This window comes from Afipia sp. OHSU_II-C1, assembly GCF_000497575.1.
GTDB lineage: Bacteria > Pseudomonadota > Alphaproteobacteria > Rhizobiales > Xanthobacteraceae > Afipia.
The window spans coordinates 1-55,744 of record NZ_APJI01000011.1 but is presented as its reverse complement, the minus strand read 5'-3'; the positions used below and the strand labels follow the sequence as shown (position 1 = coordinate 55,744).

Annotated in this window: 57 protein-coding genes and 1 tRNA gene (1 of these 58 cut by a window edge); 42 read left to right on the top strand and 16 right to left on the bottom strand. The window is 61.2% G+C overall.

Annotation, left to right across the window (positions count from 1 at the left end):
- The 8 genes from secY to I554_RS0112040 all read left to right on the top strand — a co-directional run.
- Nucleotides 1-447, top strand: partial view of a preprotein translocase subunit SecY gene (gene secY, locus I554_RS0112075; protein WP_024575010.1) — the 3' portion only. Its footprint begins 885 nt before the window's first position; the window shows 447 of its 1,332 coding nt (coding positions 886-1,332); the start codon falls outside the window, past its left edge; its stop codon occupies nucleotides 445-447.
- Nucleotides 444-1,352, top strand: a complete 909-nt coding sequence (locus I554_RS0112070) for an adenylate kinase (RefSeq protein ID WP_024575011.1) — start codon at nucleotides 444-446, stop codon at nucleotides 1,350-1,352. The genes secY and I554_RS0112070 overlap by 4 nt, the downstream gene beginning before the upstream one ends.
- Nucleotides 1,353-1,513: 161 nt before the next feature.
- Nucleotides 1,514-1,882, top strand: coding sequence for a 30S ribosomal protein S13 (rpsM, locus tag I554_RS0112065; RefSeq protein ID WP_006021049.1), 369 nt, complete (start codon nucleotides 1,514-1,516; stop codon nucleotides 1,880-1,882).
- A 107-nt stretch (nucleotides 1,883-1,989) separates the two neighbouring features.
- Entirely contained in the window at nucleotides 1,990-2,379 is a 390-nt protein-coding gene (gene rpsK, locus I554_RS0112060) for a 30S ribosomal protein S11 (protein WP_002712278.1), read from the top strand.
- Between the two features lie 118 nt (nucleotides 2,380-2,497).
- Nucleotides 2,498-3,529 (top strand): DNA-directed RNA polymerase subunit alpha, encoded by a 1,032-nt coding sequence (locus I554_RS0112055; RefSeq protein WP_029659385.1) that lies wholly within the window; start codon nucleotides 2,498-2,500, stop codon nucleotides 3,527-3,529.
- Nucleotides 3,530-3,671: 142 nt separating this feature from the next.
- Entirely contained in the window at nucleotides 3,672-4,088 is a 417-nt protein-coding gene (gene rplQ / locus I554_RS0112050) for a 50S ribosomal protein L17 (RefSeq protein ID WP_024575013.1), read from the top strand.
- A 159-nt stretch (nucleotides 4,089-4,247) separates the two neighbouring features.
- Nucleotides 4,248-5,042 carry an SDR family oxidoreductase gene (locus tag I554_RS0112045; RefSeq protein ID WP_024575014.1) on the top strand — a complete coding sequence of 265 codons (795 nt, stop codon included), beginning with the start codon at nucleotides 4,248-4,250 and terminating at the stop codon, nucleotides 5,040-5,042.
- Between the two features lie 266 nt (nucleotides 5,043-5,308).
- Nucleotides 5,309-6,466, top strand: a complete 1,158-nt coding sequence (locus I554_RS0112040) for a prolyl oligopeptidase family serine peptidase (RefSeq protein WP_024575015.1) — start codon at nucleotides 5,309-5,311, stop codon at nucleotides 6,464-6,466.
- Nucleotides 6,467-6,469: 3 nt separating this feature from the next.
- Here I554_RS0112040 and I554_RS0112035 read toward each other — a convergent pair whose 3' ends face one another.
- Nucleotides 6,470-7,012, bottom strand: coding sequence for a MarR family transcriptional regulator (locus I554_RS0112035; RefSeq protein WP_024575016.1), 543 nt, complete (start codon nucleotides 7,010-7,012; stop codon nucleotides 6,470-6,472).
- Between the two features lie 323 nt (nucleotides 7,013-7,335).
- Between I554_RS0112035 and I554_RS0112030 the strand changes: the two genes are divergently transcribed.
- Complete coding sequence (locus tag I554_RS0112030; protein ID WP_024575017.1) at nucleotides 7,336-8,802, top strand: porin; 1,467 nt, start codon at nucleotides 7,336-7,338, stop codon at nucleotides 8,800-8,802.
- A gap of 364 nt (nucleotides 8,803-9,166) precedes the next feature.
- On the opposite strand, the gene I554_RS0112025 is transcribed toward I554_RS0112030, so the two are convergent.
- Nucleotides 9,167-10,180: a zinc-binding alcohol dehydrogenase family protein gene (locus tag I554_RS0112025; RefSeq protein ID WP_024575018.1), complete on the bottom strand. Its 1,014-nt coding sequence runs from the start codon at nucleotides 10,178-10,180 to the stop codon at nucleotides 9,167-9,169.
- 122 nt (nucleotides 10,181-10,302) lie between these two features.
- On the opposite strand from I554_RS0112025, the gene I554_RS0112020 reads away from it, so the two are divergent.
- From I554_RS0112020 to I554_RS0111965, 11 genes are all read left to right on the top strand, one after another.
- Nucleotides 10,303-10,725 (top strand): helix-turn-helix domain-containing protein, encoded by a 423-nt coding sequence (locus tag I554_RS0112020; RefSeq protein WP_024575019.1) that lies wholly within the window; start codon nucleotides 10,303-10,305, stop codon nucleotides 10,723-10,725.
- 61 nt (nucleotides 10,726-10,786) lie between these two features.
- Nucleotides 10,787-12,181, top strand: a complete 1,395-nt coding sequence (locus I554_RS0112015) for a Do family serine endopeptidase (protein WP_024575020.1) — start codon at nucleotides 10,787-10,789, stop codon at nucleotides 12,179-12,181.
- A complete protein-coding gene (locus I554_RS0112010) occupies nucleotides 12,178-13,509 on the top strand; it encodes a replication-associated recombination protein A (protein WP_024575021.1) in 1,332 nt (443 codons plus the stop codon). Before I554_RS0112015 ends, I554_RS0112010 begins: the two co-directional genes overlap by 4 nt.
- Complete coding sequence (locus I554_RS0112005; RefSeq protein ID WP_024575022.1) at nucleotides 13,506-14,339, top strand: arylamine N-acetyltransferase; 834 nt, start codon at nucleotides 13,506-13,508, stop codon at nucleotides 14,337-14,339. Before I554_RS0112010 ends, I554_RS0112005 begins: the two co-directional genes overlap by 4 nt.
- On the top strand, nucleotides 14,336-15,583 hold the full coding sequence (locus I554_RS0112000; RefSeq protein ID WP_024575023.1) for an RluA family pseudouridine synthase: 1,248 nt from the start codon (nucleotides 14,336-14,338) through the stop codon (nucleotides 15,581-15,583). The genes I554_RS0112005 and I554_RS0112000 overlap by 4 nt, the downstream gene beginning before the upstream one ends.
- A gap of 45 nt (nucleotides 15,584-15,628) precedes the next feature.
- Nucleotides 15,629-16,009 carry a hypothetical protein gene (locus tag I554_RS0111995; RefSeq protein WP_192817779.1) on the top strand — a complete coding sequence of 127 codons (381 nt, stop codon included), beginning with the start codon at nucleotides 15,629-15,631 and terminating at the stop codon, nucleotides 16,007-16,009.
- 9 nt (nucleotides 16,010-16,018) lie between these two features.
- A complete protein-coding gene (locus I554_RS0111990; protein WP_024575025.1) occupies nucleotides 16,019-16,792 on the top strand; it encodes an ATP12 family protein in 774 nt (257 codons plus the stop codon).
- Nucleotides 16,793-16,875: 83 nt separating this feature from the next.
- Nucleotides 16,876-18,489, top strand: coding sequence for a flagellar hook-length control protein FliK (locus I554_RS0111985; protein ID WP_024575026.1), 1,614 nt, complete (start codon nucleotides 16,876-16,878; stop codon nucleotides 18,487-18,489).
- Nucleotides 18,486-18,752 carry an EscU/YscU/HrcU family type III secretion system export apparatus switch protein gene (locus tag I554_RS0111980; RefSeq protein ID WP_024575027.1) on the top strand — a complete coding sequence of 89 codons (267 nt, stop codon included), beginning with the start codon at nucleotides 18,486-18,488 and terminating at the stop codon, nucleotides 18,750-18,752. Before I554_RS0111985 ends, I554_RS0111980 begins: the two co-directional genes overlap by 4 nt.
- Before the next feature lie 384 nt (nucleotides 18,753-19,136).
- The gene (locus tag I554_RS0111970; protein WP_024575028.1) at nucleotides 19,137-19,970 is read left to right on the top strand and encodes a penicillin-binding transpeptidase domain-containing protein; all 834 of its coding nucleotides are present in this window, start codon (nucleotides 19,137-19,139) and stop codon (nucleotides 19,968-19,970) included.
- An 82-nt stretch (nucleotides 19,971-20,052) separates the two neighbouring features.
- The gene (locus tag I554_RS0111965; RefSeq protein ID WP_024575029.1) at nucleotides 20,053-20,454 is read left to right on the top strand and encodes a nuclear transport factor 2 family protein; all 402 of its coding nucleotides are present in this window, start codon (nucleotides 20,053-20,055) and stop codon (nucleotides 20,452-20,454) included.
- 7 nt (nucleotides 20,455-20,461) lie between these two features.
- Here I554_RS0111965 and I554_RS0111960 read toward each other — a convergent pair whose 3' ends face one another.
- Complete coding sequence (locus I554_RS0111960; protein WP_024575030.1) at nucleotides 20,462-20,884, bottom strand: DUF4260 domain-containing protein; 423 nt, start codon at nucleotides 20,882-20,884, stop codon at nucleotides 20,462-20,464.
- Between the two features lie 171 nt (nucleotides 20,885-21,055).
- Here I554_RS0111960 and I554_RS0111955 point away from each other — a divergent pair, with 171 nt between their 5' ends.
- Both I554_RS0111955 and I554_RS0111950 read left to right on the top strand, forming a co-directional pair.
- On the top strand, nucleotides 21,056-22,588 hold the full coding sequence (locus I554_RS0111955; RefSeq protein ID WP_006021023.1) for an acyl-CoA carboxylase subunit beta: 1,533 nt from the start codon (nucleotides 21,056-21,058) through the stop codon (nucleotides 22,586-22,588).
- A gap of 59 nt (nucleotides 22,589-22,647) precedes the next feature.
- Nucleotides 22,648-22,896 carry a DUF2442 domain-containing protein gene (locus I554_RS0111950; protein WP_024575031.1) on the top strand — a complete coding sequence of 83 codons (249 nt, stop codon included), beginning with the start codon at nucleotides 22,648-22,650 and terminating at the stop codon, nucleotides 22,894-22,896.
- Between the two features lie 47 nt (nucleotides 22,897-22,943).
- Here the strand turns inward: I554_RS0111950 and I554_RS0111945 are convergent, their stop codons facing one another.
- A complete protein-coding gene (locus I554_RS0111945; RefSeq protein WP_024575032.1) occupies nucleotides 22,944-24,074 on the bottom strand; it encodes an HNH endonuclease in 1,131 nt (376 codons plus the stop codon).
- 63 nt (nucleotides 24,075-24,137) lie between these two features.
- On the opposite strand from I554_RS0111945, the gene I554_RS0111940 reads away from it, so the two are divergent.
- From I554_RS0111940 to I554_RS0111930, 3 genes are all read left to right on the top strand, one after another.
- Nucleotides 24,138-24,449, top strand: coding sequence for a hypothetical protein (locus I554_RS0111940; protein WP_024575033.1), 312 nt, complete (start codon nucleotides 24,138-24,140; stop codon nucleotides 24,447-24,449).
- Nucleotides 24,450-25,045: 596 nt separating this feature from the next.
- Complete coding sequence (locus I554_RS0111935; RefSeq protein ID WP_024575034.1) at nucleotides 25,046-25,681, top strand: trimeric intracellular cation channel family protein; 636 nt, start codon at nucleotides 25,046-25,048, stop codon at nucleotides 25,679-25,681.
- Between the two features lie 104 nt (nucleotides 25,682-25,785).
- Nucleotides 25,786-25,998 carry a hypothetical protein gene (locus I554_RS0111930; protein ID WP_024575035.1) on the top strand — a complete coding sequence of 71 codons (213 nt, stop codon included), beginning with the start codon at nucleotides 25,786-25,788 and terminating at the stop codon, nucleotides 25,996-25,998.
- A 41-nt stretch (nucleotides 25,999-26,039) separates the two neighbouring features.
- Here I554_RS0111930 and I554_RS0111925 read toward each other — a convergent pair whose 3' ends face one another.
- From I554_RS0111925 to I554_RS27280, 3 genes are all read right to left on the bottom strand, one after another.
- Complete coding sequence (locus tag I554_RS0111925) at nucleotides 26,040-26,519, bottom strand: hypothetical protein (protein WP_024575036.1); 480 nt, start codon at nucleotides 26,517-26,519, stop codon at nucleotides 26,040-26,042.
- 248 nt (nucleotides 26,520-26,767) lie between these two features.
- Nucleotides 26,768-27,046, bottom strand: coding sequence for a hypothetical protein (locus I554_RS0111920; RefSeq protein WP_024575037.1), 279 nt, complete (start codon nucleotides 27,044-27,046; stop codon nucleotides 26,768-26,770).
- A gap of 420 nt (nucleotides 27,047-27,466) precedes the next feature.
- Nucleotides 27,467-27,646: a hypothetical protein gene (locus I554_RS27280; protein WP_155848253.1), complete on the bottom strand. Its 180-nt coding sequence runs from the start codon at nucleotides 27,644-27,646 to the stop codon at nucleotides 27,467-27,469.
- 129 nt (nucleotides 27,647-27,775) lie between these two features.
- Here I554_RS27280 and I554_RS26360 point away from each other — a divergent pair, with 129 nt between their 5' ends.
- On the top strand, nucleotides 27,776-28,069 hold the full coding sequence (locus I554_RS26360; protein ID WP_081710769.1) for a twin-arginine translocation (Tat): 294 nt from the start codon (nucleotides 27,776-27,778) through the stop codon (nucleotides 28,067-28,069).
- A gap of 133 nt (nucleotides 28,070-28,202) precedes the next feature.
- Here I554_RS26360 and I554_RS0111905 read toward each other — a convergent pair whose 3' ends face one another.
- Both I554_RS0111905 and I554_RS0111900 read right to left on the bottom strand, forming a co-directional pair.
- Nucleotides 28,203-29,036: a hypothetical protein gene (locus tag I554_RS0111905; RefSeq protein WP_244432742.1), complete on the bottom strand. Its 834-nt coding sequence runs from the start codon at nucleotides 29,034-29,036 to the stop codon at nucleotides 28,203-28,205.
- Between the two features lie 129 nt (nucleotides 29,037-29,165).
- Nucleotides 29,166-29,855: a winged helix-turn-helix domain-containing protein gene (locus I554_RS0111900; RefSeq protein WP_024575041.1), complete on the bottom strand. Its 690-nt coding sequence runs from the start codon at nucleotides 29,853-29,855 to the stop codon at nucleotides 29,166-29,168.
- 70 nt (nucleotides 29,856-29,925) lie between these two features.
- Between I554_RS0111900 and I554_RS0111895 the strand changes: the two genes are divergently transcribed.
- Nucleotides 29,926-30,234 (top strand): NIPSNAP family protein, encoded by a 309-nt coding sequence (locus I554_RS0111895; RefSeq protein ID WP_024575042.1) that lies wholly within the window; start codon nucleotides 29,926-29,928, stop codon nucleotides 30,232-30,234.
- Between the two features lie 95 nt (nucleotides 30,235-30,329).
- Nucleotides 30,330-31,157 (top strand): isocitrate lyase/phosphoenolpyruvate mutase family protein, encoded by an 828-nt coding sequence (locus I554_RS0111890; RefSeq protein ID WP_024575043.1) that lies wholly within the window; start codon nucleotides 30,330-30,332, stop codon nucleotides 31,155-31,157.
- A 64-nt stretch (nucleotides 31,158-31,221) separates the two neighbouring features.
- Here I554_RS0111890 and I554_RS0111885 read toward each other — a convergent pair whose 3' ends face one another.
- A complete protein-coding gene (locus I554_RS0111885; protein ID WP_024575044.1) occupies nucleotides 31,222-31,638 on the bottom strand; it encodes a hypothetical protein in 417 nt (138 codons plus the stop codon).
- A gap of 95 nt (nucleotides 31,639-31,733) precedes the next feature.
- On the bottom strand, nucleotides 31,734-31,970 hold the full coding sequence (locus I554_RS0111880; protein WP_024575045.1) for a hypothetical protein: 237 nt from the start codon (nucleotides 31,968-31,970) through the stop codon (nucleotides 31,734-31,736).
- Nucleotides 31,971-32,347: 377 nt separating this feature from the next.
- Here I554_RS0111880 and I554_RS0111875 point away from each other — a divergent pair, with 377 nt between their 5' ends.
- The 9 genes from I554_RS0111875 to I554_RS0111835 all read left to right on the top strand — a co-directional run bounded on the left by I554_RS0111875 (nucleotide 32,348) and on the right by I554_RS0111835 (nucleotide 42,844).
- Nucleotides 32,348-35,839 (top strand): indolepyruvate ferredoxin oxidoreductase family protein, encoded by a 3,492-nt coding sequence (locus tag I554_RS0111875; RefSeq protein WP_024575046.1) that lies wholly within the window; start codon nucleotides 32,348-32,350, stop codon nucleotides 35,837-35,839.
- A 91-nt stretch (nucleotides 35,840-35,930) separates the two neighbouring features.
- Nucleotides 35,931-37,079 carry a thiolase domain-containing protein gene (locus tag I554_RS0111870; protein ID WP_024575047.1) on the top strand — a complete coding sequence of 383 codons (1,149 nt, stop codon included), beginning with the start codon at nucleotides 35,931-35,933 and terminating at the stop codon, nucleotides 37,077-37,079.
- Nucleotides 37,079-37,471, top strand: a complete 393-nt coding sequence (locus tag I554_RS0111865) for a Zn-ribbon domain-containing OB-fold protein (protein ID WP_024575048.1) — start codon at nucleotides 37,079-37,081, stop codon at nucleotides 37,469-37,471. Before I554_RS0111870 ends, I554_RS0111865 begins: the two co-directional genes overlap by 1 nt.
- A gap of 21 nt (nucleotides 37,472-37,492) precedes the next feature.
- Nucleotides 37,493-38,353 (top strand): MaoC family dehydratase, encoded by an 861-nt coding sequence (locus I554_RS0111860; protein ID WP_024575049.1) that lies wholly within the window; start codon nucleotides 37,493-37,495, stop codon nucleotides 38,351-38,353.
- Nucleotides 38,354-38,378: 25 nt separating this feature from the next.
- Nucleotides 38,379-39,251 carry an SDR family oxidoreductase gene (locus I554_RS0111855; RefSeq protein ID WP_024575050.1) on the top strand — a complete coding sequence of 291 codons (873 nt, stop codon included), beginning with the start codon at nucleotides 38,379-38,381 and terminating at the stop codon, nucleotides 39,249-39,251.
- Nucleotides 39,252-39,280: 29 nt separating this feature from the next.
- Entirely contained in the window at nucleotides 39,281-40,210 is a 930-nt protein-coding gene (locus tag I554_RS0111850; RefSeq protein WP_024575051.1) for a dihydrodipicolinate synthase family protein, read from the top strand.
- Nucleotides 40,210-41,025, top strand: coding sequence for an NUDIX hydrolase (locus tag I554_RS0111845; RefSeq protein WP_024575052.1), 816 nt, complete (start codon nucleotides 40,210-40,212; stop codon nucleotides 41,023-41,025). The genes I554_RS0111850 and I554_RS0111845 overlap by 1 nt, the downstream gene beginning before the upstream one ends.
- 57 nt (nucleotides 41,026-41,082) lie before the next feature.
- Nucleotides 41,083-41,871: a cobalamin-binding protein gene (locus I554_RS0111840; protein ID WP_024575053.1), complete on the top strand. Its 789-nt coding sequence runs from the start codon at nucleotides 41,083-41,085 to the stop codon at nucleotides 41,869-41,871.
- A 73-nt stretch (nucleotides 41,872-41,944) separates the two neighbouring features.
- On the top strand, nucleotides 41,945-42,844 hold the full coding sequence (locus tag I554_RS0111835; RefSeq protein ID WP_024575054.1) for a LysR substrate-binding domain-containing protein: 900 nt from the start codon (nucleotides 41,945-41,947) through the stop codon (nucleotides 42,842-42,844).
- A 43-nt stretch (nucleotides 42,845-42,887) separates the two neighbouring features.
- On the opposite strand, the gene I554_RS0111830 is transcribed toward I554_RS0111835, so the two are convergent.
- The 4 genes from I554_RS0111830 to I554_RS0111815 form a co-directional block, all read right to left on the bottom strand.
- Complete coding sequence (locus I554_RS0111830; protein WP_024575055.1) at nucleotides 42,888-44,288, bottom strand: hypothetical protein; 1,401 nt, start codon at nucleotides 44,286-44,288, stop codon at nucleotides 42,888-42,890.
- Nucleotides 44,289-44,591: 303 nt separating this feature from the next.
- Nucleotides 44,592-44,668: transfer RNA gene (locus I554_RS0111825), tRNA-Arg, on the bottom strand.
- A gap of 95 nt (nucleotides 44,669-44,763) precedes the next feature.
- Complete coding sequence (locus I554_RS0111820) at nucleotides 44,764-46,488, bottom strand: adenylate/guanylate cyclase domain-containing protein (RefSeq protein WP_024575056.1); 1,725 nt, start codon at nucleotides 46,486-46,488, stop codon at nucleotides 44,764-44,766.
- 33 nt (nucleotides 46,489-46,521) lie between these two features.
- A complete protein-coding gene (locus I554_RS0111815) occupies nucleotides 46,522-47,496 on the bottom strand; it encodes an ABC transporter substrate-binding protein (RefSeq protein WP_024575057.1) in 975 nt (324 codons plus the stop codon).
- Nucleotides 47,497-47,978: 482 nt separating this feature from the next.
- Here I554_RS0111815 and I554_RS0111810 point away from each other — a divergent pair, with 482 nt between their 5' ends.
- The 4 genes from I554_RS0111810 to I554_RS26355 all read left to right on the top strand — a co-directional run bounded on the left by I554_RS0111810 (nucleotide 47,979) and on the right by I554_RS26355 (nucleotide 54,095).
- The gene (locus tag I554_RS0111810; protein WP_024575058.1) at nucleotides 47,979-49,379 is read left to right on the top strand and encodes an MBOAT family protein; all 1,401 of its coding nucleotides are present in this window, start codon (nucleotides 47,979-47,981) and stop codon (nucleotides 49,377-49,379) included.
- A 3-nt stretch (nucleotides 49,380-49,382) separates the two neighbouring features.
- Nucleotides 49,383-50,549, top strand: a complete 1,167-nt coding sequence (locus tag I554_RS0111805; protein ID WP_024575059.1) for a hypothetical protein — start codon at nucleotides 49,383-49,385, stop codon at nucleotides 50,547-50,549.
- A gap of 201 nt (nucleotides 50,550-50,750) precedes the next feature.
- Nucleotides 50,751-52,931, top strand: a complete 2,181-nt coding sequence (locus I554_RS0111795; protein WP_024575060.1) for a PQQ-dependent dehydrogenase, methanol/ethanol family — start codon at nucleotides 50,751-50,753, stop codon at nucleotides 52,929-52,931.
- A gap of 381 nt (nucleotides 52,932-53,312) precedes the next feature.
- Nucleotides 53,313-54,095 (top strand): tetratricopeptide repeat protein, encoded by a 783-nt coding sequence (locus I554_RS26355; RefSeq protein ID WP_024575061.1) that lies wholly within the window; start codon nucleotides 53,313-53,315, stop codon nucleotides 54,093-54,095.
- On the opposite strand, the gene I554_RS0111780 is transcribed toward I554_RS26355, so the two are convergent.
- Entirely contained in the window at nucleotides 54,096-54,809 is a 714-nt protein-coding gene (locus I554_RS0111780) for a hypothetical protein (protein WP_024575062.1), read from the bottom strand.
- 261 nt (nucleotides 54,810-55,070) lie between these two features.
- On the opposite strand from I554_RS0111780, the gene I554_RS0111775 reads away from it, so the two are divergent.
- Complete coding sequence (locus I554_RS0111775) at nucleotides 55,071-55,514, top strand: hypothetical protein (protein ID WP_024575063.1); 444 nt, start codon at nucleotides 55,071-55,073, stop codon at nucleotides 55,512-55,514.
- Nucleotides 55,515-55,744: the final 230 nt, after the last annotated feature.

Genomic DNA, 55,744 nt, shown 5'->3' with positions numbered 1-55,744 from the left:
GCCGGGAAGGGACCTGAGTGGTTTCAGTGGCTGACCACACAGCTCAGCCACGGCCGTCCGCTGTTCCTCGTTCTCTATCTCGGCATGATCGTGTTCTTCGCGTTCTTCTACACGGCGATCGTGTTCAACCCGACCGAGACCGCCGACAATCTCAAGAAGCATGGCGGCTTCATTCCGGGCATCCGTCCAGGCGAACGCACCGCCGAGTACATCGACTACGTGCTGTCACGCATCACCGTGATCGGCGCGATCTATCTGGCGGTCGTCTGTCTGATCCCGGAAATTCTTATTTCTTACGCGTCGGTGCCGTTCTATCTCGGCGGTACGTCGCTGCTGATCGTCGTCAGTGTGACGATGGATACGGTCGCCCAGGTGCAGGGCTATCTGCTCGCGCACCAGTACGAAGGGCTGATCCGTAAATCGAAACTAAGGGGCCGCCGTAAATGAGGTTGATTCTTCTCGGGCCGCCGGGGGCGGGCAAGGGAACGCAGGCGCAACGACTGGTTCACAAGCACGGCATCGTTCAGCTCTCCACCGGAGAGATGTTGCGTGCCGCTGTGGCAGCCGGAACGCCGATCGGCCTCAAGGCGAAGGACATCATGGCCAGCGGCGCGCTGGTGCCTGATGACGTCGTGGTCGGGATTATCGCCGACCGCATCGAGGAGCCGGACGCGAAGAAGGGCTTCATCCTCGACGGCTTTCCACGCACCGTGCCGCAGGCGCAGGCGCTGGACGAACTGCTCAAGAAGAAGCACCTCAAGCTCGACGCGGTTGTCGAACTGCGCGTCAACGAGAGTGCGTTGCTCGAGCGGGTCGAAACCCGTGTCGCGCAGATGCGCGAGCGTGGCGAAGAGGTCCGTATCGACGATACGCCGGAGGTGCTCTCGAAGCGCCTCGCCAGCTATCGCGCCCAGACCGAGCCGCTGGTTCACTACTACTCGGAGAAGCGCAAGCTCATCACCGTCGACGGCATGATGACCATCGAGCAGGTGACCTCGGCGATCAACCGGGTTCTGGCCGCGCTGGAAGCCGATTCGGTGGCCAAGGCGGAGAAGAAGGCCGCGACCCGGAAGTCCTCCAAGACCGGGAAGACGGGCGGCAAGGCCAAGGGCGCCAAAAAGGCGGTCAAAAAGGCTGCCAAGAAAGTCGCCAAGGCACCCGCCAAAAAGGCCAAAAAAGCCGCCAAATCGGCGGGGAAGGCCTCCAAAGGCGGGAAAAAGACCGCCGCCAGGACCAAAAGCCGGTCCGGCGGAACCAAGGCGGCGAAGGCCCGAAAGACAACCCCGAAAGTGGCCAAAAAGGCCACGAAAAAGAGCGCCAAAGCCGCCAAGCGGTTGACGAAACGCCGCTAAATACATTAATAAGCCCGCATCCAGTCGGATAGTTCAGACGATGCCGGGCCCCGAAAGAAAAGTGGGGAGGGCGTCGTGTTTGCGTTTGTGAACACCCGCCCGACGCCAGAGACCTAACAACGACAAGCTGTCCGGAGCGGATGGCGACAGGAGCGAAGACCGTGGCCCGTATTGCAGGCGTCAACATTCCGACCAACAAGCGCGTTCTGATCGCGCTTCAGTACATTCATGGCATCGGCCAGAAGAACGCCGCGACCATCGTGGAGCAGCTCAAGATTCCGGCTGATCGCCGCGTCTCGCAGCTCACCGACGCGGAAGTTCTGCAGATCCGCGAAATGATCGACCGCGACTTCCTGGTCGAGGGCGACCTGCGCCGCGAAGTCGGCATGAACATCAAGCGCCTGATGGACCTCGGCTGCTACCGTGGCCTGCGTCATCGCCGCGGCCTTCCGGTGCGCGGTCAGCGGACCCACACCAATGCGCGCACGCGCAAGGGTCCGGCCAAGGCCATCGCCGGCAAGAAGAAGTAATTTCGTTTCGACCACTGAACTGATCCGGCTCGCGAGGGCCGGATGATCACCTGAAATTCCCCAGCGTCTGGAATCACGGACGCGCTTGAAGGAAGAGAAGAGACCAAATGGCTAAAGATGCTACCCGCGTACGTCGCCGTGAACGCAAGAACATCGCATCCGGCATCGCGCACGTAAATTCGTCGTTCAACAACACCACCATCACCATCACCGACGCGCAGGGCAACACCATTGCCTGGTCGTCGGCTGGAACGATGGGCTTCAAGGGATCGCGCAAGTCGACTCCGTACGCGGCTCAGGTTGCCGCCGAAGACGTGTCGAAGAAGGCGCAGGAACACGGCATGCGCACGCTGGAAGTCGAAGTCGCGGGTCCGGGTTCGGGCCGTGAATCGGCTCTGCGCGCATTGCAGGCCGCGGGCTTCACCGTCACCTCGATCCGTGACGTGACCACGATCCCGCACAACGGTTGCCGTCCGCGCAAGCGCCGGCGCGTCTGATTGTTTGGACTGCCGCGGGCGATATGCGCCCGCGTTGTTTTTGAGATGCGATGACGCGGCCATTGTTTAAGAACGGTGCCCGCGCCGCCAGACCTCCAACGCCAGTGATTTTGATGGCATGGGTGAACAAGTGACGATCCAGAAAAATTGGCAAGAACTCATTCGTCCGAACAAGCTCAACGTGACGCCTGGTTCGGATCCGACCCGTTTCGCAACCGTCGTCGCAGAGCCGCTCGAGCGCGGCTTCGGCCAGACCCTCGGCAACGCGCTGCGCCGCGTGCTGCTGTCATCGCTGCAGGGCGCTGCCGTGCAGTCGGTCCACATCGACGGCGTGCTGCATGAATTCTCCTCGATTGCCGGCGTGCGCGAGGACGTGACCGACATCGTGCTGAACGTGAAGGATATCTCGATCAAGATGCAGGGCGAAGGCCCGAAGCGCATGGTCGTGAAGAAGTCGGGTCCGGGCGTCGTCACCGCCGGTGACATCCAGACCGTCGGCGATGTCCTCGTTCTGAACCCCGAGCTCCAGATCTGCACCCTCGACGAGGGCGCTGAAATCCGCATGGAGTTCACCGTGAACTCCGGCAAGGGCTACGTCGCTGCCGAGCGCAACCGTCCGGAAGACGCGCCGATCGGCCTGATCCCGGTCGACAGCCTGTTCTCGCCGGTCCGCAAGGTGTCCTACAAGGTCGAGAACACCCGCGAAGGCCAGATCCTCGACTACGACAAGCTGACGCTGACCATTGAAACCAACGGCGCGATTTCGCCGGACGACGCGCTCGCTTACTCGGCGCGCATCCTGCAGGATCAGCTCAACGTGTTCGTCAACTTCGAGGAGCCCCGCAAGGAGGTTGCCGCCGAGATCATTCCGGATCTCGCCTTCAACCCTGCGTTCCTCAAGAAGGTCGACGAACTCGAACTGTCGGTTCGTTCGGCCAACTGCCTGAAGAACGACAACATCGTCTACATCGGCGACCTCGTGCAGAAGTCGGAAGCGGAAATGCTCCGCACTCCGAACTTCGGCCGCAAGTCGCTGAACGAAATCAAGGAAGTGCTGGCCCAGATGGGTCTGCACCTCGGCATGGAAGTGCCCGGCTGGCCGCCGGAGAACATCGACGAGCTGGCCAAGCGCTTCGAGGATCACTACTGAGCGAAATAACGTGATGGCCGGCGAAAGCGCGAAGCGCGTCTTCTCGTCAAGTGTCCGGCCGACACGTTGGGCGAACGCAGGCAGCCCACCTGAGCAACATGTCCGACGAACCGTCGCGGCAACTGAATAGAGGACTATCATCATGCGTCACGGCAAGGTTCATCGGAAGCTCAACCGCACCGCGGAGCATCGCAAGGCGATGTTCGCCAACATGTGCGCCGCGCTGATCAACCACGAGCAGATCGTGACCACTCTCCCGAAGGCGAAGGAGCTTCGCCCGATCGTCGAGAAGCTGGTTACGCTCGGCAAGAAGGGCGGTCTAGCGCTGCGCCGTCAGGCGATCGGCGAGATGCGCGATGTCGATCAGGTCAAGAAGCTGTTCGACGTTCTGGCGCCTCGCTACAAGGATCGTCAGGGCGGTTACACCCGCATCATCAAGGCCGGCTTCCGCTACGGCGACAATGCGCCGATGGCCGTGATCGAGTTCGTCGACCGCGACGTCGATGCCAAGGGTCAGGATTCGGGTCCGGTGCAGGAAACAGCGTCGGAAGCGGCGTAAGCCTCATCCCTTCGAGAATTCAAAAGCGGCGCCTTGTGCGCCGCTTTTTTATTGCGTGGATGTTTCCTCAAGGGACACGATGCCATGAATCGGCGGACACGCGCGGGGACTGGCCTGTGAGCGCTGCTGCACCTACCTGAACCGGACAGGAGCAAACACATGAAAATCGATCTCTCAGGCACTACCGCAATCGTAACCGGCTCGACCGGAGGCATCGGGCTGGCTATCGCCCGTGGACTGGCCGGCAGCGGCGCCAGCGTCGTGGTCAACGGCCGCACCCAGGCCAAGGCGGACGCGGCGGCAGCGGCCATCGTCAAGGCGGTGCCGGGCGCCAAGGCGCGGGGCGTCGCAGCGGACGTGTCCACCGCCGAGGGCTGCGCCAGGCTTGTCGCTGCGGTTCCGGATGCCGATATTCTCATCAACAACGCAGGCATCTTCGAACCGAAGGACTTTTTCGATATTCCCGATGCGGACTGGACCCGTTTTTTCGAGGTCAACGTGATGTCCGGTGTGCGGCTGTCGCGCGCCTACATGCCCGGAATGCTGAAGCGCAACTGGGGCCGCATCGTTTTCATCTCGTCGGAATCCGGCCTGAACATTCCAAAGGAAATGATCCAGTACGGCGTCAGCAAGACCGCGCAGCTTGCCGTCTCGCGCGGGCTCGCGGAACTGACCAAGGGCACCAACGTCACGGTCAACTCGGTGCTTCCGGGGCCGACCATGTCGGAAGGTGTCGAGACGTTCGTGAAGGATCTGGCGAAGCAGAACGGCCAGTCGGTGGACGAGGCGGCCTCGCAGTTCGTCAAGCAGCACCGCGGAACGTCATTGATCCAGCGATTCGCGAGCGTCGACGAGATCGCCAACATGGTGGTCTATGTCAGTTCGCGCGAAGCGTCGGCCACCAACGGCGCGGCGTTGCGCGCCGAAGGCGGCATCATCCAGACCATTGCGTGAGCCACCGTCGCGATGCGGGCGAATGATTCCCGATTTGCGGGATCATTCAGAAAGATATTCTCCCGAGACGTCGTGTCGCACGCCTAAACCATGCGAATAGCGGCGTTGTCACACGACTGTAACGTCACTGTCGCATTAATGCGGCCATGCTCATGGCTGCAATGCAACAGGCTGGCTCGTCTTGTCCGCGACATTTGTCGCTTTAAATCAAGCGAATACGGCACGACTTTCAATGATCGGCTGACGTCATCGTGTGGACGACTGTTTTGGATGAAAAACCCGCCAACCTCCTGTCTCCTCGTTTCGAGCCGGGCGGCTGGATGCAGTGGCCCGACAACGAGGATTACAGCCTTCAGTTCATGCGCGTGCTGGGGTCTGCGCAGGAGGGCGGCAGCACGGTTTCGGAATGCTTCCTGACGGCGGGCCGTATCGCAGCCGGCGATGACGAGAGCTGGTACCGCGCCTGGAAGGCGATTGCCGACATCAACAAGGAGCGGGGCGACCTCGCCCAGGCGGCCGGAAACATTCCGTCCGCCCGCAGCAACTGGCTCCGGGCATCGAACTACTACCGGACATCGGAAGTCTTTCTGAAGCTGGATGACGTCCGGCGCGGGGAAGCGCTGGAGCAGATGCGGACCTGCTCGCATCGAGTGGTCACGCATCAGCCGCAGGGAGGCGAACTTGTTCGCATTCCCTGTTTCGAGAGCGGCTACGTCGAAGCCTATTATTTGCCGGCGCCCGGTTCGGATTCGCGGAAGCCCGCCGTTGTCTGCGTCGGCGGGCCGGGACATTTCAAGGACGAGCATCTGCATACGTTGCTGCGGCAGGCCCATGCGCGAGGACTGTCGCTGCTGCTGGCCGACCTGCCGGGGCAGGGCGCATCGCCCAGAATCAAGGGGCTGGTGCGCTATGAAATCGAAACGGCGATCAGTTGCTGCGTGGATTACCTGATCGCGCGCGGCGACGTCGACGAGCGGCGGATCGCGATTTTCGGCGACGGTCTCGGCGCCGCCTTTGCGTCACGCGCAGCCGATCTCGACGACCGGTTTGCCGCCGCTGTTTGCGATGCCGGCATGTGGGACATGCATGAGCGCGTGATTGCCGAGCAATGGATGTCAGGCGACGACGGCAAGGACGCCATTGGCGAAGAGATCCGCAGAATGCAGCGTCATGGCGGCGTCACGAGCATCAAGTGTCCGATCCTCATGACGTTCGGGGAGCACGACTGGCTCGACATCCGCCATGCCAACAAGCTGTGCGATGCGCTGAGGGAAGAGGGCGCGGACGTGACGCTGAAGGTCTTCTCCGCCACTGAAACGGCTGCGGCTCACGGGCAGACCGACAATCCCACTATCGGCCGCGAATACATCTTCGACTGGATTTCGGCACGGTTCGCCATCGCTGCTGTGCCGTTAAGCGCGTGAGCGTCACAGCTCCGCGGCGAGCACCTGCGCGGCCTTCGCGACGCGCTCTTTCATCGTTGAGAGTTTGGCGTTCAGGTCGCGCATCGTCTGATCGGAGAAATCCGCATAGACGAGATTGTCGGCGACGACCTGCCGCGAATAGAGATTCGCGATCTGCTTGTGCGCCTTGTCGGTCAGCGACATCAGAACGACTCGCGCATCTTCCTTCGATGCGACACGGCGCATGAAGCCGTGCTTCTCCAGGCTTTTCGTCTGGGTGGTCACGAACGACGGATCGACATGAAGCTTTGTCGAGACCTCGCGGACGGAAATTCCCTTGCCCTGGTCGAGATCGTTCACCGCCATCAGGATCAGCCACTGCGGACAGGTGATGTCCAGCATGCGCGCCCAGATGGAGCGAACTTCTTCAAGGTGGGTGTTGATTGAAATGATATTCCAGACGAACTCGCGAAGCAGGGCGTCATCGAGTCCGCGTCCGTGCGCGTTGCGCGGATCGGCAAGATGACCGGTAGATGAAAGTTTCTTGGCGGGAGTTCTGCCGGCCATTCAAATCTGCCTTGCGCGAGGAATGTAGGAAATTATGTCAGCATTTGCCTCTTTGCAATCGCTGCGCGTGTCATCCAGCTGACATGATGTTGCGGAGAAAGCACATGATCCTGGTCAAATAAAAGCATGAGTAAATCAATTATTGTAATCACCTGATCCTTGAAGGCATTGTCGCCCTGTCAGCCGGAGACGTCGGGTGACTCGTTGGTGGCATTGCCCGGAAGGCAAGGCACCCGGCGGTAAGCGGGGATCAAGGGGCTGATTGGGGTGGCTAGCGCCACGGGAAGCGGACCTTTCCTCAATTGAACAATTTTGGAGGTTTTATGAGCAAGATTAAGAGCCTTATCCTGGGTTCGGCGGCCGTACTGGCTGCTGCCTCGGGTGCACAGGCGGCTGATCTTCCCGTCAAGGCGAAAGCGGTCCAGTACGTGAAGATCTGCTCCCTGTATGGAGCTGGTTTCTACTACATCCCTGGCACCGACACCTGCATCAAGCTGGGCGGCTACGTTCAGCTCGACGTGACACTCAACGGCAGCGCCCACGGCCAGCCGGCCTGGAACAACAGCGCCAACACCGGCCTGCAGAACCGGTCGTCGGACGCTTTCGTCACCCGCACCCGCGCTCAGCTCAACATCGACACCCGCACCGCGAGCGAGTGGGGTGTTGTCCGCACCTACTGGGCGAGCAACTTCCAGCACACCTCGGGTGACGGTCCGTCATCCGGCGTCCTCACGATGGACTACGGCTTCGTTCAGTTCGCCGGCTTCACCTTCGGTAAGGCCGTCTCGGTGTTCCAGACCCCATGGGGCGCGAACCCGGTCAACGTGAACACCTCCAACCTGATCGGCGGCTACGACAACTCCACCGGCATCACCCAGGTTGCCTACACCTGGCAGTTCGGTAACGGTCTGTCGGCGTCGGTCGCTGTTGAAGACAACCGCGTCATCAACCGCGCTCCGCTCTACAACGGTGCGGTTATCCCGGGCAACGCGACCCTGTTCACGGGTGCTTTCGCCAACGCTGCTGGCGGCCAGGTTTCGCCTGACTTCGTCGGCAACATCCGCCTCGACCAGGCTGCCTTCACCGCCCAGCTGTCGGGTGGCGTGCACAACATCCACGCTGGCTACTACGGCACGACCGAGCCGACCGGCCATCCGAGCGATGAATGGGGCTTCGCGATCCAGGGCGGCATTCAGCTGAAGAACCTGCCGACCGGACCGGGCGACAAGCTGTCGTTCAGCGCGATCTACACCGACGGCGCTCCGAAGTATGTGATCGGCGGCACCACCGGCAACAGCTTCGATGCCTTCAACAACGAGGGTGCCAGCCCGGCGTTCTATCAGTCGTTCGCTGTGGCGACGCTGCTCGACGGCGTCTACACCACCGGCGGCTCGATCCAGAAGACCAAGGTCTGGGGCGTGCAGGGCGGCTTCGAGCACAACTGGAGCCCTGAGTGGCAGACCGGCGTGTTCGGCAGCTACACCAACGTCGACTACAACGACACGGCGTCGGCGATCCTGCTTACCGGTTACGCTCCTGCGCTCGTCGCGGGCAGCACCTTCAACCCGGACTTCAAGATCTGGCAGGTCGGTTCGCGCACCGCGTGGACTCCGGTCAAGAACCTGACGCTCTCGGGCGAAGTGCTCTACACCACGATCGACCAGAGCAGCACCGGCGGCGTCACCGCCACTGCTGCCGGCAACGCCGGTCTCTTCAAGCCAGCTGGCGCTTACGAGTTCAAGGATCAGGGCATCCTGTCCGGCAGCTTCCGCGTCCGCCGCACCTGGTAATCGCCTGACGGCGACTATCACCTGAACAAAGAAACCCCGGCAGGAAACTGCCGGGGTTTTTCTCTTGCGCATCGGAAGCGGAAACTGTTTGCGGGATGACCATGTCTGAGCTGAGGCGGGCGCAGCGCGATTGCCGAGATCGAACAAACAGATGCCGCGTCGCACACGCAAACGTGAGGGGAGATATGCATTCCGATTGTTTGACTAAATAAGGTAATTGAGGCATGTTCCAGTCACAGCGCGACGATCAAGTCGTCGCTGCTTGATTGCGGATACACCAGTTTTTCTCAGAAAATCTCCCGACCTCCGGCAATGCCCTGCCGGAGGTTTTTATTTTGAGTGACAGGAAGACGCGCTGTGCGCGTTACCAGCCTTCCAGCACCAGCTTGCCGGTGGAGCGTCCGCCTTCCAGCAGCGCGTGGGCCTGCTTGAGATTCGCCGCGTTGATCTTGCCGAGCACCTTGTCGAGCGTGGTGCGCAGCACGCCGTTGTCGATCAGGCTGGCGACGTCATCCAGCAGCTTGTGCTGCGCGATCATGTCGTCGGTCTGGAACGATGAGCGCGTGAACATCGATTCCCAGTGCAGCGACACCGCCTTGCCTTTGAGGAGATTGACGTTGAGCGTCGCCGGATCGTCGATCAGCCCGATCTTGCCTTGCGGGGCGACGACGTCGGCAAGTGCCGCGAAGTGCTGGTCGGTGTTGGTGAGGGCCGCGATCAGCGCAACTGGCGGGATTTTCAGCGCGGCGATCTGATCCTTCATCGGCTTCGAATGATCGATCACATGGTGTGCGCCGAGTTCAAGGCACCATTTGCAGGATTCGGGACGTGACGCGGTGGCGACGACGGTGAGACCGGTGAGCCGCCGCGCGAGCTGAATCAGGATCGAACCGACGCCGCCGGCGCCGCCGATGATCAGCAGCGTGCGCGGATCGACGCTCTTGCCCGGTGCAACGCCGAGGCGATCGAACAGCAGCTCCCATGCCGTGATGGAGGTCAGGGGCAGGGCGGCCGACTGCGCGAATGACAGCGTCTTCGGTTTGTGGCCGACGATCCGCTCATCCACGAGATGAAATTCCGAATTGGTGCCCTGGCGCTGGATCGAGCCGGCGTACCAGACCTCGTCGCCCGGCTTGAACAGCGATACATCGGGGCCGACAGCGTCGATCACACCAGCGGCATCGAAGCCGAGAATCTTGGTCTCGCCTGCGGGCGGTTCTGCGCGCTTGCGGACCTTGTAGTCCACAGGGTTGGCGGAAATCGCCTTCACCGCGACGCGGATGTCGCGTCCTGTCGGTTCGGGCTTCGCGATCTCGAAATCGAACAGCGCCTCTGCCGCATCGATCGGCAGTGACTTCTTGTAACCTACGGCCTTCATTGTTCTTGCTCCATCTGGACCATTGTGGTCGCCGCGACTTACCTGTCGCGCTTAAGCCATGTTTGCAAGTACTGTCATTTCAGGGATATAGTCACCGTTCGGATACTATTGGAATTCACCCCATGAAACGACAGGATTTCGGCTGCGCTCCGGGCTGTTCGGTTGAGGTCACGCTCGATCTGATCGACGGCAAGTGGAAGGGCGTCATTCTCTATCATCTGCAGGAGGGACGGCTGCGTTTCGGCGAACTGCGCAAGAAGCTGCCCCGCATCACCCAGCGGATGCTGACCAAGCAGCTTCGGGCCCTTGAGGAGGATGACCTGATCGTCCGCAAGGTGTATGCGGAGGTTCCGCCCCGGGTGGACTATGAACTCTCCGAGACGGGCCAGCGGCTGCGGCCGGTGATTGATGCACTCAAGGCGTGGGGCGATGCAAATCGCACCCGGGTCGATGCCGCATTGGAAAACAAGGCTGCGGGAGCAAAGAAGACCCAACCACAATCGGACGCTGCATCGCGTTCCCCGAAGCGGCCCAAGGCGGCGTGACACCGTCTCCTGCTGCACCGGGCGCGACTACATCTTTGACATCAAGTTCAGGATTGCTTTCATGACCGTTATCCGTGCGCTTTCCGCGCTTATCGTTTCGTCCGTCCTTGCCGCACCAGCGCTGGCGCAGGATCGCGTCGTTCCGCAATCGCCTGCGCAGCTTCGCTTCTCTTATTCGCCGATCGTTCAGCGCGTACAGCCGGCAGTGGTGAACGTCTACGCCGCCAAGATCGTGCAGAACCGCAACCCGCTGCTCGACGATCCGGTGTTTCGCCGTTTCTTCGGCGTGCCGGGCAATCAGCCGGAACAGATGCAGCGCTCGCTCGGCTCGGGCGTCATGGTCGATGCGTCGGGTCTCGTGGTCACCAACAACCACGTTATCGAAGGCGCGGATCAGGTGAAGGTCTCGCTCTCCGACAAGCGCGAGTTCGAGGCCGAGATCGTGCTGAAGGACAGCCGCACCGATCTGGCGGTGCTGCGCCTGAAGGATACCAAGGAAAAATTCCCGGTGCTCGAGTTCTCGAACTCCGACGATGCGCTGGTCGGCGACGTGGTGATCGCCATCGGCAATCCGTTCGGCGTGGGACAGACGGTGACCCATGGCATCATCTCGGCGCTGGCGCGCACGCAGGTCGGCATCACCGACTATCAGTTCTTCATCCAGACCGACGCGGCGATCAATCCCGGCAACTCCGGCGGAGCATTGGTGGACATGACCGGCAAGCTCGTCGGCGTGAATACCGCGATCTTCTCGCGCTCAGGCGGCTCGCAGGGCATCGGCTTTGCAATTCCGGCCAACATGGTGCGCGTTGTCGTCGCCTCGGCGAAGGGCGGCGGCAGTGCGGTGAAGCGTCCGTGGCTCGGTGCACGCCTGCAGGCGGTGACGCCGGAGATCGCCGAGACGCTCGGGCTGAAGCGTCCGACTGGCGCGCTGGTGGCGAACATCTCCGAGGGGAGTCCGTCAGCGAGGGCCGGACTGAAGCTGTCGGATCTCATCGTATCCATCGACGGCCAGATCGTCGACGATCCGAATGCGTTTGACTATCGCTTCGCGACACGTCCGCTCGGCGGCACGGCCCAGGTCGAAGTGCTGCGCGGCGGCAAGCCGCTGAAGCTTGCGATCGCGCTGGAAACTGCGCCGGACACCGGCCGCGACGAACTCGTCATTAAAGCGCGTTCGCCGTTCCAGGGTGCGAAGATCGCCAACATCTCGCCGGCGCTGGCGGACGAGCTGAAGCTCGACAGCAGCATCGAGGGCGTGGTCGTGACCGATTTGCCCGACGATGCCATCGCGGCGAATGTCGGATTCAAGAAGGGCGACGTGATCGCCGTCGTGAACGGTCAGAAGATCGGCCGGACCAGGGATCTCAACAAGCTCGCCACCGAAGGCTCGCGACTCTGGCGTATCACCGTGATCCGCGGCGGCCAGCAATTGTCCGTTGTGCTCGGGGGATGAGTCCGAAGCGACCACAGCCTTCTGCGAACCTCTTCGCCGCAGCCGGCATGGAGCAGGACGCACCGCGTCCGCTTCCTGACAAGCTGCGGCCGAGGACGCTCGCCGATGTGGTCGGGCAGGATCACATCCTTGGACCTGATGGTGCGCTGACGCGGATGCTGGAGACGCGCACGCTGGGCTCGCTGGTGTTCTGGGGCCCGCCGGGCACCGGCAAGACCACGGTGGCGCGTCTTCTGGCCGATGCGACCGAACTGGAGTTCGAGCAGATCTCCGCGGTGTTCTCGGGCGTCGCCGATCTGAAAAGAGCATTCGATGCCGCGCGTGCCCGCCGCGAGATGGGCAAGGGCACGTTGCTGTTCGTGGACGAGGTGCATCGCTTCAACCGCGCGCAGCAGGATTCGTTTCTGCCGGTGATGGAAGACGGAACGGTGGTGCTGGTCGGCGCCACCACCGAAAATCCGTCGTTCGAACTCAACGCGGCGCTTCTGTCGCGCGCGCGGGTGCTGGTGTTCCAGTCGCTCGATGTTGCTGCAGTGGAAAAGCTTTATGCCCGCGCGGAAGCGGTTGAAGGCAGGAAGCTGCCCCTCGACGCTGAAGCCCGCGCCGCGCTGGTGCGGATGGCCGATGGCGACGGGCGCGCCGCGCTCACGCTGGCGGAAGAAGTCTGGCGCGCCGCGCGCAGGGACGAGATTTTCAACGCCGCGCAGTTGCAGGAGATTCTCCAGCGCCGCGCGCCGATCTACGATAAGTCCGCTGACGGTCATTACAACCTGATCTCGGCGCTGCATAAGTCCGTGCGCGGCTCAGATCCCGATGCCGCACTCTATTATCTCGCGCGCATGCTGGACGCGGGCGAAGATCCGCTGTTTCTGGCGCGGCGTGTGGTGCGCATGGCGGTGGAGGACATCGGCCTGGCGGATCCGCAGGCGCTGGCGATCTGCAACGCCGCCAAGGACGCCTATGATTTCCTCGGCTCTCCCGAGGGCGAACTCGCCATCGCGCAGGCGGTGATCTATCTCGCGACCGCGCCGAAATCGAATGCGGGCTATATGGCGTACAAGGCTGCGATGCGCACGGCAAAGGAGGGCGGCTCGCTGCTGCCGCCGAAGCATATTCTCAATTCGCCGACCAAGCTGATGAAGTCCGAAGGCTACGGCGGCGGATACGAATACGATCACGATGCGCCGGACGCTTTCTCGGGGCAGGATTACTTCCCGGAAGCGCTCGGCCGCCAGACGTTCTACGATCCGCCGGACCGTGGCTTCGAGCGGGAGATTCGCAAGCGGCTCGATTACTGGGCAAAACTGAGGAAGGACCGCAACGCTTGACGGATTTCAACGTCGATCTGGACGCCTATTTTGCGCGCATCGGCTACGATGGCCCACGCACGCCGACGCTTGAGGTTCTGAAGCGCATTATTCTGTCGCATCAGCGCGCCATCACCTTTGAGAATCTCGATTCGTTTTCCGGCGCGCCGGTGGTGATCGACCCGGCGGCTATCGAGAAGAAAATCGTTCGCAGCGGGCGTGGCGGATATTGCCACGAGCAGAACCAGTATCTGCGTCTTGTTCTCAAGGCGCTCGGCTACGATGCGCGTTTGAGGATGGCGCGGGTGCGCTGGATGCAGCCGCCGGAAGCGATGCCGCAGCGTGGTCACATGACGCTGAATGTCGCCGTCGACGGCAAATGGTATCTCGGCGACGTGGCATTCGGGGCGATGACGCCGACCGCGCCGCTGCGCCTCGATACGACAGAAGAGCAGGTGACGCCGCATCAATCCTATCGTCTCGTTCCCATCGGCGACTCGCTTCATCTGGAAGTGAAACTCGGCGAACACTGGCGTCCGGTCTACAGCTTCGACAGTGTTGATTACTATCCGGTCGACTTTCAGGCCGCGAACTGGCTGGTTTCGACCTATCCGGAATCGGAGTTCGTGCGAAATCTGGTCGTGGCACGTCCGACGGCTGATCGCCGTCAGATTCTCAACAACACGCAGCTTTCGATCCGCCATCCCGATGGCAAGGTGGACAAGAGAGCATTGGCCAGCGTGCAAGAACTGCGTTCCACGCTGACGGACATGTTTGGAATCACATTGCCTGCTAGTATGAAAGTGGATGCAGCCCTTGAGGGGCTGTTCAAGGCCGAGGGCCGAGCATGAGCCGCCGTTTCAGAAAACCGCTGGAAAAGAAATCCGTGCGTGAGGACCGCAAGGGCGACAAGCGCGGTGCCGCGAAGCGTGGCTCAGGGAAATCTGCATCGGGCAAGCCCGGTTCAGGCAAACCGTCGTTCGGCGAGCGCGGATCGGAGAAGCGCGGTCCGGCGTCCGCAGGCAAGTTTGCGTCGCGTCCGCCGATGCGTGAAGCGCGTCCCGAGCCGGTCAGGGAAGAGAAGCCCGCGCCGCCGCCGTTGCCGACGAAGGTGCAGACCGTTGTCGTCACGGCCGACGAAAACAACATGCGTGTGGATCGCTTCCTCGAGCATCGCTTCCCCGGCCTGTCGTTCTCCCATATCCAGCGCATCGTCCGCAAAGGCGAGTTGCGCATCAACGGCAAGCGTGCGGACAGCAAGGACCGGCTGGAAGAAGGTCAAAGCGTGCGCATTCCGCCGCTAAAGCTCGATGCACCGAAGGCCGGCGGCGAATTGTCCGAAGCCGCGAGCAAGACGCTCGACGAATTGCGCAAGATGATCCTGTTCGAGGACGATGACCTGATGGTGCTCAACAAGCCCGCCGGTCTCGCGGTGCAGGGCGGTTCGGGCATGACCAAGCATGTCGACCAGATGCTGGAAGCGATGCGCGACGCCAAGGGACAGAAGCCGCGTCTGGTCCATCGTCTCGACCGCGAAACGTCCGGCTGTCTTTTGATCGCCAAGACGCGCTTTGCGGCGAGCGCGCTGACCGGTTCGTTCCGCCATCGTTCCGCGCGCAAGATCTACTGGGCGCTGGTGGCGGGTGTGCCGAAGCCGAAGCAGGGACGCATCTCGACCTATCTCGCGAAGGAAGAGAGCGAGGAAGATTCCATCATGCGCGTCGCAGCGCATGGCGACGAGGGCGCTGCGCACGCCGTGACGTACTACGCGGTGGTCGAAGCCTCGGCGCAGAAGCTGGCCTGGGTCTCGCTGAAGCCGGTGACCGGGCGCACCCATCAGTTGCGTGCGCACATGGCGCATATCGATCACGCCATCGTGGGCGATCCGAAATACTTCAACAAGGAAAACTGGGAGCTGCCCGGCGGTATCCAGAAGCGGCTGCATCTTCTGGCGCGGCGGATCGTGATCCCGCATCCGCGCGGTGGATTCATTGACGTGACTGCGCCCTTGCCACCGCACATGCTGCAATCGTGGAACCTGCTCGGCCTCGAGGCCGACCGTTTCGATCCGATTGAGAACGCTCCGGAGGAGTGATCACGCGAGGGTGATGCTCTTGCCGCTGATGTCCGGGGTAACGATATGATCGTGATGAAGAGAACCGCATTCGCAATCGTGCTCGCGCTGTCCGCGCCTGTGTCCGGCGGCGCGCAGGCGCAGCTCTATCCGCCGGGTGGTGTCGGCGCGCAGCCTGTCATTCCGTTCCCGGTCGCACCGCCGGCGCCTCCGCCGCCGCCGATCGTGGTGCCAACCGTGCCGCAGATGAATTCGCCGCCGCCGTTCGCATTGCAGAACACGACGCCGGGTGTGGTGACGCAGGACACGCCGCCGAAACCGGTGCTGAAGCGCGATCGCCGTCCGTCATTCAGCGACCGCGTCGCGCGCTGTCTTGACGACGGCGCGGCGTGGGGGCTTAACCCAAATCAGCGCGCGGCCTATTCGCGCCAGTGCGCGAACCAGTAGAGTAGACGGATGCGCGAACTGTTCGATGAGGTTGCCGGCAAGTCACCGCTCGATCCGCGCGAGGCTTCGCGCAAGTCGTCGCGCACGCCGCTGCGCAAGCGCTTCTATACCAGCGCGGGTGTGGCCGAAGGGCCTGACGGTTTTGGGGTGACGCTCGACGGCAAGCCGATCCGGACGCCGGGGCGCAATCCGCTGGCTGCGCCGACGCGTGATCTCGCCGAGGCGATGGCGGCGGAGTGGGATACGCAGAAGGACGACATCGATCCGATGGCGATGCCGCTGACGCGCCTCGCCAACAGCGTGATTGATGGCGTCGCCGGAAACGTGCAGGCCGTGGCCGACAATGCTGCGAAATACTTCGAGACCGATCTTTTGTTCTACCGCGCCGGTTTTCCCGACGCGCTGATCGCGCGGCAGGCCGAACACTGGGACCCGGTGCTGCGCTGGGCCGCCGATGATCTTGGCGCGCATTTCATTCTCGCCGAGGGCGTGATCCATGTGGCGCAGCCGGAAACGGCCGTTGCTGCTGTGCGCAGTGCGCTGCCGACGGATGCGTGGCCGGTCGGCGCCTTCCATGTCGCAACCACACTGACCGGCTCGGCGCTGCTCGCGCTGGCGCTCAAACACGGCGTGCTGGATGCGGCGCAGGTCTGGGCGGCTGCCCATGTGGACGAGGACTGGAATCGCGAGAAGTGGGGCGCGGACGAGGAAGTCGACGCCCGGCGCGCATCGAAGTTCAGGGATTTCGAGGCCGCCGCGAAGGTATTGAAGGCGCTTCCTTAACGCATAAGCCTCTCCACGATGGTTTCGGTTAACGAGAGGTTTACGACGCTGGGCTAGCTTGGCGGCCGAACAAGGCCTCCATCATGTCGATCGCCATCAATCCCGTGTTTCCGGTTGTCGCTGCCCAGCCCGCGGCGGCGGTTGCGTTGCAGCCGGGCACCGTGATCGACGCGACCGTGCTTAAGCAGCTCGATGCCAATCTGGTCCGCATCGCGATTGCGAACCTGACCATCGAAGTGCTGTCCGAAGTGCCGTTGCAGCCGGGACAGTCGCTGCAACTGGCGGTGTCGCAGACGCCGCAGGGTGTGCGGCTTCAGATCGTGCCGGGCGAGGGCGCGGCACCATCGAGCGTCTCCACACCATCATCCGCCGGCGCGGCTGCAAAGGCCGATACCATCAGCGTGCCGAAGGCCGATGTGCCGGTGCAGGCCGCAGCCGCAGGCCGCGTGCTGACCAATCTTGAAGCGCTTGCGGTTTCGGCAGCAGTGCAGAGCGCCGCGGCGCGGCAGGGCAGCCTCTCGCCGCTGTTCGCAAATCTCGGCGTTGCGGCGTCATCGCCGACGCTGCCGCAAACGCTGCAACAGGCCGCCGCGCAACTGCTCGCCCAGCGCACGCCGCTTGGTGAGAATCTGACGGGCGACGCGCTGAAAACCGCATTCCGCAATTCCGGACTGTTCCTCGAGCAAAGTCTCGCATCATCGCAGACTTCCGGTGGTCCCGACCTCAAGGCCGCGCTGATCGTCTTCCGCCAGACCGTGGCGTCGTGGCTCGGCACGGCGGCAGCACAGGAGTCCGCAGCTGCGCCGCAGCCAGCCACTGTGCCGCCATCCGCGTCGCCGCCGCTTGCGCCGAACATGGACGGTGATGTTTTGTTGCCGCAAGCCGCAGCGCGTATCTCCGAGGACGCGGCCGAACTCGATGGAAAAATTCGCATCTACGCGCCGAACGAACCGCTGCCGACGGCGGCGAACCGCGCAGCCGCGGCCAGCGCCGGGCTCACGGCACTCCAGGAAGTGCTGCAGGCATTTCCGAAAGGCGTGCAGGACGAGGTCGCAAAGCTTCTCAATGCGGAAGCGCATGCCGGCATCACCCGCATGCAGGTGGATGACGATGCGATTGCGCGCACCAATGTTCCGCCGCCGCCGTTTCGCGGCTCGGAAACCGCCGCGCAGTCCGTTGCGCTGCCATCGCTCGCCCCGGACGACGCGCCGGTCGCGGTCGCTCATCGCCTGATCGAGGATGCCGACGCTGCTTTGGCGCGGCAGACGCTGTTGCAGGCGGCCTCGTTGCCGCTGGATGTACCCGGCGTCCGCAACGATCCGACCGTGCCGCGCTGGAATTTCGAGATTCCATTTGCGACACCACAGGGCACCGCGGTGGCGCAGTTTGAAATATCCCGCGACGGTGCTTCGAGCGAGGCCGAAGCGGCCAGCCGCGCCTGGCGGGCGCGGTTCTCGCTCGATGTCGAGCCGACCGGACCGGTGCATGCGCTGGTGTCATTGAGCCATGGACGAACGTCGGTGCGGATGTGGGCCGAGCGGCCTGCCACGGCGGCGCAGCTCCGCATCAATGCGCCGCAACTGTCGCATGCGCTGCGCGAAGCTGCCCTTGAGCCCGGTGATATCGTGATCGGCGAGGGCGCGCCGCCCAAAGCCGCGCCGCCGCCGGCAGGACATTTTCTGGATCGCGCGCTGTGAGCAGCGATATCAAAAACCGTCTCGCGGTCGCGCTGCACTACGACAAGAAGGGTGCGCCGCGCGTCGTCGCCAAGGGCAAGGGCACGCTCGGCGAGAAGATCATCGAAATCGCCAAAGAGAACGACATTCCCATTCAGGAGAATGAAGTGCTGGCGGGCGCGCTGTCCAATGTCGAACTCGGCGACGAGATTCCCGCCGAGCTTTACAAGGGCGTCGCGGAGGTCCTGATTTTCGTCATGCGGCTGACGGGACGGCTGCGCTAACCGAAGTTAGCACAGAAGCTTACGCATTCGACGCATGCTTCGCGCGCCACTTCGGACCCGGACCGCGCATATAGTGGTCCTCCGGGCGATACCGTGTTGCAAATCGGCCGCCCAACAGCAGGGCTGCAAACAGCTGGCTGAAAAATTTCATGTCCGCACCTATCGAGCGTTCAAGGGAAACAGGTGCGCTGTCAGCCATAGGAAATCGAGATCGTTCGCCGCCCGAAGTTATGTGTTTCCTATATAAGGGGATGTCCGGATAGTGTTCGGTGCCGCGTGAATTCGGCCCGCTCGTCACACCGATTTACGACTGCCGCCCTAGTAAGGGCGTGATTTTTTCGGAACACGTTCCGGCCTTCGAAATCATGCCTTCAGGAGCCTCCCTTGCTGTCCCGCCGTCATGTCTTGTCGCTTGCCGCCGCTGCGGCCGTTATCCCCGTACCAGCGTTCGCCACTGGCGTGCCGCGATATGAAGTCCGCAAAAATTTGCAGAAGTATTTCATCGACGACGGCACCGTTGGCGCTTTCGCGGCATTCCGGGCCGACGATCAGCATGTGATCGCCAGCGACAACACCCGCGCCCGCGAGGCTGTCCTTCCGGCGTCCAGCTTCAAGATTGCCAATTCCGTCATTGCGCTGGAAACCGGCGTCGTCGCCGATCCGGACAAGGACATTTTCAAGTGGGACGGCGTGACGCGCAGCATCCCCGAGTGGAACAAGGATCACACCATGCGGACCGCCATCGCGGCGTCTGTGGTGCCGGTCTACCAGCAGATCGCGCGGCGCATCGGCGCGGAGCGGATGCAGACGTATGTCGATGCGTTCGAGTACGGCAACCGCAACATCGGCGGCGGCATCGACCGCTTCTGGCTGACGGGTGACCTGCGCATCTCGCCGCTGGAGCAGATCGCATTCGTGGACAAGCTGCGGCGGCGGATGCTGCCGGTGTCGAAGCGCGCGCAGGATTTGACTGCGGACATTCTGCCGGTGACGAAGGCCGGCGACAGCATCATCCGGGCCAAGACGGGCCTGATCGGTGTCGATGACAGGACAGCAGTCGAGGGTGTGAAGGCCAGCCTCGGCTGGCTGGTCGGCTGGGCGGAGAAGGGCCGTGCGCAGACCGTGTTCGCGATCAACCTCGACATTCGCGAGGACAGGCACATCGCCAGCCGGATGAAGATCGCGCAGCAATGTCTTAGCGACATAGGAGCCATCTGACACTTTGTCCGGTTTCGCGCCCGCGCGAAACCGGCTAGGCTCGCGGCAATTCACAAGAATAATGAGCCCAGGGAGTGAGTTGATGTCCTCTTCAGCAGCCGCGAAAATTGCGCCGACCTCGTCGTGGAAAGATCTCGCCACGCGTTACAACGCCGCGTGGAATGCCCACGACGTTGCAGCGATCATGGCCTTTCATGCCGACGACACCAGCTACCAGCGCCACGGCAGCCCGAAGGTCTACAAGGGCAAGGAGTCGGTCGCCGAGCAGTTTGGCAAGGACATCTCAGGATTGCCGGGAATCAAGTTCGAGCCGGTCGCGCTCTATGGCAGCGACGATCATTTCGTCTCGGAATCGATTCTCACCGCAACGAAGCCCGACGGCACGCCGGTGACCATGGAACTGGTGGACGTCATTACGCTCCGCGACGGCAAGGTGGTGCACAAGTCGAGCTACTTCGTGCCGAGCCGCCCGCCGAAGGCGTGAGGCGGCGTCACGTCTTGGCCGCGCGCCCGATCCGCCCCAGATGGGTGAACGTAAATCCCGCGTCGTATTTCAGGCCGTAGCCGAGCGCGCGGTCGATCCCGATATGCGCGCACCAGATCAGCGACAGGTGCATCGCCAGCGCCGAGGGCATCACCATGGCGAAGATGCCGAGCAGCATCGGGATGATCGCCGCATGGGCGGCGTTGTAGGCGGCGGCTCCCGCGCGGGGACCGGCGAGATAGCCCAAAAAGCTCAGGTCCGGCGCCAGCAGCAGGAGGGCGAACATCCACCAGGAGCCCTCGAAATAGCTGTAGAACACCATGCAGGCGGCGGCGAGCGCCGCGCCCTCCAGCCGCAGCAGGGTGCGGACCCCGCCGGTGGCGCCGCCGGTTGCGCTCCCTTTGGCAGGTGTGGTTGTGGTGTCGGCCATGGCGGCGAATCCCCTGTAAACGGCGCCTTTTAGCACGCGCGGCGGGCGGCCCAGCCCCGCTATTTTTGACGCCGCCGGGCCATTTTCCCCCGCCCAAACAGCGTGCTAGAAAGCTGCCCAACCATCCAAGAACGGCGGCGTCCGCCGCCCGTGAACACCGGGACGAAATCCATGAAGCATATCCTCGAAGCACTCGATCAACGCCGCGCGGGCGCAAAAAAGGGCGGCGGCGACAAGCGCATCGAGGCGCAGCACGCACGCGGCAAGCTGACCGCCCGCGAGCGCATCGAGCTGCTGCTGGATAAAGGCTCGTTCGAGGAGTTCGACATGTTCGTCGAGCACCGCTCGGTCGAGTTCGGCATGGACAAGACCAAGATCCCCGGCGACGGCGTCGTCACCGGCTGGGGCACGGTCAACGGCCGCACCACCTTCGTGTTCGCGAAAGACTTCACCGTGTTCGGCGGCTCGCTGTCCGAGACCCACGCGCTGAAGATCACCAAGCTTCAGGACATGGCGCTGAAGGCGCGGGCGCCGATCATCGGCCTCTATGACGCAGGCGGCGCGCGAATCCAGGAAGGCGTCGCGGCGCTGGCGGGTTACTCCTATGTGTTCCGCCGCAACGTCATCGCTTCGGGCGTCATCCCGCAGATCAGCGTCATCATGGGCCCGTGCGCGGGCGGCGACGTCTATTCGCCGGCGATGACCGACTTCATCTTCATGGTGAAGAACACCAGCTACATGTTCGTCACCGGCCCGGACGTGGTGAAGACCGTCACCAACGAAGTGGTCACCGCGGAAGAACTCGGCGGCGCGAGCGTGCACGCGACCAAGTCGTCGATCGCCGACGGCGCGTTCAGCGACGATGTCGAGACGCTGCTCCAGATGCGCCGGCTGCTGGACTTCCTGCCGAGCAACAACACCGACGGCGTGCCGGAGTGGCCGAGCTTCGACGACATCGAGCGCACCGAAGAGTCGCTCGACACGCTGATCCCGGCCAATCCGAACCAGCCCTACGACATCAAGGAACTGATCCTGAAAGTGGTGGACGAGGGCGACTTCTTCGAACTCGCGGACACCTTTGCCAAGAACATCGTCACCGGCTTCGGCCGCATCGCGGGCAAGACGGTGGGCTTCGTCGCCAACCAGCCGATGGTGCTGGCGGGCGTGCTCGACAGTGACGCCTCACGCAAGGCCGCGCGCTTCGTGCGGTTCTGCGATGCGTTCAACATTCCGATCGTCACCTTCGTGGACGTGCCGGGCTTCCTGCCGGGCACCGCGCAGGAATACGGCGGGCTGATCAAGCACGGCGCGAAACTGCTGTTCGCCTACAGCCAGTGCACGGTGCCGCTGGTGACGGTGATCACGCGCAAGGCTTACGGCGGCGCGTTCGACGTGATGGCCTCGAAGGAAATCGGCGCGGACATGAACTACGCCTGGCCGACGGCGCAGATCGCGGTGATGGGCGCGAAGGGCGCGGTGGAGATCATCTTCCGGCAGGACATCGGGGACGCCGAAAAAATCGCCGCGCGCACCAAGGAATACGAAGACCGCTTCCTGTCACCGTTCGTCGCCGCCGAGCGCGGCTATATCGACGACGTCATCATGCCGCACTCGACCCGCAAGCGCATCGCCCGCGCGCTGGCGATGCTCAAGGACAAGCACGTCGACGTGCCGATGAAGAAGCACGACAATATTCCGTTGTGATTGGGCAAACCCTTCCCCTTGAGTGGGGAGGGTCGGCGCGGGAGCGCCGGGGTGGGGTGATGACCACGTTGGAAATTGAGGTCGGTGACCTGCGCGCGGAGTCGGTTGTGTTCACTGCGACCGAGCTTGTGGTCACGCTGCGCGACGGTCGGCGCATCGCTACGCCGCTATCGTGGTATCCGCGCTTGCTGTCTGCCTCAGCCGCGCAGCGATCGAACTACGAAATCATGCCGATGGGCATTCACTGGCCGGACCTCGATGAGGATTTGAGCGTGACGGGAATGCTCAAGGGCAGGCCTGCGCAATGACGAAAAGCACGACAACATTCGGTTGAGAGGGGTGATTGCAAGGAAACTTAGATTGAAAGTCTAAATTGTTGGATTCGTTCGCTGATAATCGTTGTGGGATCGCCGGCAGCTGCACTGGCGAGCAACATGTTTTCAAGATCGATATCTGTAAGAATCAGAACCAATTTGTTGTGCAGCAACCATTGCTCTCGAATTGTAGTTTCCGCCCCGCGATCAGCTCCAATTCTGCAAAGAATTATGCCGAACATGCCGGTGCCATGAGGTTTAAGGTAATTTGCCACCTGAAGAACGTTGGTCTTTGTTACCCGTTTTTTTCCGTTTTTTGCGTCTACGACAATATAGTCGGCTGCATAGCGCGTGCGCAAAAAGTGCCAAAATCCGTCGGGCGCATAGTTGGGAAAAATGAAATCCCTGCGGTTGGTTTTTGTATGGTCGCTATTTTCTGTAAGTGGTGCTCGCAGTGTCGGGCAGAATAAATGTTCAAGTATTCGCCCCACAAGTTTTTGATAATCAGACCACTGCTGAACTCCGCTGTTGCAAGATTTTAGATCTGCAATAAATCGCTCCTGCTGCGACGCTCGAGAGCGGGTAGCAGAAAAGATACTCTTAAAATAAGGATCGTCTGACTCTTCAATTTGCTTTCCAAATAGACTAGCGATCTGGTCGATATCCCAAACTTCAATGCTGTGCTCACTAAACTTGGAAATAACTTCTGGGCTGGCCCGGCCAGGAAAGGCCAAGATGGATTTCGTTTCAATTGCACCTATTTGGTGTCTTAGAAGGTGCTTAAGGGTCGAATAAACTTGAGGGCCTGAAATAACGGAGAAGCGTTTGCATTCGATGGCAAGCACGCGCTTTCCGTGAGGAGTGTCTTCAATTGCCTTTATATCCGCTCGATAGCGGGTTCCGGGTATGATGCCTTCTTGTTCGATTTGACTGAAGTTAGGATTAGCTGAGAGAAGCGATGTAAGATACTCGACGAAGTGCAGTTCGGATGCACCCAACACGGCGTTGCAATTCGGGCATACTAGAGTGAGATTTTCGATATCGCTGCTGCCCCCCAATGATTGCGGAATGATATGTGAGACTGAAAAAGGTGGTATTGGAGTGGCGCACACAGGGCAGCGTCCTCCAGAGCGAGTAAGTAGTTCGTCTAGGAGCTTTTTATCTGGCCGCATGAGGCGCTCATGTAATTATTTAAAGTAAGGAGTGCATGCTATCTATTTCTATTGGAAAGCACCATGCCCCACATCTTCGTCGTCCGCGCCACTGTCCCCGATGAATCGAAACGCGCGGCGTTCGATGCGTGGTATTCGCGCGAGCATCTTCCCGACGCGGTAAAATCGTTCGGCTCCAAACGCGCGTGGCGCTACTGGCTCGCCAACGATCCCGCCGTGCATCTGGCGATGTATGAATTCCCGGACCGCGCGTCGCTGGATAGCGCGGTGGGCGGGGAGGAGATGAAGCGGCTGATACGCGATTTCGACCGCGACTGGCCGGAGGTGAAGCGCACGCGCGACATCATGGTGCAGGCGGAGAGCTGGCCGGCCTAACCGCCTTTGTCATCACCGGACCCGGTTCCTGTGGCCGCGTCGTCATTGCGAGGAGCGTAGCGACGAAGCAATCCATCTCTAAGCGTGGATTGCTTCGCTTCGCTCGCAATGACGAAGAAGGGTTAAAGACGTGGATGGCCGGGCCAAGCCCGGCCATGACGGCTGTGGTTGCCGAAAGTGCCCGGCGAAAGCTTGACTTTCCTTTATCAAGAATATAATCCTATGCTACTTTTTACTTCCTCCGCGCTCATGACGCGGAGGGCAACGCGGCCGCCGCCCAGAACATTGGGCGCGGCTGGTGGAGCGCCGGGAGGCGCTGCGTTCGGACGGAAGGCTTCGCAAACCTCTCCGTCGCAGAACGCGCGCGCCTCGCGAGACGGACTCGCAACCCGTCTCGTCAAGGTTCGCGGACGAACCTCTCGCAAAGGTTCGTCATGAGGGGCCTCGCCAGCCCCTGGCGCCTCCCGGCGCTCCATTCTCGCGTTTCGCGGGGAGGAAACGGGACAGGGTGGTCCGCGCCCTCGTATGAAGCGGATGTTTTGCCGCGCGCATGGCGCCGCGATTGCAGCCGCGCCGGACTGTGCTACGCCTCCACCATGGAGCCCGCAGAATCAGTCCTCTTCTTCTTCGGATTGTTCGCCCTGGTCGCCGAGGCGATGACGGCGGCGCTGGCGGCCGGGCGGCGCAAGATGGACTGGTTCGGCGTCGCGATGCTGGGCTGCGTCACCGCGCTCGGCGGTGGCTCGCTGCGCGACGTTCTGCTCGGGCATTATCCGCTGCTGTGGGTGAAGTATCCTTCGCTGCTGTTTCTCACCGGAGGCGCGGCGCTATTGACCATCGCGCTGGCGCGCGTGGTGCATCGCTTCCACATGCTCTTTCTGGTGCTGGACGCGATTGGCCTTGTCGTCTTCACGATCATCGGCTGCAACGTCGCCATGAGGATGGGCCATCCGCTGACCATTGTGGTGGTCGCGGGCATGATCACCGGATGCGCCGGCGGCGTGCTGCGCGACATTCTCTGCACCGAGGTGCCGCTGCTGTTTCGTAGCGAGCTTTACGCCAGCGTTTCGCTGATGACGGGCGCGATCTATGTCGCGGCCACGCATTTCGGCACCGAACATGTCGCGGTGGTGATCGGCTCCGTCGCGTTCGGCCTGACGTTCCGCCTGCTGGCGATCCGCTACAAGTGGGAAATGCCGAAGTTCATCTACGAGCGGGAAGGGCCGCACTGAGCGCTGCGCTCAGGAACTGTTTTGGTCGCCGCGGCATTTTGTTCCAGGAAACTATTGGGCAGGTTGCGCGTTTATGTGGCATGTCATCACGCAAACCTCCTCCCATGATCGTCCAGCCGCCTGCCGATGGCAGTTATCTGCCCCGGCAAATGGTGTCACGCGTCGAAGCGGTCGGGCCGAAGCAGCCGACGCCTCATGACAAGGCGATGTGTGCGAAGGCGCGCGGGGAAGCCCTGAAAAAACAACGCGAAGCGCTCGGCGCGTCGGTGGTCATCAAGCCCGGCGCGTTGCACCGCGATCGCGAAAAGACGTCGTGAAGTCCGCACACATTTCTGTGTGCGGTTCAGTCAAAATTCTTTCAAGTTTTCCGCATTCGCGCCGTCAGACCGGCCACGATCTGTATTGTGACACCAAGCAGCCAGCCAAACGCGAGCAACGACGACGTCGCCGTGGATGTATCGGCGTCGGTCACGATGGAATAGACCGCAATGAAAGCCGTGGTGGCTGCAAGGAAGGTTCCGGCCGAACTCAGAAGTTCGACAGGATCGGTCGAGGGCGGATCTTCGACGGCGGACGTTGCGGTGCGGGTCAGATGCAGCCTCGCGGAGCGGTGAGGGGGTACATCGATCCCGAGATAGAAGCCGATGGCGCCGAGAATCATCAGAGCGAGACTCATGCTGACGGAACTCAGCGCATCGACGCGCGCGTTCGAAACATGCGCGGCCACGAACAGGCCGCATGACGCGCCGGCCATGGACAGTCCGACGCGTTCGATGACGTGGGCGCACCGGCTGGTGCGGGAACGGAATGTACGGTGGGCGATGATGCTGTCTACCATCTTGTACCAACCACGGAACCGCGAAAGGTTCCTTCAGCATCGGAGAAATTGGCGGGGTCTGTTTAGGACTGTCGTGCGCGTCCCGGAAGATACCCATTCGATACCTCCCGTTTGACAATCCGGTGTATAGGATTATATTCCGAGTTGGTTGCCAAGGTGACTTGCACACGGATGAGGGGAAATGGCGATCGCGAGCGTGCAAAGAAAAACCCCGCCGGAGCGGGGTCTAAATGACGTAACCGAAGCGCTTAGCGCCAGCGGCAGCCATAACGGGTCATGAACTGTCCGGGAGGGCAACGACGCACCACGGGCGGACGAACAACGACGGCCGGACGGACGACGACAACGCGGCCACGATTGGCACGGCAGCCGCCATACGGGCCGCGATGAAAGCCGGGACCGCAACCGCCCGCCACCTGAATCACGTCAGCACCGCCGCTCGAGGCGGGAGCTACAGGCATCGCATTGGCTGTACCGAAACCGGCGACAGAAACTGCGAGGAGTGCTGCTGCGAACAATGTTTTCATGGATGAGTCCTTCCTTGGGGATGAAATCGCGGTGTGTTTCGGCTTCGGCCAGGGCTGGTCGCGCGAACCGAAATGATTCGCCGGCAGCGGGCCGGCGGAGGAACATTATTCTCCCGAACATTGACGCAAGATGAACCGAATGTGGTCCGATTGCGAAACCTGAGACGGTTCAGTTTCCATTCATGCGCGCTGCTGAATTCTGCCATTCGGGCAGAACATCAGGAGGACGCAAGATGGATCGCCGCGTTTTTCTAAAGTTCGCATTCGGATTGGCGGCAGCGGGCGTAGCTGTTGCATCGGCTGCGCGCGCCGCGCCGCTCACGCCGCAGCCAATTGCCGGCAATCCGATCGAACCCGATCAGCTTCCGCAAAATGCCGTCGCCAACGATGACGATCTGAATGAAGCGCAGATCGAGCAGGTCAGGTGGGGACGCCGCCGCGGCTGGGGCCGTCGCAGGTGGGGATGGCGCCGCCGCCGTTACTGGGGATTCCGCCGCCGCAGGTATTGGCGCCGCCGAAGATATTGGGGATGGCGTCGCCGCCGTCGCTTTTATCGCCGTCGGTATTGGCGTCGCCGCTACTGGTGACGAGGTACCGCATCGTTCGATGAGCGCAAGATAATGCGCTCTGTTGTGAGCGAGGAGGGAACCATCAAGTTCACACGACGTTCATTGTCTCCGCGAGATGTTTGCTCCGTTGCAATCTCGCTTCACCAGGAGAAATGAAGAAATGGAACGTCGTGATTTCCTGAAATTTGCGTTCGGCTTTGCCGCCGGCGCTGGAGCCATCGCCGCCGCTGCATCCGCAGCGAGCGCTGCTCCGATGCTGGCCCCGCATCAGGATTTGATGAATGGCCCGAAGCCCGAGCCGGACGCCGCCGCGCAGCCCGCGGTTGCAGATCAGGATGATCTCGCACGTGGCGAACTGGAGCAGGTCCGCTACCATCACAGGCATCATCGGCACCGGCACCATCACCGCCGTCACTGGCATCGCCGGCGTCATTGGCATCACCGCCGCTGGTAATCAGCGGTTGAGTTCACGGGCCCCGGCTTCAACGAGCCGGGGTTTCGTTTTTTCCCGGCAGCAATATCCCGGCGGACAGCATCGCCTGAATGGGCGTGCCGTCGATGCCATCGTTATGCGATGACGTGACCTCTCAGAGCTTCGGGGCGTTGCCAAGCGGGGTCTTGTTGAGGGCTTCGTTCTTCTCGGCGGCAAAAGCATCCGCATCGATCTTTGCGGCGCTGATGATCTGCTTGAAATCGATCAACGTGAATTCAGCCTTGCTGACGCGATCCGGGGTAATGCCGGAACTGATTTCGACGGAGACCAGCGCATCGCAATTCGCGGCCTTGGCCTCGGTGACAAGCTTGTCGAGCGTCTTTTCCAGCGCTTGCACGCGCTTCAGTTCTGCGACGCAGCTGCCGCGGCCGTTGGCATCGTTGAGCGCGACAGCGACCTTCGGATTGAGCGGTGCGTTGAGCGCTTCGAGCGCGGTGGCAGGGGTATACTTCTGCTTCACCGACATCAGCTTGCCGGCCTTGTAGAAATAGTACATGCGCCCGTCGCCGATCGCTGTTGGCGCACCGTATTTCGCGGTCACGCGCTCGATCATTTCGGCCTTCGACGGCTGCTTCTCGCTGGAAAAGCCGAGCAGGCGCGAGATGTAATAGGCGCGGTTGGCGCTTGCGGGAGATGAGAAAACAGCCAGCATCGATTCACCCGGATGGGTGCTGGTGGGGGCGAGGGTAAATTTCATCGCGGTGACATAGGTCACGTTGGTGCCGCCGAACTTCTGCTGCGCTGTCTCCGGTTTCACGCCCGGGAGATCTTTCAGATACGATTCAAAGATCGGCGCGGCCTTGCTGCCTTCGGTCGCGCTGGACAGGCCGACAACGTCAGGCTGGAGCTTTGCGGAAAACGCTGTTTCGGGAGATTTCGGCTTGATTTCGTACGCCCAGCCGGTCGCCGGAACGGTAACCGAAGACATCACGGCAAATGCGATTAACCCACTGCGAAACATGGAACACCCTGTCGGAAATTCGGGACATCAAAAGCGCAAAAAGCGCGGCGAATTACGCCAATTTTTGCTCAAGTCTGTCAACTGCGGATTGTTGCATTAATCGCCCGGAGCGCCGAACAAGGCGTTAAAGCGGGCGGTGCCCTTCGGCGAAAAAGATACGATACGGTTGCCTTTTTCGCGGTTCGCCCAGTTGAGCTGGTAGAATCGCGACAGCATCGCTGCGCCGAGCGATCCCGCAAGGTGACTGCGGCGTACGCTCCAATCGAGACAGGTCTTGCACAGCGGACGACGGCTGCCGCCGAGTGCGGACAGGTCGATGCCGAAATCGGCGACGAAGCGCTCGCCCTGGGATGTCAGCGTCACGCTGCCCTTGTGCGCGCGCAGCAGCTTCTTTTCAGTCATGGCGTCGAGCATCTGAACACCGAAATCGCCGGCGAGATGGTCGTAGCAAACACGGGCGCGACGCAGCCCCGGATCTGCGGGGCCGGTCCTGACGCGCAGATGGCCCGCCCGCGCGGCGAGGCCCATCAGGCCCTCCAGAACGGCCGCGACATCGGCGCCTGAGAGACGGAAGTAACGGTGGCGGCCCTGCTTCTCGGGCACAACGAGGTGACCAGCTTCGAGTTTGGCGAGATGTGAACTCGCAGTCTGCGGTGTGATGCCGGCTTCCTGTGCGAGTTCGGTGGCGGTGAGGGCGCGGCCACTCATCAGCGCCGTCAGCATGTTCGATCGCGCGGGATCGCCGACAAGCGAGGCGATCACGGCCATGTCCGGTCCTGCTTTCATACTTCGATCTTAATCGAAGCATTTGCGGCGGGCAACGGGATAGCTTGCGGTCCAGTCAGGGAGCGCTCTAATGACAATTACCGTTTTCATCCGCTACCAGCTTGATCCGTTCAAGCGGCATCTGTTCGAGGCCTATGCACAGCGCTGGCTCGCCATTATTCCGAAGTGCGGCGGCGATCTGCTCGGCTACTGGATGCCGCACGAGGGGACCGACAATATTGCATTCGGGCTGATCTCGTTTGCCAGTCTGGCGGATTACGAAGCCTATCGCGCGCGGCTCAAGTCGGATGACGAAGGCGTCGCGAACTTCAATTTCGCGCAGGAGCACAAGTTCATCCTCTCGGAGGAGAGGACCTTTCTGCGGCAGGTGCAGAACTGACACCACACCAGTCCGATTGATTTCAACTGACATCAGCGGCATCGTTCGCCGCAGCGTCAAAAGACATCGAAACAAACTCGCTGGGAGAACAACGAATGCCGATTTCAATTGCGCAGAAGCGTGCCGAGTTCAGGAAACTTCACGAGAGCGGGTGTTTCGTCTTGCCCAACCCCTGGGATGTCGGCAGCGCGCGTCTACTTGCCGGCATGGGGTTCAAGGCGCTGGCGTCGACGAGTTCGGGCTTTGCGTGGTCAACCGGGAGGCCGGACAATGATCTGCCGGTGGAGCAGGTTCTGGATCATCTCAAAATGATCAACGACGCGACGGATTTGCCTTTGAACGCCGATTTCGAGGCCGGTTTTGCGGATGATCCGGCCGACGTGGCCGCCAACGTCACGCGCGGGGTCGCAACGGGGGTCGCGGGATTGTCGATCGAGGATTCCACTGGCGACGCGAAGCAGCCGCTTTACGAAATGAAACTGGCCGTGGAGCGCATGCAGGCTGCGCGTGCCGCAATCGACGCGACAAAGCAAGACGTCATGCTGATCGGGCGTTGTGAGAGCTTTCTGATCGGCCAACCCGATCTCAATGCGACCATCGCGCGCCTGACGGCCTATGCGGAGGCGGGCGCGGATTGTCTCTACGCACCCGGTATCAAGACCAAAGAGCAGATTGTCGCTGTCGTCAAAGCCGTGGCGCCGAAGCCGGTCAACTTGCTGATGGGTGCACCGGGCATGTCTGTCGCGGAGATTGCTGACCTCGGCGTTCGCCGCATCAGTGTCGGCGGCGCGATGGCGCGCGCAGCGTGGGGAGCATTTCTGCGCGCGTCACGCGATATCGCACAGAACGGGTCGTTTACCGAATTCGCCCACGCCGTTTCCTATGCCGAGATCAACGGCATGTTCGGCGGTGAGCCGTTTTAACCGCAAACGAAAACGGCGGGCATCACCGCAGTAATGCTCGCCGTTGCCGCTGGAATTGTTGCGGTTAATTGCTCGTAGATGGCGCGCCAGCCGGAGCCGAATTGTTCTGCGGTGCTGCGGGTGCCGGCGGATTCACCGCTGGCGGGGCAGGCTCTGCCGGGCGCATTGCCGAGCCGGTGGTCTGGCCAGCCGGAGCGCGCGGCGCCTGGGCTGTCCCGCCGCCTGACGGTGCGGCCGGTGCCGTCTGCGCGGTCGGTGTCGTCTCGGGCGATGTGCTGGAATTATTCAGTCCATAGAATACAACGCCAAGAATGGCGACGACCGCGATCGCGAAGAGCGCAATACGTCCGCCGCTCGCAGGACCTTCCGCCAGTTCCGGATCTGCCTGCAGCTCGTTATCCAGTTGCTCTGACCGGCGACGATGCACTTCATCGTTCGTGGCCGCAGCATAAGGATCGTTGGGATTACGCTCGATTGCCATGGTCGTTTTCTCCAGTGGTTCATCTTTGAAGACAATCTCTGGATGGCTCAGACGTTCCAACGCGCCGTCCTGCGGGGTCGAGGAACCGCCGGCAGCTACTTCACCCCGGAACCGGTTGTTTGGTTTGTGGTCCAGGCAGGCGCGCTGGTGGTCTCGTGCGGCGTAGGACTCATCCGTGCAAGAACGACTGCGAACACAACAAGAAGCGCAATACCAATCAGCGCTTTGACGGGTTTGCCTTGCTGGTTCTCGAACTCGTCGGTTGCTGACGGCTCGTCATAGACGCTTTTCTTGCCGTCGGATGACCAATCGTTTCCTGACGTGAGGGTCATGGTTTTCGTCCTCCTTGAGGATGCACCCGTTGAAATCGGGTTGTGGTCAGGGCGATGGGCAACGGTTCTGCGGCGAGAACCGTTCCGGCGGAGCGTTGCATGGGACGAGGGGCAGCATTGCGGGGGAGCCGGCCGCACCGTAGCGGTCCGGACAGGGGCGTTTCCACCCCGGAAGTCGTTCGCAATGTCCTTTCGGCCATAAGCAGACACGCGACACAACAGGTCCGGAAGGAGGCGAAAACCAGCCTAAAATTGCGTTTGAAAACAAAGGTCTGATGAATGCGATTTCTTTTGTGCAGGAAACGAAAAGCGACATAGACTGGTTCTAAGCAGACTCGTCACAGCGCAACAAGAGCCCGGCAAAGAGGCAAACGAATATGGGAATCAACCAAGGGCCGATCAGCCTCGACCAGAAATATACGCAGGCATCGGGACATGTTTTCCTCACCGGCATTCAGGCGCTGGTCCGGCTGCCGATGGCGCAGGTCAGGCGCGACCGCGCAGCGGGGCTGAACACCGCAGCATTTGTCTCCGGGTACCGCGGGTCGCCGCTCGGCGGCTACGACCAGCAGCTTGTCGCCGCGCGCAAGCATCTCGAACATTACAACGTGAAATTCCAGCCGGGGGTCAACGAGGACCTCGCCGCCACGGCGATCTGGGGTTCGCAGCAGCTCAATCTCTCGCCCGGCGCGAAATACGATGGCATTACCGGCATCTGGTATGGCAAGGGCCCCGGCGTCGATCGTTGCGGCGACGTCTTCCGTCACGGCAATGCGGCGGGTTCGGCCAGGAACGGCGGCGTACTCTGTCTGGCGGGTGACGATCACGGCGCGAAGTCATCGACGGTGCCGCATCAGTCGGACCACGCCTTCATCTCCGCGCTGATGCCGTATCTCTATCCCTCCAGCATCCACGAGATGATCGAGATGGGACTGCTCGGCATTGCCATGTCGCGCTATTCCGGCTGCTGGGTTGGCATGAAGGTCATCACCGAGACGGTGGAGACCACGGCGGAAATCGATCTCACAAATGAACTGACGCCGTTCATCGTTCCTCCTGATTTCGAGATGCCGCCGGGCGGCCTCAATCTGCGTTGGCCGGACGACCGCTACGCGCAGGACAAGCGCCTGCAGGATTACAAGGGTTTTGCTGCTGTCGCATTTGCACGTGCCAACAAGATCAATCGCGTGACAATGGATTCGCCGAACGCGCGGTTCGGCATCATGGCGTCGGGCAAGAGCTATGAAGACATTCGCCAGGCGCTGCGTGAACTCGGAATTACGCCGGAGGTGGCCGCGCAGATCGGTCTGCGGCTTTATAAAATCGGCATGCCGTGGCCGCTGGAGCCGGAAGGCGTGCGCGCCTTCGCCGTCGGTCTTGAGGAAATCTTCATCGTCGAGGAACGCCGCGAGATCGTGGAGAACCAGGTCAAGCAGGAGCTGTTCAACTGGCGCGACGATGTGCGCCCGCGCATCATCGGCAAGATGGACAATCACGACAAGCGCTTCCTGCCGTTCGCGGAAGAACTTAGCGTTGCCTCGCTGGCAAGCTCGCTGACCGAGCGGCTGCTGCAACTCGACCTCAATCCCGAAATCGTGGCGATGCTCCGCGCCAAGGCCGACTGGTTCAACGGCCGGCAGGCAACACAGGTTCAGGCGGTCGCGCCGGTGACGCGCACCCCGTATTTCTGCTCGGGCTGTCCGCACAACACATCGACCAAGGTGCCGGAAGGCAGCCGTGCGATGGCCGGTATCGGCTGTCACTTCATGGCGTTGTGGATGGACCGCAACACAGAGACCTTCACGCACATGGGCGGCGAGGGCGTACCGTGGGTCGGCATCGCGCCGTTCACCAACGAGAAGCACGTTTTCGTCAATCTCGGCGACGGCACTTACTTCCATTCCGGCAGCCTCGCGATCCGGCAGGCGGTCGCGTCCAAGGCCAACATCACCTACAAAATTCTTTACAACGACGCGACGGCCATGACCGGCGGCCAGCATGTCGACGGCGAGCTTTCGCCGCAGCAGGTGACATTCCAGCTTCACAGCGAAGGTATCCGCGACATTTATCTTGTGTCGGAAAATCCCGAAGCCTATCCGGCGTCCGACATCGCGCCCGGCACCAAGGTCGCGCACCGCGATCAGCTCGACGAAGTCCAGCGCACGCTGCGCGAGACGCCGGGTTGCTCGGCGATCGTGTTCGTGCAGACCTGCGCCGCCGAAAAACGCCGCCGCCGCAAGCGCGGATTGATGGAAGACCCGTCAAAGCGTGTCGTCATTAATGCCGCGGTCTGCGAAGGGTGCGGCGACTGCTCGGTGCAGTCGAACTGCATCTCGGTGGAGCCGCTGGAAACCGAGATGGGGCGCAAGCGCACCATCAACCAGTCGACCTGCAACAAGGACTATTCCTGCGTAAAGGGCTTCTGCCCGTCGTTCGTCACCATCGACGGTGGCACACTGCGCAAGCGTGCGCCGGTCGATATCGGCAATATCGGCGAATTGCCCGCGCCGGCCTCAGTGCCATCGCTGGACCGGCCATACAATGTTGCTGTCGGCGGCGTCGGTGGCACCGGTGTGCTGACCATCGGCGCGCTGCTTGGCATGGCCGCGCATATCGAAGGCAAGGCCAGCATGATCCTCGACATGTCGGGGCTTGCGCAGAAGGGCGGCGCAGTGCTGAGCCATGTCCGGCTGTCCAGGAATACAGCGGACGTGACCTGCTCGCGCATTGTCACCGGTACCGCCGATCTGCTGATCGCGGCCGATGAAGTGGTGGCCGTTGCCAAGGAAACGATCACGCTCGCGGAGTCGTCGCGCACCTATGGCGTCATCAATACCCATCTCATTCCGATCGCGGATTTCATCCAGAACCGCGATTTCGATTTCCAGCGCGGCAAGGTCAATCGCGTGCTGGAGAATGCGTTGCGCAAGGATTCGGCATTCCTCGACTTCACCAAACCCGCCGAGACGCTGCTGGGTGACTCGATCGCAACCAACATGATGATGCTGGGATACGCCTATCAGAAGGGCTTGCTGCCGGTTGGCGCCGAGGCCATCGAACAGGCGATCGAACTGAATGGCGTGTCGGTCAAGATGAACACGCAGGCGTTTCGTCTGGGTCGCCTCGCGGCCCATGATCCTGCGAAGCTTGCGGCCATGATGAAGGGCGACGAGCCAGAGGCGCCAAAGACGCTCGACCAGATGACGCTGAACGAGATCATTGCGCACCGGACGCAGTTGCTGACCGATTATCAGAACGCAGCCTATGCCGCCCGGTATCGCAGTCTCGTTGATCAGGTGCGGAAGGTGGCGTTCGACGGCGGCTACGGCGAAGCGCTGCCGCGCGCCGTTGCGATCAACTATGCGAAGTTACTCGCTTACAAAGATGAGTACGAGGTCGCGCGGCTCTATACCGACGGTCGCTTCGCGGAGAGCATCCGCAAGCAGTTCGACGGCAATTTCAAGCTGAGTTTCAATCTCGCGCCGCCGATACTGAGCACTGGCACCGATGCATTGGGCCGTCCGCGCAAGCGGGCCTTCGGTCCCTGGATGATGAGCGCATTCGGCGTGCTGGCGAAGTTCCGCTTCCTGCGCGGCACGCTGTTCGATCCGTTCGGCTACAGCGAGGACCGCAAACTCGAGCGCGATCTGATCAAGGGGTACGAGCAGGACGTGGTGACGGCGGTGAAGCTGCTGTCGCCGAAGACGCATGACATCGCAGTCGAGTTGCTGTCGCTGCCGGATCAGATCCGGGGCTATGGCCCGGTCAAGGAAGCGTCGATCGCAAAAGCGAAGGCGCGATACGAACAGCTTGCCAAGGACCTTGTCAATCCGCCGCCGATGATCGCGCCCCAGATCGCGGCGGAATAGAACGCTCGTTCGCACGGCGAAACTCAAGATGCTTGCCAAGCGCCGCTTGGCGGGTCAGAAAATCCGCTGAGTTGAAGCAGTGGAGATGACTTTGAGCATCAAGGGAAAAGCCTATATCGCCGGGATTTACGAACATCCCACCCGGCATGCGCCGGATAAGTCCACGGCGCAACTTCACGCCGAATGCGCCAGGGGAGCGCTGGAAGATGCCGGCCTGACAAAGGCCGACGTTGACGGCTATTTCTGCGCCGGAGATGCGCCCGGCGGCGTGATGCCGATGGCCGATTATCTCGGCCTCAAGCTGCGTCATTTGGATTCGACCGAAACCGGCGGATGCTCTTACATCATCGCGCTCGGGCATGCGGCCGAGGCGATCGCAGCCGGAAAATGTTCCGTGGCGCTGATCACTCTGGCCGGAAAGCCGCGCACTGGCCCGATGCCGCCGCGCGCCGCCGGCCCCGAAATTGATTTCGAGGCGGCTTACGGGGCGACTACCCACAATGCTTACGGCATGTGCGCCATGCGTCATATGCATGAGTTTGGCACCACCAGCGAACAACTCGCCTGGGTGAAGGTCGCGGCCTCGCATCACGCGCAATACAATCCGCACGCGATGCTGCGCGATGTCGTCACTGTGGAAGACGTTATCAACTCGCCGCTGATTTCCGATCCGTTGCACCGGCTGGACTGCTGCGTCGTCTCCGACGGCGGCGGTGCGCTGATCGTGACCACGCCGGAGATTGCGAAGTCCCTGAAGCGGCCGCTGGTGCGGCTGACCGGCCATGGCGAATCCCTGAAAGGCCCGAACGGCGGCCGCAAGCTCGACCTGACCTATTCCGCGGGTGTGTGGAGCGGTCCTCCGGCATTCGCTGAAGCAGGGGTGACGCCGAAGGACATCAAGTACGCTTCGATCTACGACAGCTTCACCATCACCGTGGTGATCCAGCTCGAGGATCTCGGCTTCTGCGCGAAGGGGCAGGGCGGCAAGTTCGTCGCCGATGGCAATCTGATCTCCGGCGTCGGCAAGCTGCCGTGGAACACCGACGGCGGCGGACTGTGCAACAACCATCCGATCAACCGTGGCGGCATCACCAAGATCATCGAGGCGGTGCGGCAGTTGCGTGGCGAAGCGCATCCGAAGGTTCAGGTTCCGAATTGCGATCTCGCGCTGGTGCACGGCACCGGCGGATTGCTTGGAGTGCGTCATGCGGCTTCGACCGCTATTCTGGAGCGCGTGTGATGACCGACAAACCGAAGTATCCAGCGCCCACGGGCAATCCTGAAACGGCGCATTTCTGGGATGCCGCCAGGGAAGGCAAGTTCCTGATCAAGCGCTGCACCGCGTGCGGCGAGCCGCATTATTTCCCGCGCTCGATTTGCCCGGTGTGCTTCTCGGACCAGACGGTGTGGGAAGAGAGCAAGGGCGAGGGCGTGATTTATAGCTACAGCCTGATGCGCAAGTCGCCGACCGGGCCCTATGCCATTGGGTATGTCACGCTCGATGAAGGTCCGTCACTGCTGACGAACTTCGTGGACTGCGATCTGACGACGCTGAAAATCGGTCAGCGCGTAAAGGTCGTGTTCAAGCCGACGGACGGCGCGCCGCTGCCGTTCTTCACGCCCGTCGCATAGCAAGAGCAACAGCGAGGAAACATGCCGATCAAGTACGATGAGGTGATGGCGCTCAAGAACGTCGGCCAGAAGTATTCATGGACCGACCGCGAAGTCATGCTTTATGCCTATGGCATCGGCATGGGCGCCGATCCGATGGACGAGAAGGAATTGTCCTTCGTCAATGAAGGATATTATACGCCGCGCGAACTGAAGGTGGTTCCGACTTACGCGTCGGTTGCCGCGTGGGGGGCGAGCGCAGGTCCCATCGATGTTAACCGCGTCATGGTGGTCGATGGCGAGCGTGACATCACCTTCCACAAGCCGTTGCCTGTTACCGCGAACATTACCGCGGATTCCAGCATCCTTGGCGTGTTCGACAAGGGCAAGGACAAGGGCGCGGTGATACTGCGCAAGACCGTGCTCAAGAACGAGAAGGGCGAGGATCTCGCCACGCTGATCGCTTCGCAGTTCGCGCGCGGCGATGGCGGCTTTGGCGGCCCGGCGGACGGTCAGCCCGAACCGCATGCGATCCCGAAGCGTGCGCCGGACATGACGGTCGATATTTCGACGCGGCCCGATCAGGCGCTGATCTACCGGCTTTGCGGGGACCGCAATCCGCTGCACTCCGATCCCGAGTTTGCGAAGAAGGCGGGATTCGATCGTCCGATCCTGCACGGCATGTGCACCTATGGCCTGAGCTGCCGCGCGGTGCTCCAGACCTATGCGGACTACGATCCGGCTGCATTCAGGCAACATGTCACGCGCTTTTCGTCGCCGGTGTTTCCGGGAGAGACGGTGTCATTCGACCTGTGGAAGGACGGCAACGTGATCTCGCTCGAAGGGCGCGTGAAAAGCCGCAATGTCACCGTTATCAAGAACGGAAAAACCGTTCTCGCCTGAAGCAGGAAAAAAGCGGGAGGACTCGATGGGTTTGCTCGACGGCAAGGTTGCGATCATCACCGGCGCGGGCGGTGGTCTGGGCGAGGCCTATGCCAAACTGTTTGCGTGCGAAGGCGCGTCGGTGGTCGTCAACGATCTTGGCGGGCCACGCGACGGCAGCGGCGCCGACAAGTCGATGGCGCAGAAGGTTGTCGATGCCATCAAGGCAGAAGGCGGGAAGGCGATCGCCAACGGATCGGACATCTCGACCATGGCGGGCGGTCAGTCGGTGTTCGACGATGCGATCAGGCATTTCGGCCGCGCGGACATTCTGGTCAACAATGCCGGAATTCTGCGCGACGGCACATTCGCCAAGATGACGGAGGAGAACTGGGACAAGGTGATGACGGTGCATCTGAAAGGCACCTTCTGCGTCACTCTGCCGGTCTTCAAATGGATGAAGGACAACGGTGGCGGCGTCATCGTCAATACGTCATCGACCTCCGGGCTTTTCGGGAATTTCGGCCAGAGCAATTATGGTGCGGCCAAGGGCGGTATCTTCGGCCTGTCCAATGTGCTGACGGATGAGGGACGCAAGTACAATATCCGCGTCTGGACGCTGGCGCCGGGCGCTCTGACTCGCATGACGGCGGATCTGCAGCGCTACATCGACAATCCGGGGGCCGCCATGGGGCCTGACGAGATTGCGCCGGCGGTGCTTTACATGGTGAGTTCCCTGTCCGGCGAACAGACCGGAAAGGTGCTGGGCGTTTCCGGCCCGCGAGGTATCCGGGAGATAAAACTCCTGGAGCGGGAGGGGTGGAAGCCCGGCGGCCCGTGGAAACCGCAGGACATTGCGGCCCATGCAAGCGAGATTTTTTTCGACGAAGGCGTTAGAATTGTGCCGCGCAGCTACTGACACAAAAACAAGAAAGCAGTCCTCCTCTCATGAAACTAACTCACGAAGCGAGCGGTACGTTCGCCATCGCACCAACTCCGTTTTTCGACGACGGCCGCATCGATTATGAGTCGATTGATCGCCTGACCGATTTCTATGGGGAAGTCGGCTGCAACGGCGTGACGGTCCTCGGTATCCTCGGTGAGGCGCCCAAACTCGAAGGCAATGAATCCATCGACGTTGCGACGCGCTTCATCAAGCGGGCGAAGGACAAGCAGATTATCGTGGGCGTGTCCGCACCGGGTTTCGCACAGATGCGTACACTGGCGCGCGCATCCATGGATGCCGGCGCTGCGGCAGTCATGATCGCGCCGCCGACCCATCTGCGCACCGATGAGCAAATTCTCGGATATTTCCGGCAGGCGAGTGAGGCCATCGGCAGCGATGTGCCGTGGGTGTTGCAGGACTATCCGTTGACGTTGACTGTCGTCATGACGCCATCGGTGATCCGCAAGATCGTCATGGACAGCCCGTCGTGCGTGATGCTCAAGCACGAAGACTGGCCGGGGCTGGAAAAGATCTCGGCGCTGCGCGGTTTCCAGAAGGATGGCTCGCTGCGGCCGTTGTCGATTTTGGTGGGCAACGGCGGACTGTTTCTCGATTTCGAAATGGAGCGGGGCGTGGACGGCGCCATGACCGGCTACGCGTTTCCGGACCTGCTGGTGGATGTCGTCAACCTGTCGAAGGCCGGCAAGCGCGATGCCGCGCACGATCTGTTCGATGCGCATCTGCCGCTGATCCGTTACGAGCAGCAGCCGGGCGTCGGCCTTGCGGTTCGCAAGTACGTCCTGAAGAAGCGTGGCAAGATCGCGTCGGACGCCCAGCGCAAGCCGGGATCGAGCATGAGCGCGCTGGCGCGAAGTGAAGTGGACTATCTTCTGTCGCGCGTGGGGCGCATCGACAAACGGGCCAACATCTGATGAGCAGCGGCAGCAAGAGCGTTCCGGATCCATCGAAGGCGCTGCGGACCGCATCCACAGTGCTCCTGTTGCGGGAAGCGGCCGGCGGCATGGAAATCTTCATGGTGCAGCGGAATCGCCAGATCGAGTTCAGTTCCGGCGCCTTGGTGTTTCCCGGCGGCAGCATGGACCCGGATGATCGGGAGATCGCGGCCAATCCGGCGCTGGTTGCTGATCGCGGCGGTCTCGACATCGAGACCGCGGCCATTCGGATCGGCGGCATTCGTGAAACATTCGAGGAAAGCGGAATCCTTCTGGCACGTCAGCGCGGATCGGCATCGCTGGTCACCGCGGCGAAGGCTGCGGAACTCGGTTCGCACCGTGAGGCGCTCGATGAGGGCAAGCTGCGTTTCGCCGACATTCTTCGCCAGCATGATCTCGTTCCCGCCATCGATCTGCTGGCGCTCTTCGCGCACTGGATCACGCCGGTGAATCTGCCGAAGCGTTTCGACACGCATTTCCTGCTGGCGCTCGCGCCGCCGGATCAGATCGGCAAGCACGATGGAAGGGAATCCGTGGATTCCGTCTGGCTGTCGCCGAAGGCCGCGCTCGAAGCCGCCGAGTCCGGACGTTACAATCTTCCGTTTCCGACCATCCGCAACCTGATCAAGCTCGACAAGCTGGGCACCGCGCAGGCGGCGATGGACCACGCCCGCACGATGTCTGTCGTGACCGTGGTGCCTGAGATCAGCCGCAATGCGGACGGAACCACGCGCCTGCGCATTCCGCTTGAGGCAGGATATGACGGCGATGTCTTCGACGTCGCGCGGCCCTGAGGCAAGCCTTCTGGCGGCCCGTATCGACTTTTGTCGGGCGGCGGGTGTTGTTCTGGTATGACTGCATTTCCGCCACGCCGCATCGTGTGCCTCACCGAAGAGACGGTTGAGACGCTCTATCTGATCGGCGAGCAGGATCGCATTGTCGGCGTGTCGGGATACGCGGTGCGGCCACCGCAGGTGCGGCGCGAGAAGCCGCGCGTCTCGGCGTTCATATCAGCCGACGTCCCGAAGATACTCGCGCTCCACCCCGATCTGGTTCTGGCATTCTCGGATTTGCAGGCCGATATCGTCGCCGAGCTGGTGCGGGCAGGGGTTGCGGTCCACGTCTTCAATCAGCGCGACGTCGCCGGCATTCTGGCAATGATCCGCACGCTCGGTGGAGTGATCGGGGAAGCGAAAAAGGCGGACGCGCTCGCATCGCAGTTCGAGCGGCGGCTCGCCGGGGTCGCCGCGATCGAAGGCGCGAGACGGATACGTCCCAAAGTCTATTTCGAGGAATGGGACGATCCCCTGATTAGCGGCATCGGCTGGGTCTCGGAACTGATTTCCATCGCCGGCGGCGAAGATGTGTTTCCGCATCTTGCCAAGGCAAAGTCTGCGAAGGACCGCATCGTTGCGCCCGAGGCTGTGATCGCAGCCAATCCGGATGTGATCCTTGCGTCATGGTGCGGGAAGAAAGTCGTCCCGGATAAGATCCGGCAGCGGCCGGGCTGGGACGTGATTGCTGCGGTGCGCGACGATCGGATCGTGGAGATCAAGTCGCCGCTGATCCTGCAACCGGGACCTGCAGCCTTGACCGACGGTCTCGATGCCATCGTGGCTGCGCTGCGATCAAACCGATGAGAGTGCCCGGAACAGGACTTTTCAATCAGGTCTGATCGTATTAGTAACGATTATGAATAAGAAGAACTGATCGATGGTCTCTCTCAAGCAGCTCAAATACTTCGACGCCGTGGCCCGCTCAGGCCATTTCGGCAAGGCTGCGGAGCACTGCGCTGTGACGCAGCCTGCGCTCTCGATGCAGGTGCAGGAGCTGGAGAAATCGCTCGGAATTCAGCTTCTGGAGCGCGGCCGTAATGGCGTGATGCTGACCGAAGGCGGCAAGGAGATCGCCCAGCGTGCAGCGCGCGTTCTTGCCGATGTGCGTGACATCGTCGATGTTGCGCGGCGGCAGGGAAATGTGCTGTCCGGCCCTCTGCGCCTCGGCGTCATCCCTTCGGTGGCACCATACATCCTGCCGCAACTGCTGCCGATGATCCGGGACAGGTTTCCCGATCTTGATCTGCATATTCGCGAAACCCAGACCCAAACCCTCATCAGCGAACTTGCCGACGGTCAGCTCGATCTGTTGTTGCTCGCGTTGCCGGTCGAGCACCCTGACATCGAGACGATCCGGTTGTTTGACGATCGCTTTCTGCTGGCGATGGCGACCACGCACCGCATGTCGAACAGGGTCAAGGCGACACCCGATCTTCTGGAAGACGACCGCCTGCTGCTTCTGGAAGAAGGGCACTGCATGCGGGATCAGGCGCTGGCCTTTTGCAATCTGCGGCGGATCGAGAACATCAACACCTTTGGCGCGTCGAGCCTGTCCACACTGGTCCAGATGGTGGCGCACGGTCTCGGCATGACATTGCTGCCTGAATTGGCGGTGCCGCTCGAAAGCCGGCGAGGCGACATTCATCTGATGCGGTTCGCCGATCCGGAGCCGCAACGCGTGATCGGGCTGGCCTGGCGCCGAAGCTCACCCCGCAAGCGCCATTTTGAAGAACTTGGTCAGATGATTTCAGCGGCGGCGGCCGGGCAATCACAATGACGATGCTGGGGCGCCAAGACCCCAAGGCTTATTGAAGAAGCGCTTACGCGAACGCTTTGTCGGATTGTTGCTGCGTCCAGTCGATCAGTGGAGCGCCGAAGGCTCTGCTCCACACGGTCAGAAAGCGGGGAAACCAGGAGTGCGCGATGGCGCCCCGGTAGGCCCAGGTGCGGTACTGCAGGCCATTTTCGGACAACAGTTCCTGGTATCCGCCATGCGTCTCCGTGGCGTGATGGATGTGGCGCAGGATTTCGCGGGCGTAGGGCCGGTACTTCTCGGTACCGGAGAATTCGTCATGTTCGAGCATGCGGTCGGCGAACTCGACATTGAATGTCGGCCATGCGGACCGGCCTTGATAGGACGGCGTGGCGATCCGGTGGATGAGTTTCTTGCGCGGATTATCCGCTGATACGAAAAAGTGGAACGTGTCTGGAATCCGGAAACGCGGTTCAGCGAGGATGAGATCGGTGGTTGCGCTGAACAGCGCGCGCTCGGCCTCGTTTCTGAAATCCCAGAATCCGTGCTGCACATTGACGAAATCGAGCGCGATGGAGAAGGCGGGCGCTTCCGCCTTGCAGTCGAGGCTATGCTTGATGTAGCCGTCGCGGCCGAACAGCTGAAGCAACTCTGTCTTGTATTGCGAGAGACTGCGTCCGAGGATTTTCTCCAGTTCGCTTTCATCAACGATGCCGAGCCGGATGCTCTGCTGGAACGTTGCGTAGACGCTGGCATTGGTGACGAAGCGCAGCCGCTCCGCGCGGGTGTCCGTCGCAGCCGAGCGGGGAGCACGGACGTCGCAAAGCAGGGTTTGGATGTCGTCACCTTTGTAAGGCTCGAGACTGCTTGCAAGATCGAGGACTGATTTCTTCAGGTCGGCGCGATATTCGGCAAGCAACGCCCGGCCTGTATCGGCTGCTTTCGTCAGGTCCTCATAAGGCGAGGCTCGCCGGTCAGCGCGAACGATCTGCTCCAGACCACCCTGCACGCCGAGGAGCGTGTCCGACGGCAGCGCGAAATAGTTGGCGCCGATGTAGCGATTGCGTTTCACGGGAATGAGCGTCGTCGTGATGATGCCCGAGCGCACCGCGCCCAGCATCAAGCGCACGCTTTTTTCCAGCAGACGAACCCGGCGCGCCGCGTCTTCGGCATTGATGATGGTCTGCGGATCGAGAACATCCGGATAGAACCAGGCGAAGTCCCGCGGATAATAGGCCGATGCATGCGGCGCACCGGTGACAAGAAACGCCTCCTGCGCGGAAAAGGCGCTGTTCATCGAGTTGCGGTAAAGCTCGTCGATCTTCGCCGATGCATAATAGGCGCGCCGCAGGAAACGGTCGGAGAGGAAGTTGGTGGCCTGAAGAAAATTGGCGACGCAGGTCGCGGCGAGGCCCTGATAAAACCTGTGCTCAGAGTTTGAAGGCAGAAGCCCTTCGTTGCCGCTCACCGTGTCCTCCCTCAATTGGAAGTGCGTCCTGAATAGCCCGGCGGCGCGATTCGTTTAAAGCGCCATAGGCACGCAGGTGCCACCGCCGTGCAAAGCTCGGCAAGCCATGCCGAAAGATGCCTCCATTGGCAATTCAAAACGCCGGGTTTTGACTGTCATAATCGGCATCCGGCTTCGGCAAGGGCGCTTCTGGTCGGGCTCAAGCCACGCAAATCCGCATCAGGAAGCCATGGATGCGACGAGCGTGCGGGCAGGGTTGCAGGAAAACCCTCGGTCCGACGATGCCGTCTTTGTGACCGGGAATGGCGCGCTCCGAGAGATTCGAACTCCCGACCCTCGGAATCGAAATCCGATGCTCTATCCAGCTGAGCTAGGAGCGCTGAGGGGCGCACCATAGCCAATGATGGCCTGAAATCCAGCCGAAATCGCTCGAAAATTCCTGTTTTTTGCCGCACGCAGTGCGGCCTGCTTGGTGTCAAAACACAACGGAAAACACGGGAACGGGCTCATTGAACCCCTTCAAAGTCTGCGCGTCTAGTTCAACAAGAGGCACGCTCGAAGCCAATGCGGACGCAGCAATGCGATCGATCAGGATTTCGGAGTTTTTCGCGCTTGAGCATAGACGCGAAGCGAGATTCACGACGGTGCCGATCGCGCTGTAGTGAAGGCGCCCCTCGGAGCCGATCTTTCCAACGGTAGCCGGTCCCTTTGCGAGTCCAACGCCGAAGCCGAGCCGATGGTCGAGTGCGTGCCAACTGGTCAGGAGTTTCTGCACGTTTATTTGCATGTCGATCGCCGTATTGACGGCGCGTAATGCCGGGTCCGGGCAGGCAACCGGTGCGTTGACCAGCACCATCGCGCCATCGCCCGAGAAGCTGATCAGAGTTGCCTCGTGGGCGCTGACGACCTTTTCGAGCGTGTCGTAGTATTCACGCAGCACGCCCAGGATGGTTTCGGGCTCAGCCCGCGCCGAGAACGCGGTAAAGCCTCGCATGTCACAGAATATCGCGACCACATCGACACGGCGCCCGTCAAGAACGCGGTCGTCTCCGATACGGTCAATCAGTTCGGCGACTTGGGGCGCGAGAAACCGCTTGAGTCTGCTGATGCGTTCTGAGCGTTCCTGTGAAATCGCCAGCTCACCCGCCATTTCGTTGAACCGGGTCGCAAGCCGTTCAAATTCATCCCTTGTCGCAAGCTGGATGCGGTGTTGAAAATTTCCCGCGCCAATCTGAGCGACCCCGTCTTCCAGCAGACGTATCGGCCCGATCATGCGCTGGGTCAGCCAGTAGGCGAGGATTCCTGCGAGGGCTGCGCCGGCGATGAGCAATGCCGCAGTTCGCCAAAGCGCCGCGTAGATCGGCCCGAATGCCTCGGCAACGGGTTGCTTGACGATGACATTCCAGTCGATGCCGGGAATCTGCGCCATCGCGGCCAGCACTGTCTTGCCCGCGATGTCCTGACCGGCCGCGGCCTGGCTCGGCCGGGCGAGAATGGCTGTCCGCAGGTCACGGAGTGGCTGCTGCGCGGTTTCATCAGCCCGCAGCACAAGGCTGATGTCTGGATGAGCGACGAGGCGGCCCGGCTTATCAAGCACGAAGGCCTCGCCGGTGCGTCCGACGCGTATCCCCGAGATAACCTCCCAGATGAATTTCAGATTCACTTCGGCAATGGCCACGCCGTCCGCCAAGCGGTTGCCCGCCACCGCGACGGTCATGAAAGGTTCTGAGCCGTGATAGAACGTCACCGGGCCAAACCAGATCCGGTCTGAACGGGCTGCGATCACAGCAGGTTTCGCGGAAAGATCGGCACCGCCCTCAATCCTGTTCAGGCTGATGCGGGACACAAACAGCCGTTCCTTTCCGGCTGGGTCGACCAGGGTGAGGCTTTCGATGGCCGGGACCTGACGCAGCAGGCGCAGGGCGTCGAGCCTTCGCCTCTCGCCGGAATCTTCCGACCATGGCAGTTGGACAACCCAGCCAAGCTGATCCCGGATGCCTTCGATGAAGTCCTGAATGTTGACGGCCGCAAACCGGGCTTCCGCGTTCAGAAGATCATTCAACCGCGCACGCTGATCGTGATAGCCGAACCACGCCTCGCTCCCGCCCGCAATCAGGAGCGGTACGACCGCTGCCGCAAACAGCGCGCGAAAGTATTTTTTGAACAATGACGTGCGCGGAGCGACGAGGGGAGTGGACATCGACCTATCTCGTGTCACGGCCAGGCGGCCAGGTCATTCGATGACCTCGTCGGCGCTGCTTAAAAGCAAGGGCGGGAAGGATATGCCGAGGGCGCTCGCGGCTTTCAGATTGATGAACAACTCGACCTTGGTAACCCGCTGCACCGGCAAATTGGAAGGCTTCTCGCCTTTGAGAATGCGGCCGGCATACATGCCGGTGTGACGGTGCGACTGACTGAAGTCCCCGCCATAGCTCATCAGCCCGCCGGCAAGCGGGAAATCTCGGGATTGGGTCATCGCAGGTACGGCATGACGCGCGGCGAGGACGGCCAGCTGCTGACTGCGGTAGGTGAAATAAGGATCGGAGCTGAAGACAAGGCCACCCGCACGTGCATTACGCACGACGGCGAACATTTCGTCGAATTCCTGTTCGGAACTGGTTCTCAGCACCATCAGCTCCAATCCGAGGCTTTCCGCTGCGGTACGGAGGTTCGTCAACTGCGTGTCAGAGGTCGGACTCGTGGGATTAATGGCCACGGCGAACGTTTTGGCGTCCGGGCGCACCTCATGCATGAACTCCAGGCGCTTGCGCGAAACCTCCACGCTCAGGCTGGACACACCGGTGAGGTTGCCCCCCGGCCGGGACATGCTGTCCACCACGCCGAGTACGATAGGATCGCCGCCCATCTCAAAGACAATCGGGATTGTTGTTGTCGCCGACTTTGCCGCTAATGCCACCTCAGCGCCGCCCGCAGCGACGATGAGATTCACCTGACGTTTTGCAAGGTCCGCAGCGAGCGCCGGCAACCGGCTGTATTGGCCTTCCGCCCATCGAAACTCGATCGCAACATTGCGCCCTTCGGTGTACCCGGCTTCTGCCAGGCCGCCGCGGAAGGCATTGAGGCGGCTGGCGTAGCGTTCCGGGGTTTCCGAGCCGAGATATCCTATGACTGGCATGGTCTGCGCGCGGGCCGGGGCCATCCATGCCAACGCACTGCCAACGAGTGCAACGAAATCGCGCCGCCTCATTCGATCAGTGGTTTTTGCGAAGGCGCGTGGCACCAAACGCATGGTTGTCCCTCCTGCAACCAACGTCGCCCCATCATTCGGTCACAGCATAGCCGTGGGACCTGAGCTACGGAACCGGATATCGGGCTGCCAGGGTGCGCACCAGTGACGCGCCGGGTGAACTGCCAGCGGCCGGCCGACCCGGGGCGGGCGAAGGCCTCCACGCCTTGTCCCTGAGGTTCGCGAGAGCGACGGGCGACCGCCGCGAGATGCTACGCGTTCGTGGCAAATGCGCAACATGGTTTTGTGGGCGGCCTATTGCGTCTAACATTCCCGGCAGCCTATGAGAGGCCGAGGAGGGATGCTCGACACGTCTTGCCGCCCCTCCGCCAGCAATGATTTTCAACAATCCGGGGCGCCACCTTGAACTTTGATAATTGCACGTATGCTGCACGCTTGCCGCCTTACCCGCGGCGGATTCAGAGCCAGGACTAGCTTAGGGCATGTCATTCAGTTCGCCGGGTTTCGTATTCGCCTTTCTGCCCGCATTCTTTGTCCTGTACTTTCTGATTCCGCACTCGATGCGGAACGGCTTTCTGATGTTCGCAAGCCTCGCGTTTTACAGCGCGGACGGAGGCTACGTTACGCTGGTCCTGATCCTATCGATCATCGGCAACCACATCATCGGGAATTGGATCGAGCGGACCGGAGGGGCGCGGGCGCGAATCTGGATACTTGCGTTTGGCGTGGTCCTGAATCTCGTGCCGCTGCTGTACTGCAAGTACTTCGGTTTCTTCCTTCACATGGTTTCGGATGTCGGCGTTGCCGCTCCGAATCCCGCATCGTTTCCGTTCCTCGCCGTTCTCCCTGCCGGCATTTCGTTTTTTACGTTTCAGGGGCTGTCCTACATTGTCGATATCTACCGGCGAGAGACAAAGCCGGCGCCGACCGGCATCGATTTCGGGATGTATCACTCCCTGTTTCCGCAATTGATCGCCGGTCCGATCGTTCGCTATCGCGAGGTCCAGGACCGGATCGTTCGCCGACCCGTCAGCGTGGATGACGTCGAGTACGGCATCATCCGGTTCTGCGTTGGCCTCGCTAAAAAGATCATTCTCGCTGACAATATGGGCGTCGTGGCTGACCGGATATTCAGTCTCGGGCCGGCTGAACTGTCGATGACCGCGGCATGGGTCGGTATTGCTGCTTACACCTTGCAGATATTTTTCGACTTCTCCGGCTACTCGGATATGGCCATCGGATTGGGACGCGCGCTTGGCTTCAGATTCCCGGAGAATTTCGATCAGCCTTACCGGTCGCTGAGCATCACCGAGTTCTGGCGGCGCTGGCACATGACATTGTCACGCTGGTTTCGCGATTATGTTTACATCCCCCTTGGCGGGAATCGGGCAGGGCCGTTCAGGACCTACGCAAATCTCTTTATCGTTTTCGTTCTCTGCGGTCTTTGGCATGGCGCCGCCTATACATTCCTGATCTGGGGAATTTATCACGGCGCGTTGCTCGTGATTGAGCGGGTCAACCGCAGTGCGATCGGGATTTCCCTGCCGCCGGTCCTGAGTTGGCCGGTCACACTGCTGCTTGTGATGATCGGGTGGGTCTTTTTCCGCGCCACGGACATGGTGCATGCCGCTCGGTTCCTGCGCGCGATGGGAGGTTTTGGTGCTTCCGATGTTTCGTTCAATCTTGCGGCGCTCGTGACATCCGACAAGCTGTTCTTCTTTGTCGCAGCGGCGGTGCTGTCTCTCTGGCCGGTGTCATTCGTCGGCATTGGAGCGGGGATCACGCGAGTTGTGCAGCAGATGGCTGCGCTTGCGATCTTCGTCTACTCGATGTCGCTGATTGCGACGAATGGCTTCAACCCGTTTATTTATTTCAGGTTCTAGGGAATGTCGGCGAGGCTCTTCATCGCAATCTTCTTCCTGCTGACCGTTCTGCCTTTCGCGCAGATGGTCACGCGCGCCATTCCGGGAGATGCGATCAACGAGAACAGGAACTTTGCGAAACGTCCGGATTTGTCGAAAGGGATAGAGCATTTTCCGCGCCTGGCGAACGAATGGTTCAACGACCATTTCGGATTGCGTGCGCTGCTGATCAAGCTCAAAACCCAGATCGATTTTTCCGTTTTCGGCACGTCGGACAAGGTTGTCGTGGGGCGTAACGGCTGGCTGTTCTATCGGGCGGTTATCAGCAAGGAGGAGCCTCTGGTCGAAAGGCTGTTGTCGCAGGGGCTCGAGGACCGCATCGTCAACGGAGTCCGCAATTTCACGGATGCGCTGCAGGCCGCCGGTATCAGGTCGGTTTTCACTATCAACATGATGAGCGACAGGTTTTATGGCGACCAGTTGCCGTCCTGGGTTGCACCACGTCCGCAACGGCCAAGAATAGATCATCTGGTCGACAGGCTGCGCGCGTTACCCAATGTGACGTTTGTCGACAGCACTGCGATTCTGCGTGAGACGATGAAAAGCCGTCAGGTGTTCTTCAAGACGGATTTTCATTGGAACGATCCGGGCGCGTTTCCGGTGGCGAAGGATATCGTCGACAAAATCAGTTCGGCTGAAGGTTTGCAGGCGTCGCTGTGGTCCCACAAGCTTGAAACCACAACGGAAACATTCAGCGGCGGCATTGCGACATTCATGCCCCTGTTTTCCTCGCCATCGGAGCAGGCGTTGAAGGTGAAGTCGAACTTCAAGGATCCGCCCGGTGCTCGCCGGCGTTACGACGTGGGCGTGTTTGAAAAGGTCATGACCTCCGATGGAGCGTCTCCCGCATATCTGCCGCAAACGGTCGTTGTGGGAGACAGTTTCTTCGATGGCCTGGAGAAATCGGGGATCGAGAGCTACTTCTCCGGGCTGTCGCGCGCGCGCTGGCGTCCGGGTGTCAAGTTGAGTGTTGTCGCGGAACAAATGCCAGACAACACAAAGTGGGTGATCGTTCAGTTCATCGAAACCAGCACGCATGCGATGGACGCTCTTGCGGATGCCGCGGACGTGCAGAAGGCCGTTCAGATCATCAAGCAAAGAACGGCCCGTCCAGAACAGAACACGCGCTAAGCGCAGCACAGTAGAAATCTGTAAGCCTTTTGGCATTGTTTTAAACAGCGCGATTTTCGTCGTGCAGTGCGCTGCGAAAACAAAACGCAATCTCGTTGCGCTGCGAAACAACAAAATGGTTTGTCACAAACACATTCGTTGACGCCGGATTTTTCGCGCCTAACATTCGCTCAGGCCCGTGAGAGGCCATGGGAGGAATGCATGATCCGTCTTGCCAGCCCGACTGCTCGCCCACAATTTTCAAGGACTGCCGAAACCCAGCGCTCACCGCTGGGTTTTTTGATGATCGCAACTGCAGTTGCAGCGCTTGCCGCCTTTTCAACAGCTTCCGCCCAATCGCCTCCAAAGGGATCGCCTGAGCATCTCAAGGCGGTCACGTCGGCTGTCGACCAGAACTCCATCAAGGCCAACGCGGCGACGTCCAACGACTGGCCGGCGATAGGTCTCGACCACGGCGAGACACGTTTCAGCAAGTTGAATCAAATCAATACCGACAACGTGAAGGATCTGGGTCTCATGTGGACCTACAACCTTGAATCGTCGCGCGGTGTTGAAGCAACGCCTGTGGTTGTCGATGGCATTATGTATGTCACTGCCTCATGGAGCGTTGTGCACGCGATCGATGTGCGGACGGGGAAGAAGATATGGACGTTTGATCCCGAGGTTCCGCGCACCATCGGCTACAAGGGCTGCTGTGACGTTGTGAACCGCGGTATCGCGCTTCACAAAGGCAAGGTCTTCGTGGGCGCGTACGACGGGCGGCTCATTGCGCTCGATGCCGTGACCGGCAAGAAGGTCTGGGAGAAAGACACGCTCGTCGACAAGGAACATTCCTACACGATCACCGGCGCGCCGCGCGTCGTGAACGAAAAGGTGGTGATCGGCAACGGCGGCGCGGAATATGGCGCACGTGGCTATGTCACCGCCTATGATGCGGAAACCGGCAACCAAGCGTGGCGATGGTTCGTCGTGCCCGGCGATCCGGCGAAGCCCTATGAAGATGAGTCGATGGAAGCGGCCGCCAAGACCTGGGATCCGGCCGGCAAGTATTGGATCAATGGCGGTGGCGGAACGGCGTGGGACTCCATCACCTTCGATCCTGAGCTGAATCTTGTCTACATCGGCACCGGCAATGGCTCGCCGTGGAATCGTCATCTTCGCAGTCCCGCAGGCGGCGACAACCTCTATCTCGCGTCGATTGTTGCGCTGAATGCCGATACCGGAAAATACGTCTGGCATTACCAGGAAACGCCGGGCGATCACTGGGACTACACCTCGACCCAGCCGATGATCCTGGCGGACATCAATATCGATGGTGCGCCGAGGAAGGTCATCCTTCATGCGCCGAAGAACGGTTTCTTCTTCGTGATCGATCGCACCAACGGCAAGTTCATCTCCGCGAAAAACTTCGTCGATGTGAACTGGGCCACCGGGTATGACGCGAACGGCCGTCCGATTGAAGTTGCGGCAGCGCGCGATCCCGAAAAGGGGATGGACAGTATCCCCGGACCATATGGCGCGCATAACTGGCATCCGATGTCGTTCAATCCGATGACCGGTCTTGTGTATCTGCCGGCGCAGGGCGTGCCGCTCAATCTCACACCGCAGAAGGGCTGGAAGCACAATGCCAATCAGCCCGGCGAGTTTGGCGGCAACACCGGCTGGAACACGGGCTTCGTGCTGAATGCGACGCCGCCCAAGAACCTGCCGTTCGGCCGGCTCATCGCATGGGATCCGGTCAAGCAGAAGGAGGCGTGGAAGCAGGAATACGTGGCGCCATGGAACGGCGGCACGCTGACCACCGCCGGCAACCTTGTTTTCCAGGGGACAGCCGACGGCCGCTTCATCGCCTACAATGCAACGAGTGGTGAGAAGCTCTGGGAATCGCCCACAGGCACCGGGGTCGTAGCGGCTGCCTCAACCTATATGATCGATGGCAAGCAATACGTGTCCATCGCGGTCGGGTGGGGCGGCGTGTTCGGAATCGCGGCACGCGCCACCGAGGCCGACAATCCCGGCACGGTCTATACCTTCGCGATTGGAGGCAAGGCGCCGCTGCCGCCCATCACGAAATACCAGATGGAGAACCTTGTCGAAGGCGTGAAATACAATCCGGCAGATGTCGGACCAGGAACGCTGCTGTATGTCAGCAGTTGTGTCACCTGTCACGGCGTGCCGGGCGTCGACAAGGGCGGCAACGTCAGGAACCTCGGTTATGTCGGCGCGGAGACCATCGCCAACCTGAAGAACTTCGTGTTCAAGGGACCGCACGTCGACAAGGGCATGCCCGACTTCACCGGCAAGCTGAGTGACGACGATGTGGTCAAGATCATCGCGTTCATTCAGGGCACCGCGGACGCCGTGCGTCCTCCGAAGAAGTAACCCGCCTTATCCCGCGCGCGGCGCAAGTCATTTCGACTTTCGCTGCGCGCACTAGGGCGCGCTTGTTTCACCGTCATTCGGGGCTGTGTCAGTCCGCAGCCCGGAATGATGCGGTGGCAGGATGACGGCATCATGGTCGGCGCGCCGGGCTCGCCCCATTGGGGTGGCTTTTGGACCGTGCAAGCGGGTTGCGCAGTGACCCGGTCTAACCTATTGAAGCCGTCACGCGCTCTTAGCTCACCTGGATAGAGCATCGGATTTCGATTCCGAGGGCCGGGGTTTCCAACCTCTCGGAGCGAGCCAGCGATCTTTGTGAAGCCGATGTCAAAGAGCCATTCTCCGGAACGAAACAGGCCACCCCCTCCAGCACTCGCAAAGGCGTTGCTGGCGCTGCAGATGCAGCAACTCGCGGAGGCCGAGCAGCTTTCGTCCCAGGTCCTGAAATCAGATCGCGGCAACACGCTTGCCGCAGAAATTCTTGGGCGCGCCCTTCTGGGGCAAAACCGCCTCGACGAAGCCATCGTACATCTGGCCAAGTTCGCGCGCAGAACCGACCACCCATCGATCGAAACATTGCTCGCGGGCATGCTCGCCGCTGTCGGGCGCCGAGACGAGGCACTGGATCACTTGCGACGGGCGGTCGGCCGGCGCCCGCACTACATTCCGGCGTTCGTCGAACTTGCGCTCCAGTTACGCAAGAGCGGACAAATCGACGAGGCGATGACCGTCACCGAGAGCGGGCTTGCGTTTGAGCCGCAATCGCCCGATCTGCAGCTTGCCCTGGGATATGTTCTGGCCGACCGCAACGACCGTATCCGGGCGCGGGAGGCCTTTGCCAAAGTACACGCGGCGGAGCCGACGCATCACGATGCTTTGTTGGCGCTCGCGGGGGCGCTGATATGGGATGGCGACTACGCACGTGCCGCTGACCTCTACCGCCGCGCGCTGGCTATCAAGCCGCTGGATGACACGCGGATCCGCCTCGGAAAATGCCTGCTTGAACTCCGGCAGCGGGAGGAGGCTGAGGAACTCTTTCGCGCAGTCACGCACGGGTTGAGCAAACTCGCCGCCCCGGCGGTCATTGCGATGGTGTCGTCATCGCACGGGCGAATCTTCCTGCAGCCGAGTGCGGCGCTGGATTTTTTACGCGCCCGAAACGGCTGATCAGGCCCTGAACTGACGCCGGTAAACGCCGGTCTCGCGCGACATCAGGCTCAGGAGATCGTGGGTCCGCTGCGTGTCCTCTTCCGTGAAGACCGCAGTTCGCAGATTCCATTTTTCCCGCTTCACGGGAAAGCATTGGGCGACCGGCGTTCCTTTCGGCAGGACGCCGCTGAAGTTCATGTCGCGCCACCGCGTCGGAAAGTGAATCCAGCCATCGCGATAGTTGTCGCAGTCGACCCATCCCGTCAGCGTCGTGAACGGCAGATCGAACCTGTTGACGGGATGCGTGAACAGCAGGGAGTAACCCTCGGGCGCTTCGATGGTCCAGAGATTATGAAACTTGATCACGAAGCGGTCGGGTTCGAAGAACGGCGTGCCCGTCAATTGAGTGCTGTCGTGCAGCCCGATTGGAGAGCGCGGGAAGTTGACGGTGCCGCACGGCGGCAAGTCATTGTCCCAGGTGAACTCACCGTTTTCGAATTTTACGTCGCAGATCAGCGGGATCAGAAAACCCGAGGTCATCGCATCCACGAACGGCGGACAACGCTTCACAGTGTCGTTCTCGCCCCCCATGATCTCGCTGGATACCTCTTGCGGCATAGTCTTTAGCCAGTCCGGCAGGCCCTGCGCTGCGGGGATCGGCGGCGGCAGCAGGCCTTCGAGTTCTTTCGGGCAGCGAAACGTCAGCAATTGAGAGGTGTCAGGCGAGGGCATAACAGCAGCAAGTCTCAAACAAAGGGGGATGTAATCGGCTGGATGTTCGACGCTATCATCTACAATGCACGCTCGCCACTCCTATACCGGCGCAATGCAGGCCGGCGATGACGCGCCGCCGGGGCTCGGGGGAAATTCGTTCGAAAATTCGCCCGATGGCCATCCGCCCGCTACCAGCACCCTTAACGAAATTCCAACACAACAAAGCCAAAATTGGGCTTCATCCGTTTTCTTCCGTTCGGCGGCAGGTTCATCTCCGGCATGCGATTCTGGGTTCCAGCTACGATTCTGATCGCGTTGAGCGGTCCCGCACATGCGGACCTGCGCATCACGCGCGACCACGGCGGTTACGTCGAGGAATACAAGGCGAAGTACCAGCGCATCCGTGCTCGCGGCGAGCGCGTCATCATCGACGGCATTTGCAACTCGGCCTGCACGATGGTGTTCGGCATCGTGCCGATGAACAAGATCTGCGTCACGCCCCGCGCCAGCCTCGGCTTCCATCAGGCCTATTACGACAAGGCCTGGACGTTCGGCATCAAGGTCAACAGCAGCGAGGGGACATCGGATCTGATGTCGTATTACCCTCAGACCGTGAAGTCGTGGATCAGCCGCAACGGTGGTCTCACCAACGATATGAAGAAGATCAAGAACGGCACGGATCTCTGGCAAATTGTTGATCCGTGCCCGGAAGAGTTCTTCTGAGGATTTCCGCTGGTCGTCCCGGCGAATGCCGCAATTATCGCATCATTCTCCCGAAGCGGGGACCGAGCGTGTGCCACTTCAAATTCCGATTCAATTTTCAAACAGCCACGCGAATTGATTCTCGCGCATTGCGCGAGGTGAGCGTGTAGTCCTGCGCCCCTCACAGCGCGCGCGAGGCCTGCCTCGTTCGCGCCCTCAAAACGAGGGGCATGGAGCGCCGCGAGGCGCAC

Excerpts from the sequence above, each read along its gene's own strand:
- I554_RS0112070 (WP_024575011.1), top strand. The coding sequence starts at position 444 with ATGAGGTTGATTCTTCTCGGGCCGCCGGGGGCGGGCAAGGGAACGCAG.
- rpsK (WP_002712278.1), top strand. The coding sequence starts at position 1,990 with ATGGCTAAAGATGCTACCCGCGTACGTCGCCGTGAACGCAAGAACATC.
- I554_RS0112055 (WP_029659385.1), top strand. The coding sequence starts at position 2,498 with ATGGGTGAACAAGTGACGATCCAGAAAAATTGGCAAGAACTCATTCGT.
- rplQ (WP_024575013.1), top strand. The coding sequence starts at position 3,672 with ATGCGTCACGGCAAGGTTCATCGGAAGCTCAACCGCACCGCGGAGCAT.
- I554_RS0112045 (WP_024575014.1), top strand. The coding sequence starts at position 4,248 with ATGAAAATCGATCTCTCAGGCACTACCGCAATCGTAACCGGCTCGACC.
- I554_RS0112035 (WP_024575016.1), bottom strand. The coding sequence starts at position 7,012 with ATGGCCGGCAGAACTCCCGCCAAGAAACTTTCATCTACCGGTCATCTT.
- I554_RS0112030 (WP_024575017.1), top strand. The coding sequence starts at position 7,336 with ATGAGCAAGATTAAGAGCCTTATCCTGGGTTCGGCGGCCGTACTGGCT.
- I554_RS0112025 (WP_024575018.1), bottom strand. The coding sequence starts at position 10,180 with ATGAAGGCCGTAGGTTACAAGAAGTCACTGCCGATCGATGCGGCAGAG.
- I554_RS0112020 (WP_024575019.1), top strand. The coding sequence starts at position 10,303 with ATGAAACGACAGGATTTCGGCTGCGCTCCGGGCTGTTCGGTTGAGGTC.
- I554_RS0112015 (WP_024575020.1), top strand. The coding sequence starts at position 10,787 with ATGACCGTTATCCGTGCGCTTTCCGCGCTTATCGTTTCGTCCGTCCTT.
- I554_RS0112010 (WP_024575021.1), top strand. The coding sequence starts at position 12,178 with ATGAGTCCGAAGCGACCACAGCCTTCTGCGAACCTCTTCGCCGCAGCC.
- I554_RS0112000 (WP_024575023.1), top strand. The coding sequence starts at position 14,336 with ATGAGCCGCCGTTTCAGAAAACCGCTGGAAAAGAAATCCGTGCGTGAG.
- I554_RS0111995 (WP_192817779.1), top strand. The coding sequence starts at position 15,629 with ATGATCGTGATGAAGAGAACCGCATTCGCAATCGTGCTCGCGCTGTCC.
- I554_RS0111990 (WP_024575025.1), top strand. The coding sequence starts at position 16,019 with ATGCGCGAACTGTTCGATGAGGTTGCCGGCAAGTCACCGCTCGATCCG.
- I554_RS0111985 (WP_024575026.1), top strand. The coding sequence starts at position 16,876 with ATGTCGATCGCCATCAATCCCGTGTTTCCGGTTGTCGCTGCCCAGCCC.
- I554_RS0111965 (WP_024575029.1), top strand. The coding sequence starts at position 20,053 with ATGTCCTCTTCAGCAGCCGCGAAAATTGCGCCGACCTCGTCGTGGAAA.
- I554_RS0111960 (WP_024575030.1), bottom strand. The coding sequence starts at position 20,884 with ATGGCCGACACCACAACCACACCTGCCAAAGGGAGCGCAACCGGCGGC.
- I554_RS0111955 (WP_006021023.1), top strand. The coding sequence starts at position 21,056 with ATGAAGCATATCCTCGAAGCACTCGATCAACGCCGCGCGGGCGCAAAA.
- I554_RS0111950 (WP_024575031.1), top strand. The coding sequence starts at position 22,648 with ATGACCACGTTGGAAATTGAGGTCGGTGACCTGCGCGCGGAGTCGGTT.
- I554_RS0111945 (WP_024575032.1), bottom strand. The coding sequence starts at position 24,074 with ATGCGGCCAGATAAAAAGCTCCTAGACGAACTACTTACTCGCTCTGGA.
- I554_RS0111940 (WP_024575033.1), top strand. The coding sequence starts at position 24,138 with ATGCCCCACATCTTCGTCGTCCGCGCCACTGTCCCCGATGAATCGAAA.
- I554_RS0111935 (WP_024575034.1), top strand. The coding sequence starts at position 25,046 with ATGGAGCCCGCAGAATCAGTCCTCTTCTTCTTCGGATTGTTCGCCCTG.
- I554_RS0111930 (WP_024575035.1), top strand. The coding sequence starts at position 25,786 with ATGATCGTCCAGCCGCCTGCCGATGGCAGTTATCTGCCCCGGCAAATG.
- I554_RS0111925 (WP_024575036.1), bottom strand. The coding sequence starts at position 26,519 with ATGGTAGACAGCATCATCGCCCACCGTACATTCCGTTCCCGCACCAGC.
- I554_RS0111920 (WP_024575037.1), bottom strand. The coding sequence starts at position 27,046 with ATGAAAACATTGTTCGCAGCAGCACTCCTCGCAGTTTCTGTCGCCGGT.
- I554_RS27280 (WP_155848253.1), bottom strand. The coding sequence starts at position 27,646 with ATGCGGTACCTCGTCACCAGTAGCGGCGACGCCAATACCGACGGCGAT.
- I554_RS26360 (WP_081710769.1), top strand. The coding sequence starts at position 27,776 with ATGGAACGTCGTGATTTCCTGAAATTTGCGTTCGGCTTTGCCGCCGGC.
- I554_RS0111905 (WP_244432742.1), bottom strand. The coding sequence starts at position 29,036 with ATGTCTTCGGTTACCGTTCCGGCGACCGGCTGGGCGTACGAAATCAAG.
- I554_RS0111900 (WP_024575041.1), bottom strand. The coding sequence starts at position 29,855 with ATGAAAGCAGGACCGGACATGGCCGTGATCGCCTCGCTTGTCGGCGAT.
- I554_RS0111895 (WP_024575042.1), top strand. The coding sequence starts at position 29,926 with ATGACAATTACCGTTTTCATCCGCTACCAGCTTGATCCGTTCAAGCGG.
- I554_RS0111890 (WP_024575043.1), top strand. The coding sequence starts at position 30,330 with ATGCCGATTTCAATTGCGCAGAAGCGTGCCGAGTTCAGGAAACTTCAC.
- I554_RS0111885 (WP_024575044.1), bottom strand. The coding sequence starts at position 31,638 with ATGGCAATCGAGCGTAATCCCAACGATCCTTATGCTGCGGCCACGAAC.
- I554_RS0111880 (WP_024575045.1), bottom strand. The coding sequence starts at position 31,970 with ATGACCCTCACGTCAGGAAACGATTGGTCATCCGACGGCAAGAAAAGC.
- I554_RS0111875 (WP_024575046.1), top strand. The coding sequence starts at position 32,348 with ATGGGAATCAACCAAGGGCCGATCAGCCTCGACCAGAAATATACGCAG.
- I554_RS0111865 (WP_024575048.1), top strand. The coding sequence starts at position 37,079 with ATGACCGACAAACCGAAGTATCCAGCGCCCACGGGCAATCCTGAAACG.
- I554_RS0111860 (WP_024575049.1), top strand. The coding sequence starts at position 37,493 with ATGCCGATCAAGTACGATGAGGTGATGGCGCTCAAGAACGTCGGCCAG.
- I554_RS0111855 (WP_024575050.1), top strand. The coding sequence starts at position 38,379 with ATGGGTTTGCTCGACGGCAAGGTTGCGATCATCACCGGCGCGGGCGGT.
- I554_RS0111850 (WP_024575051.1), top strand. The coding sequence starts at position 39,281 with ATGAAACTAACTCACGAAGCGAGCGGTACGTTCGCCATCGCACCAACT.
- I554_RS0111845 (WP_024575052.1), top strand. The coding sequence starts at position 40,210 with ATGAGCAGCGGCAGCAAGAGCGTTCCGGATCCATCGAAGGCGCTGCGG.
- I554_RS0111840 (WP_024575053.1), top strand. The coding sequence starts at position 41,083 with ATGACTGCATTTCCGCCACGCCGCATCGTGTGCCTCACCGAAGAGACG.
- I554_RS0111835 (WP_024575054.1), top strand. The coding sequence starts at position 41,945 with ATGGTCTCTCTCAAGCAGCTCAAATACTTCGACGCCGTGGCCCGCTCA.
- I554_RS0111820 (WP_024575056.1), bottom strand. The coding sequence starts at position 46,488 with ATGTCCACTCCCCTCGTCGCTCCGCGCACGTCATTGTTCAAAAAATAC.
- I554_RS0111815 (WP_024575057.1), bottom strand. The coding sequence starts at position 47,496 with ATGAGGCGGCGCGATTTCGTTGCACTCGTTGGCAGTGCGTTGGCATGG.
- I554_RS0111810 (WP_024575058.1), top strand. The coding sequence starts at position 47,979 with ATGTCATTCAGTTCGCCGGGTTTCGTATTCGCCTTTCTGCCCGCATTC.
- I554_RS0111805 (WP_024575059.1), top strand. The coding sequence starts at position 49,383 with ATGTCGGCGAGGCTCTTCATCGCAATCTTCTTCCTGCTGACCGTTCTG.
- I554_RS0111795 (WP_024575060.1), top strand. The coding sequence starts at position 50,751 with ATGATCCGTCTTGCCAGCCCGACTGCTCGCCCACAATTTTCAAGGACT.
- I554_RS0111780 (WP_024575062.1), bottom strand. The coding sequence starts at position 54,809 with ATGCCCTCGCCTGACACCTCTCAATTGCTGACGTTTCGCTGCCCGAAA.
- I554_RS0111775 (WP_024575063.1), top strand. The coding sequence starts at position 55,071 with ATGCGATTCTGGGTTCCAGCTACGATTCTGATCGCGTTGAGCGGTCCC.